Below are 53,901 nucleotides of genomic sequence, written 5' to 3'. Positions count from 1 at the left end.
CATGCGCAAGCATCCTAGCTACAAGAGTGGCTTGGCCCCTCTCTTGGTTGGACTTGCACCAACTAGATAATGCGTGCCTCTGGGCACGCCCAAAAATAAAAAGCCCCCTGGTTAAGGGGACTTGCAAACATATTCTATGGACTATGCGGAGGCTGCGGAACCGGTTTGCCGCCGATCCACAGATAGGGCAGGGATTTCACGGGCACATAGTAGGAAGCTGTCTCAAGCACAGTCCGCAGATCCTGATCTGAGTCTGGAGCAGTTCCGGACTGCCCGATTGCAGTCATAATGTCGGCCGAATAATCAGCATACACCTTGCCCTCCCCGTCCATGATGAATTCCAGCGGCTGGCCGGAATAGACACTGCTTAATGTGACTGCTGACGAACCTGCGAGCTTGTGATCGACAGCATAGACTCCGGGATAATACTCCTCACCTGCCGGAAGACTCCCGCCGTGAGCAGACTTGTAGCGGTTGACCTGGCGCTGGACATCATTTACCTTCTGCACGGTAACCAGATCCATCAGCTTCACAATAGGTGCCGTCTCCTCATTGAGAATCAGAAAATAAGCGTTTCCGCCCTGCTCAAATGCTGCCGGGGGAATTTCATCCAGATCCCCCTGCGAGCGCAGCTTCTCCAGATCAACCACAAATTTCTCATAACGCGGTGTGTCCGCATCACTGTTCAGAATCGGCAGCAGCCCTTCCCTCTGCTGATACTCCTCCACGGCTGCCTGTACGCGCCGGACACTCTCTCTGCTGCCGCCTCCCGGCTGCTGCTGTTCTTCGGGATACATGCAGCCTGCCAGGACACACAGCAGCAGCAGCGGCCGCGCCAGCTTCAGGATAGAGGAACCTATACTGCCCAGCCCCATATACTTATCCATATCCAACGCCTCCCCGCCAGCTCAATAGGTGTAAAGTATTCGTATATTTAGTGCATTAATGAATCATCGTTAAATGTTGTGTCCTACCACAGCTCGTCCATTTCACCGCGCCGTGCAGCTTCCAGCCGGCGCCGTACTGCGGCTTTGAGCGGATCCTCAGGTACATTAACATTCAGCTCCTGCTGTACAGCCGTCTGGCAGGCCAGCCGTACGTCCTGCTCCAGCAGGCTGCCCAGCTTGCGTCTCTCTGCCTCATCCGGCGGCCGTACCGCATCCTTGCTTTCCCGGCCGATTGTTACCTTGCACATCAGGCAGGCTGCCTTGCCGCCGCAGCGTGTAGGCAGTACAACGCCAGCTTTGCGAGCTGCCTCCAGCAGTGTCGTGCCTTGCTTGACTACAGACGTGCGTTCATCCGGCAAAAAAGTAACCGTAATTCCTCTTTGCGATTTCATCGAGCAGTTTCCTTCCTGAATTCTGTTTCCGGCGGCTGCCCCAGCAGTCTGTTAAGCTCTGCGCGGCAGGCGGGATCGAGCCTGTTCTGCTCAGCCAGCTGCTCAAGCAGAGAAGCATGCTGCTGCAGGCTGCTGAGCATCCTGCCGGCAATATCCCGGCAGCGTTCGGTTCTCCCTCGCAGCATATTGTACAGCAGCTCATGTGCCAGCGGCATCAGCCGGATCAGGCTGCTGCCGATCCCGCTGACAGGTGCATGACGGAACAGCGAATGTATATCTACGGTGTAACCAAAGGGCGGATTACCGATGCGGAATCCGCAGACCAGCTCCACCTTCATTTCCCCCACTATATAACGGCTGCGTCTTGAGTAGCAATTGCCGCTGTAATCTTCCTCAGGCCCATTGTCCGCCGAATAACAGCTGAGCGCCTCGTGCAGCGGTGCTGCATCCTCCAGATCAGCGTACAGATCAATATCGGCAGGCGGTCTGCTTAATGAAACATTATGCAGCATCAGACTACAGCTCCCGCCCAGCAGCCAGACCGGCGGCTTCTCCATCCAGCTTAAATCCAGTGCTTCGGCAACCTTCCTTAATGCTGTCTCCTGTATGTATGACATTCCCGTCCCTGCCATCTGCACACGCTCCATTCCTGAGAAATCGTCATACGATAATCCAGAAATACATCTGACTGAGCCTGTTTGTAAATGCTTACATAATGGATGCCGCTCCGCTGAGCAAACCGATCAGCATGATGACAAAAGCAATGACCGATAATACCGCTCTGAGCAGTCCCCTTGTCCTGCTGCGGGCAAAGGTGATCAGAAATACGGATACGCCCATAATCAGTATCGCAATCAGCGACAACCACATCTTAGTCATAGGGTCCATAATTACTCTGCCTCCTGCCGATTATATTGAATTGCAAATATTATAGCATGAACCATAAGCCGCGAAACCTATAAAGTGTATTCTGCAGCAAAAAAGAGCAAAAAAACCGGAATCTGCTAGATACCGGCTCCTTTGCTCCTTGAATAACCCAAAGGACGAACTATTTTTTCATCAGCATTTTCATTAAAGACTCCATTGTGCCGGAATTCGTACCGCCTTTTTTGACCGCATTTACGATCTCCTGCACAGTAGCCTCAGTGACCGGCACTTTAGCCATTGCTGACACCTGCTTGATCAATTGGCGGAGCTGGGCTTCATTCTGTGTGGTTCCCGGCTTCACTGTGCTCGCGAGCTTTTTGATTGCACCTGGTGTGATGTTCTTCCCCGTTTTTTTATTGATGGCATTCAGGGCATCCTTGGAAAAATCTTTGTTCACTCTTCTTCCCTCCTCCGTCAATCCCCACTACAACATATGAGAATATCCGGCAAAAGGTGAACAGTCCTATCCTCAGGAATGCCACTGCTCCCAGGTTTCCTGTGAGATAGCTTCCATTTCCGTTTTACGGTCACGGCCCATCAGAGCCTCCACCGCACTGCGCGGGGTTCTGCCTTTAAACAGAACGTGGTAGATCTGGTCGGTAATCGGCATCTGAACGCCTAAACGAACAGAAATCGCATAGGCGGCTTCCGTCGTACGAATTCCTTCCACAACCATACCCATGGAATCCAGTACTTCGGCCAGTGGCTTGCCCTGTCCCAGCATCGACCCGGCACGCCAATTACGGCTGTGCTGGCTGGTTGCCGTAACAACAAGGTCGCCGAGTCCGGCCAGTCCGGAAAAGGTCAGCGGATTGGCGCCAAGCTCAACCCCTACCCGGGCAATCTCGGCAAGCCCGCGGGTTAGCAGCGCAGCCTTGGCATTGTCACCGAAGCCCAGACCATCGGACAGTCCTGCACCGAGAGCGATGATATTCTTCAGCGCTCCAGCCAGCTCAACACCGAGCTGATCGCGGTTGGTATACACGCGGAAATCGTTATTGATGAACAGTCCCTGTGCAGTGACTGCACGCGCTTCATCTGCAGAAGCAACAACAACGGTTGTCGGACAGAGGCGGACGACCTCCTCAGCATGGCTGGGCCCGGAGAGGACAACGATCTCTCCCTCCTTGCAGCCCAGCTCCTCGGAAATAACCGTGGACATCCGTTTCATGGTTTCCGTCTCGAAGCCTTTGGTCGCATGGATACAGAGCATATCCTCCTTCCAGAAAGCCTTGAGGCTGCGCGCCACCTGGCGCATGCCGGAGGAAGGCGAGACAATCACCACTGCTTTGGAGCCGGAAACAGCCTGTTCCATATCCGTAGTGGCAATGATATTCTCAGGCAGTCGTATACCCGGCAGAAAGTGCTCGTTGGTATGGTGTTCGTTGATCTCGGCAGCTTGTTCGGGCCTCCGTGTCCATAGATAAACTTCCTTGTGGTTAGCCGCCAGCACAGAGGCCAGCGCAGTTCCCCAGCTGCCTGCGACCAGCACGGTTACTTTATCAGACAACACGATTCCCCTCCTTGGCCTTGGAGCCGATTTTGTTCTCTCTTCCCTGTGACAGCTTCACGATATTGCTGCGGTGCCGCCAGAAGGCAAAGGCTGCAATAATCAGACTGCCCCACAGCTCCGGTGCCGTAAACTCGGCAAACAGCAGAAATACCGGAGTCAGCGCCACAAAAATAAGGGAGCCGAGTGATACATAACGGGTCAAGACAATAGACACAATGGCAATAACGCCCGCTGCCAGCGCAGGCCAGAAGAACAGTGTCGCCATGACGCCGATCGCCGTAGCAACCCCCTTGCCCCCGCGGAAATGGAAATACACCGGCCAGTTGTGACCGATAATGGCTGCAATTCCGCAGCCGACCGCGACCCAGCTTCCCCAGCCGCCGGCCCATGTCCCCAGCCAGACCGCGGCAATGCCCTTCAGCACGTCCAGAATCAGCACCAGAATCGCCGGTCCTTTTCCAAGCACCCGCAGCGTATTGGTCGCCCCGGCGTTACCGCTGCCATATTGGCGGATATCAATCCCTTTAAGCAGCCGGGCAAGCAATACGCTGAAGCTGACAGAGCCAAGCAAATAGCTTACTACGATAACCAGAAGTTCAAACGCCACTACTCTTCTCCCCTAACTTTCGTTATCAGATTTACGCCGCGTAAAGAGGCGGATCGGTGTGCCTTCAAAATTGAACGCTGCGCGGATCTTGTTCTCCAGATAACGCTCGTAGGAGAAGTGCATCAGCGACGGGTCATTTACAAACACCACAATCGTCGGCGGCTTCACGGCAACCTGGGTTACGTAGTTAATGCGCAGACGGCGTCCTTTATCGGTAGGCGGCGGATTAATGGCCACGGCATCGGATACAACATCGTTAACCAGGTGGGTTGTAATCCGCAGGGCATGCTGCTGTGCAACATGCTGCACGACCGGCAGGAGCTTCTGCAGGCGCTGTTTTGTTAATGCCGACAGGAATACAACCGGAGCATAGGTCATGAACAGGAAGTGATCACGGATTGTATTTTCAAAATGCTGCATGGTCTTGTCGTCTTTTTCCACGACATCCCACTTGTTTACGACAAAAATAGAAGCTTTGCCCGCATCATGGGCATAACCGGCAATATGCTTATCCTGGTCGATGATGCCTTCCTGGCCGTTAATAACAACCAGAACAACATCAGCCCGCTCTATAGCCCGCATGGCGCGCATAACGCTGTATTTCTCAGTGCTCTCGTAAACCTTACCGCGCTTGCGCATACCCGCTGTATCAATCAGGACATACTTCTGGCCATCCCGTTCAAAAGGAGTATCTATCGCATCGCGTGTAGTTCCGGCTACATCGCTGACAATTACGCGTTCTTCACCCAGAATGGCGTTGACCAGCGAGGACTTGCCTACGTTAGGCCGGCCGATCAGCGCAACACGAATGACATCATCGTCGTATTCTTCATCAACCTTATCAGGAAGCTTCTCCACAACCGCATCCAGCAAATCGCCGACGCCTGTGCCGTGGCTGCCGGAAATACCGATCGGATCGCCGATGCCCAGACTATAGAATTCATAGATGTCTTCTGCACGCTTCATGTTATCCACTTTATTGATCGCCAGTACGATCGGCTTGCCGGACCGGAACAGAATCTGCGCTACCTCTTCATCTGCATTTGTCAGGCCGCTTTTGGCCTCACACATGAAAATAATAACATCCGCTTCCTCGATAGCCAGCTCCGCCTGGACGCGGATCGATCTCAGGATGAAATCCTCACCGTCCACTTCAATCCCTCCGGTATCAATGACACTGAAGGATTTGCCGTTCCAATCGGAAATACCGTAAATCCGATCCCGGGTAATTCCCGGTTTATCTTCTACAATGGCCAGTTTATCACCAATCAGCCGGTTAAAAATCGTCGACTTTCCGACGTTAGGCCGGCCTACTATGGCCACAACGGGTCTTGCCATATTCCATTCCTCCTGTCTTCCTTACGTTTCTCATCATAGCAAAAAACATTACAATTGGCTAACTCCATACAAACACAATCGGCGAACCCTCAGGATGAGGGCTCGCCGATTACTTTACCCGGTATGACACCACATATAAGAGCACATAAGTCGCCTTATGCAGCATTCTTATACTGCTGTGCAAAGCTTAATTTAAGGGATTAGTTATTGCCCTTGAATTTGTCCAGCTTGTCACCGAAACGCTCAGCCAGTGTGAAGCTGAGACCTTCGTTGCTGAGCGAAACGTTAGGATTGTTCAGAACTTCCTTTGGAGCTCTGTCCTGTCTCTCTCTGCGTTCAGGTTTAGCCGTAGGAGCCGGAGCTTCTTCGGTTTCCTTAATGCTGAGGCTGACGCGCTTCTCGGATGGATTGAAGTCCAGAACCTTAACCTGAACCTCTTGTCCTTCCTTAAGCACTTCGTGCGGAGTACCGATGTGCTTGTGGGAAATTTGCGAGATGTGCACAAGGCCTTCAACGCCTGGAAGCAGTTCAACGAATGCTCCGAAGTTAACAAGGCGCTTAACTTCGCCTGTTACTACATCGCCAATGTTGATTTTGCCTGCAGCGGAATCCCAAGGACCTGGAGCAGCAGCTTTGATACTAAGGCTGATTTTGCCTTTTTCCGGATCAACTTTAAGTACTTTAACAGTAACTTTGTCGCCTTCGGATACAACATCGGACGGCTTCTCAACGTGGTTCCAAGCGATCTCGGATACGTGAACCAGACCGTCAACGCCGCCCACATCAACAAATGCGCCGAACTGGGTCAGACGTTGTACTGTACCTTCGATGATCTGTCCTTCAGTCAGTTCGGACATGATCTTCTGCTTGTTAGCTTCGAATTCTTCTTCCAGCACTTCCTTCGCGGAAAGAATAACCTTGCTGTTCTCACGGTCCAGTTCCTTCACTTTTACGCGGAGGGTACGGCCCTTGTAGTCACTGAAATCTTCTACGAAGTGGCGTTCAACCATGGAAGCCGGGATAAATCCGCGTGCGCCCACATCAGCTACGAGACCGCCTTTGACAACGTCAGCCACAGTAACTTCGAACGCTTCCTGGGAAGCAAAGTATTTCTCAAGATCTTCCCAGGATTTTTCGCTGTCAATGGCACGTTTGGAGAGCACAAGGCTTTCCTTGTTGTCGTTGACGCTTACTACTTTGCATTCCACTTCCTGTCCAACTTCAACTGCTGCTGCAGCGTTGTCCAGCTGTACGGAAGAAAGTTCGCGAATCGGAATCACACCGTCGTATTTATATCCAATGCTTACATAAGCTTGGTTATCTTCGATTTTGACGATTGTTCCTTTCACGGTATCGCCTTTTTTCACAGAAATGATTTCCAAACCTTCTTGGCTAGTCACTTCTTCTTCGTTGCCGGCAACAGGTGCAGCGGTTTCCACAGCTTCTGTCGCTTCTACGGCTTCGTTGTTCTCAACATTAGCCGCAGCTTCCTGATTTTTAATTTCTTCAGACATGTGATTACCCTCCTCGATTCAAAACCCCATTTATTTAAACCCGCGTAAGAGCAGGGTTCAAAACAATCAATACTTGTATAACATTTACAGTATTACGATAGTATGTTCCAAAAAATAGCGGTTATGCCGTTATTCCTCAGTAACTGTAAATACCTTAAATTCACGGACCTACCTTACGCTTGGCTTGCCGGTCCGGATCATCTCATGAATTCGTCCCATTATAACATCGGTGACTTCTTCCAGAGAATCACTGCCCGCCCCGTCAAAAGCGCTCAGATCAATGGGCTCCCCGTAAATAACGGTCATCCGGCGGAACGGTTTGTAAGAACCGATGATAGCGGCCGGAACAACTGCTGCCCCGCTTCGGAGCGCAAAGCTGGCTGCGCCCTTCTTCGCCACACCGGTATCAGAATTACGGGTTCCTTCCGGAAAGATGCCCATCACATGTCCGCCGCGAAGCGTATTAAGGGCCGTTTTAATGGATTCTTTGCTTACGCCGCCACGTTTGACAGGAAAAGCGCCAAGCTTCCCGATAAGCCAGCCCAGCACGGGAACTCCGAACAGTTCGGCCTTGGCCATATACTTGACCTGACGTTTCAGCTTGATCCCGATCGTCATCGGATCGAGCAGGCTGATATGGTTCGCGCAGAGCAGTACCCCGCCCTCCTTTGGCACATTTTCTCTCCCCACAATTTTTAGCGGGAACAGGATGGCATAAATCAAGCGAAGCAATCCACGGCAAATGACATAAATCATGAATGATTTCTCTCCCCGTCAACATAAGATCTGCAGTGGGAGACAATGGCTTCCACGGCTTGATTGATATCCATAAAGGTCGTGTCCAGAAGAATAGCATCCTCCGCACGGCGCAGCGGTGATATTTCCCGCCCTTCATCAAGACGGTCACGTGCTGCAATATCGTGTTCAAGCTGCTCTAGAGTCACTGTTTCCGTGTCCTTCAGCTCTTTGTAACGCCGGAGAGCCCGCTCCTCCACGCTTGCCGTCATAAAAATCTTCACTTCGGCATCCGGCAGTACGGTCGTACCGATGTCGCGGCCGTCCATGACCACTCCCTTGCGGAGTGCCATCTGACGCTGCAGATGACTTAGCCTGTCACGTACCTCTTCAAGCTTCGAGTACTGCGACACCTGGCCGCTGACCTGCAGACTGCGGATATGCGGGGTTACGTCTTCCCCGTTGATCAGCACCTTCTGTACATCTTCCTCCGGAATGAGCTCAATAATCATATCCCGGACAATCCGGTTCACTTGAAGCTCATCTTCAGGCGGAATGCCTTCACGGAGCATATACCAGGTAATTGCACGGTACATGGCACCCGTATCAACATAAATGTAAGAAAGCTTGCGTGCTACCAATCGGGCAACAGTGCTCTTGCCTGCCCCGGCAGGTCCGTCGATGGCGACGTTAATTCTGTCGTAAGTATGTGTACCCTGCCTGTCCAACGGGGCATTCCTCCTCAAACACTCTTTCAGCCGGAAATCCGGCTGGCTGCAAATTCCCGAGGAACCTGCTGATCTTATCAAGAAAAAAGCAGGCATTGCCTGCGACTTATAAAATTATACCACAGTTTGGAACACAGTGCAAAACCGCATAAGGGGCTAAACATGTAAAATTATACGCAAAAATGGTCAGCGGTTGCGGAAATCGAACTGCCGTTCGAAGCAAAAGCGGATAATTTTTTGCCGCTCAGCATCGGAAATCGACGAGAACTTCAGCATGACGAGATTACGTTTGTTGTCGAGCTGCTTCATCCGCACAATCTCTCCTTCAAAATAAGCGTGCTCAATACTGCCGTTGCGGTAAGGCAGCAGCATCCAGCAGCTTAGCTTGTCCGCAACCGCAAACTTGACCTTGCCGTCGCTGAGAAAAGAGGTCCCCCCTCCGCCGACATCATCGGTACGGACTAGAATCCGGCTGCCAAGCGCGTCCTTGACAGCCAGTTCAAGCTCTGCCGTAACCCGCAGGAAGCTGCGGCGCTGGATTTTGAAGATATGTTCTGACTCCGGCTTGCGGATTCTGATCATCCGGATCACATCCTCTTTAAAGCCGATTACATGGGTATTAAAATAGTTTTTGATCCCGCCCTCAGTCAGAAAATAAACGGAAAGCTCATCACCCATAAACAGTTTTTTAAGCCGGGCTTTGCCGATCTGCATGGGAATTTCAATCAGAATCGCATCATCCTCGATGTCCGCAATCCTGGACCTGTATTCAATCTCAGCCTCAGCCGCATCGCTCGAAGCTACCTGTATGTAAAGATGTTCATTAATTTTGGGATACAATCCGGTCACCGCCACAGAGTTAGTAATTAAGTATATTACCGATTATAGCATGGCCATTTGACACCGGGTTAGTAAAAGTTGCAGAGAACCCGGCCAAATTTGTATCCGCAAAAAAAGAGGAGCGCTCCCGTCGGAAGCCTCCTCCATCAGACTGTATTTTATCTTTGTTTATCCTGGGCCCCTGAGGAGGTCCTTACCTCCTCCACCGATTCTTCGTTTCCGTCGGCGGCATTGAGGTAAATACGGTACTGTGAACCGTTGATTTTGCCTCCGAACTCATAGGTCAGCAGTTCTGTCGCATCCTCATTCTCAATCCAGGCCAGCCGGTGATACAGCTCCTTGAATTCCGGATTGAGATGCGTTCTGGCCTGCTCAAGGGATAAACCCGGCTCCGGAATCTTCCGCTTCTCCTGATGCTCCTTTGCATAATCGCTAGCCTGAAAGCCTGTAGGCTCCCCCGTATCCAGCCCGGTCCGGACTGTGATTTTTTCCGGATAAATCAGCACCCCGTCCCGGCTGCTTACGAAGGTCAGATTCCCCAGATTGTCATACCGGTCCGCGCTGACCGCCGTCATGCCGGGAAATCCTTTTTTCTCAAGAAATTCCGCCCCTTTAACCGCCGCCTGCTCCAGTGAGACCCTCGCTTCCCCAACCTCACGGTTGTCGTTGTAGCTTACCAGCAGCCCGCCTTCTTTGGTGAAATTCATGGTGACCGGCTGCTGGTGGCCCTGGCTGGTCACCGTAGCCGTATACGAAGCCCATTCGGTATCCTTCCCGTTTTCGCGGATGTCCACCTTTGCGTTAGCTCCGGCTCCGGCGAGTTTCACCGCCTTGGCTCTGATATCCTCGGCGGTGACCGGCTTGCCGCCGAGCTTTTTCACAGACCGTTTATCATAGATACTCGCTACAGATGGCCCCCAATCCAGCTCAGGGTAAGCTGCAACGCGCTTATCTACAGTTTTAAACCCGTCGATAATCGTGTTGTCCTCGGCTTTCTCCTCGGTCGCCAGCGCGGTTTCCACATCCATCCACCGCAGCTTTTTACCGATAACCTTCTCCTGCACCTCCTGAAGATCCTTGGAGATCTCACCGGAGTTTTTGTAGAGTGCCATCAGATTCGCCATTTCCCCTTCGGTCAACGGCTTCTTGGTAAAATCACGCACGGCAGCCTTGTAGGAAAAATTGGAGATTTTGGACAGGAACTCCTCGGTTTCACTGAACGGCAGCAGTGTAAGCGGCAGCTGATTAATCTCATTCTGCGCTTCACTGGTCAGCCGCCATACATTAACCAGACCTTTGCGGTGCATCCCGTTAGAGGCAGAATTCACAGCAAGGGTATTCCCCAGTTCACCATGAAGACGTTCCATGTGATAGGACAAATCGTGAAAAGCACGCTGGTACTGGTTCTCCGCTTTAATCAGAATCGAGTTCTTCTCCTGGTTCTCCTGATACCCCCAGACCAGCGCTCCAACCAGCAGCAGCGCAGTAAGCGGGAACATTATGGCACTTAATCTTTTGTACATTGGGATGCAAGACTCCTTTCAGTAGCTTATTGCCGTTAGTTTGACAATAACTGAGAAGAGTTATGCACCAATGCAGTAAGCAAAAAAAAAGAGATTACTTCCAGAGCAGCGCCCGGATCAGGCACGCTCTTCAATATCAAAGCCGCTGCTGCTGCTGCACAGGCATTGCTTGAAACCCGTCTGGACGATCCCCTGCTCCTTGCTGCCTCTTAATATGTAGGATTCGCCACACTGTCTGCATACAATCCGGACTTTTACACGCAAAAAAAGACACCTCTCTCCTCTCTGGAATTCCTTAATACGGAACTTTCCGGTAGATTTAAGTGTGTCCATCTCTTTTAAAGGTTAACCTCTTCTTCACGCTTCAGAAAACGGAACGGTGAACGGCTGTTGGCCAGCGCCACCTTCCCCATGCCTCCATACCACAATACGGCCATCAGAGGCACAATGAACCAGATCCAGTAGTTGGACATGGTGGCGAGGATAAAATCGTATATTCCGTGCCATAGCCAGGGCAGCAGCAAGGACACCAGCAGTATCCCTCTTGGCTTCTTTCCCTTGGTGAACTTAGCACGGCCCATATGATAGCCCATAATGACTCCGAACATCGCATGACCCGAGACCGGAAGCAGTGCCCTGATAAACATGGAGCCAAGCGTAGCATGGCTGTACCAGGCATACATTACATTCTCAATTGTTGCAAAGCCGAGCGAAATCGCTACAGCATATAGTATTCCATCATAAGGCTCGTCAAATTCGGTATGATTGTAAATCATATGGTACAGCACAAACCACTTCAGGCACTCTTCGACTCCGGCAGATATCAGAAAAGAATCCACATATGCTCCGCCTCCAAGCCCGAGCACCATGCCCCGCTGAATAATCATGACCGGGAAAACAATCAGCAGTCCCAGCAAAAATACCTTTATGACCATATGGAGCGGTTCCTGGTCGTACTTGTCTTTCAGATAGAAAAAAGTCAGCAGTGCAAGTCCTGGTGCCACTGCCGACGTAATGACCGATAACAAAAGCACCAAACTTCCTCCCCCGAAACTTTCTCTACCGTATTTTTTTCACAAAAGGGGCCCGGCTGATGCCGAGGCCCGCTCTACGCTTATTCCTGGCGCTTAAAATGTGTGCACAACAGCTCAATAGCGTTCTCAGCCATTACTGTCTTTCCGTATTCGTCCAGCACAGCTTCTGTCACCGGGGATGAATCACCGAACTCAGACAATACGGCAACCAGTCCCGTGAGCACAGATTCTTCATATTCCTTCGGATCGAAGTAGAGGTACCATTTATCATTATAAGAATACAGTTTTCCTTGGGAAGTAATATTGCCGATGAGTACATGAGCCGCTTCGACCAGAATCTCAAAATCGCGGAATGCATACACAATGGAGTCGCTTTGTTCTAATGTAACTTCCATTTCGTAAATCTCTTCAGGCATTTCTTCTTCCCCGGCTCCACCGTATTGATGGTGATCATATTTTCCCCGGGTCACAATAACGACCATACCTTGCGCGGGCAATGCGAACACTTCAACGGCAAGCGGACCGGTAGCGTCAAAGCCAAGCTCACTGTACGCCTGGTCCATCATTTCCGTAAAAAGGTCATGCACCTTGGGAACTTCCTGCCACATATCTTCCTTCTGGATGCCCCGCTCGCTCAGGTCGTCAAAAGTGAGGAAAATCCGTATCTTATCTTGACCTAATCGCTCTATTCTCATGACAGGATCCTCCTTTTGCAAGCTCATTTAATATTAATGTATGATGAGTCCCGAGTAATGAGCCAAAAATGGTTACTATGTAAGTATGTTATCATTTTGGCGCACTAAATGCACGTAAATAAATATATTTAATCATTCATTACCACTATGCCCCCATTTTGAACAAAAAAAGAATCATTCTGCGGATGGAATCATCCCCAAAATGATTCTGTACTGCTGCCTTGCGGTTACAAACCGGGTATGACTGTATGCGTGTCCTTCAGAATCTGCTCCACTTCATGTTTTACATCGGGATTTGTACGGATGAAATCCTTCAGCATGTTCAGGTTGGACTCCCTCGACTTCAGCGATGTATCGTCTTTGTGTCCGGCCTGGGAAGATGTCTTGTGTTCTGTTTTGTCTGCTTTGTCATGTGAGCCGTCAGCTGCCGTGCTGCCGAACCCGGTCAACGCCATGCCCACAATTTTGTCACGCGCTTTTTCCCCTGCACCCTGGAGCTGGCCGCCGGACTGCATGAGCGAGGACATCATGGCGCCGCGTTTTCTGGACATAATCATACTTGCGGCTGCACCAAGCACAACTCCGCACAGAAATGACGAAGTATTCATATCTCTAACCTCCTTGTATGGTAAAATCATGCTTAGTGTTCGCGGAAAGATTCCCGCTCATACAGCCAAACAACAAGAAAGCGAGATGAAAAAAGTGGGTAAAGCAATCACAGCCCTGCTGCTGGCAACCCTTTTGCTGTCAGCCTGCAGCGGCAACAACAATGAAGACCTTGCACAGGGCGGTACTGCGACAGCTCCGGCTGCAACTGCAGAAGTGTCAGCAGCACCGCAGGAAGATGCCGCAGGCACTGTAGCTCCAAGCGCATCCTCCAGTCCGGCACCAAAGGATGGCACGGAAGCAACCATAGCCCCGTCAGCTTCAGCTGCTCCGGGATCCAGCACAGCCACTCCCCCAAGCAGTGAGCCGGCGGCTACCGAAATTCCGCTGCTGTACCATATGAACAAAAATTACGATATTGTTCCCAATGAGGAAGGTACGGACAAAAAGGTAGTCCTGCTTACGTTTGATGACGGCCCTAAGGAAGCGGAGATGATCAACGCCCTCATGGATACGCTGGACAAGCATCAGGCCAAGGCGATCTTCTTTGTTAACGGCTATAGGGTAAAGGAGCATCCCGAGCTGCTGAAGCTGCTGCATGAGCGCGGAGGTATTATCGGCAATCACAGCTGGGATCATATCGTGCTGAAGGATAAAAGTTACGTAGAAGTGCAAAAACAGATCGGGGATGTCCAGGCCATTGTCAAGGAAATAACCGGAGAAGCTCCGGCTTTCTTCCGTCCGCCGCATGGTGCCGGCGGAGATGTCGGCAAGCAGGTAGCCGCTGAGAACGGAATGCTGTACATGACCTGGTCTGTCGGATCACTCGACTGGGAGATGAAGGAGAAGGATTTGGCAAAGACCGAAACCTTGGTCAAAAACGTGACGGATCAGCTGCATTCCGGCAGCAATATCCTTATGCACGAGCTCCCCTGGACAGTAGAGGCGCTCGACACGCTGCTGACTACGCTTGAAGGCAAAGGCTACAGCTTTGTTGATCCGCGCAGCATCGAGCTCAAGCAGCGCTAAGCACAAAGCACTTACCCGATTCCAAAAAAAGGGACCCCAGGCACTATTGCCGCGGGCCCCTTTTTTGCGTTTACAATAATACCATACATAAAAAAACAAAAACGTCGCCAACGGGCTGTCAGGTTCAGGTCTTCCCCCTGTCCTTACCCTGGCGCAGCGTAAGCACATGAATCTCCGCCGGACTCCGCCAGCGCACGGGAAGATGCGCAGTACCGAAGCCCCGGCTGATCAGGAGCTTGGCTTCGGCTCCGCTGCCGTCTTTTCTTGGTACGGTGAACTTGCCGGCATTGTATGTACGGTAGAACGGATCGGCATGCATCTGCAGGCTGAACGGAAGCACAACCTGGCCGCCGTGGGTATGGCCGGCAAGAATCAGGTCTGCCGGAACCGAATCCTGCCCGGACAGCCACAGCGGGTCATGCACGAGAATGATCCGGAAGCAGCCAGCTTCCCTGGAAGGGACCGCCGGCAAAGGGGCATACCCCTTTTTGCCCCCCTGCCGCGGGAAGTCGACCCCGGTCAGCAGCAGCTTGCCGCCTTGATGCTCAATAGAGACATTCTCGTTCATGAGCAGCCTTGCTCCGCTGGCCCGGATGATATTATCAGCAAGATTAGTCTTTGCCTTGTAATCATGGTTGCCGTGAACCGCATACACCGGAGCAAGTGATGCAACAAGCTTCATATTATCTGCCAGCCTGGTCAGCGGATTGCCCTTCTCCGTTATATCACCGCCCAGAAAGACGGCTTCCACCTTTCCGGCCAGCGGTGCAAGAAGGTCTTCGGGAAGCCGCCGGCGATGGATATCGGTAATAAACAGAATCCGGAAGCCGTCAAATTCCGGCGGCAGGCCGGCAAGGAATATTTCCTCGGCAATAATGTTCCTCCCGAAAGCGGAAAAAACCATGATAGTGCCTATAATACCCAGTCCAAGCAGAAGGGCAGCGGCGGCACCGATAATCCAGGCCGCTACCATAAGTTTCTCAGCTCTGGTGCGCCCTCGATTCCCCACCAGACAAGGAATGCGAGCAGCAGGATAAACAGGGCGCTAAGCGTGTTGACAAATATTTTGCTCCACCGGACACGCTGAGAAGGATAACTTTGCGAGCGGGAAGGGGTCTCTGCTTCTCCCTCAGCGGCAGCTCTTTGTTGCTTTTCCGCCCTCTCGGCGCCTCCTGAAGCATATCTTGCTTTTCTGGAGAGGCCTCCGGATGGCTTAACTACTTGTCCGGGGTGTGCTTCAGTTGATGTCTGGACTGTTTTTGTTTTACTGTTGATACCGGCTGAAGAGCGGCTTTTGCGCTCAGCGGACTTGCGGCGGGATTTAACCCGGCTTAATTCCTCGCTCATGACTCCCTCCTGTAGCGGATGACCAGGCCTGAAAACAAGTCGATCAGAAAATGGCAAAGTATCGGCGCCCACAATGTGCCCGTGTGAATGTAAATATAGCCAAGCCCGTAGCTGCTGAGGAATACCCACGCGGTCGGAATCCAGTGGCGGAGATAGCGGACATGAATAACCGCGAACAAAATACTGGTCCAGTAAGGGCCGAAAGCGTGTTGAATGGCACCGCGGAACAGCAGCTCCTCGCACACCGCAACCATCGCCGCAATGATAATGATATGCCAGAACGGGCGGCGGCCGAACAAGAGCTCATTTATGCCTCCGTCATCCATGCTGTCCTGAGGTACAATATGTGTTAACAAAAAATCCACAACCAGCATAATGCCAGCCAGACCAAGGCCCCAGAACACAAATTGTGCGCTGTCAGGAAAATTTAATATGTCAATGGGATTTCTTTTCTGCAATAATATCCATATCAGGCCGATAAATAAAGTAAGGCCCTGTGTAATATAGAGATTTAGCAGAAGCAGCTTGTCTGTCAGCTGCTGCGGGTCGGCCTTTTTGATCTTGATGTTGCCAAATTTGAATTTTTTCATTGTAACCTGCCTGTTCTAATTTGTTTTTACATAAGATAATTTCCCCAGAAGAAGGAGCACTAAATTATGAATAGCCGTAACTCCCGCACTCAAATGTTATACACACTGGGCTTTCTATTTTTCCTGATCTGCGCATTTGCCGCATTTTTTACGGGAGTGAAGGTTGGAGCTGACAAGACTGAGGCGAAATATGCCCATCTGACCGATGCTGAAGGGGCTTTGGAGGAATTCTCCGGGTCGTACCAGCAGCAGGATCTTGTTGCTTTCTATCATAACGTATTTTTGCCTTACCGGGAATTCAAGCGGAATTGGAATAACGAAGTGGATAATCTGGCACGCAGCACGGATGCCCGCACGAACGCGGCATCGCTGAAGAATCTCAGCCTCCTGGCTGACAAACAATACGACAAGGTCAGTAAGGATTCCCTGTTCACCAGTTCTCCGCTGCTGTCACAGTCCCAGCTCAATATTCTGAAAAGCCTGACGCTCTTCTCACAGGCTTCGAGCAAAGTGACTGCGGGCACCTCCGGTTCTGAAACCGCCAAGGCGCTGAAGAATGACAATTTTACGGCAAGTGCCATCAAATTCGGGCTGCTCGGGCAAAAGGACTTCTATGAATCCATGCTTAAATGGGGTTCCAAAACCAGCAGCAGCATTCCTGCAGAGACAGGGGCGATTAAGACGCTGTCCTTTGTGGCCTGGAAAAGGATGCCTCTGCTGCTCAAGAATTCGACTGTCGCGAATATCATGCTGAACCGCAAAATCTACGGCGCCTACGATCCGCAGGATATTACAGCAAAGATTGATGATATGATCTATTCCGGCACTGCCAGCTCGCTCGGCCTGAAGGACGTCCAGTCCTCCATCACGCTGCTTATCTCTACTGGAGCTGTGCAGGAACAGGACTTCATGAAATGGCGCGAGCAGTATTACGGGAAAGAAGTTATGCCGCAGCTTCCGTTCTTTTATGAGTAGAGCCAGCTATAGCATCATAACGAAAAATAATGCTCACTTCAAGGCAGTCCGGGCAGAATAAGCCTATTGACACAGCTGGCATCACCATGTTACATTATGAAAAATTAATCAAGCAAAACCGATGAAGGAACAAAGATTCTGAATGTCTACAGAGAGCCGGTGGTTGGTGCAAACCGGTGGCGGACAGTGTTCTTTAGCGCTCCCGAGATATTGTATCGAACGAATAGTAGATGCAATCGGATCATCTCCGTTATCAGTGTGGCCTTTTCGGCCAATGAGGCTGCTTCCTGAACAGTTGCAGTGAATTAGGGTGGTACCACGACAACTCTCGTCCCTTACTACGGCAGTAGTATGGGGTTGGGAGTTTTTTTGTTACCCGGATTCATTACAATTGGTCTAAAAGGCCCATATCCCGCTTTCCGCATATAGCTGCATCCTTTCTCTTTTATGCGACAGCGCGTTGCCCCGTTATTTCGGCAATGTTTGCCAGCCTGTTTGACTGCTTCCGGTACTGCGGGTGCCTTTCGAAGGCATCCTTAGGCATATTAAGCTTTTTAACTTTTAAGGGGGATAAGAAACCATGTTTAAAGTATTAGTGTCGGATCCGATCAGCGATTTGGGTATTCAGCAATTGATGGACGCAAGCGATGTAGTTGTGGATAAGAAAACAGGACTGAGCGAAGACGAACTGATTGCCATCATTGGCGAATATGACGGTCTGCTTGTCCGCAGCCAGACAACGGTTACTGAGAAAATAATCGCTGCCGGCACCAACCTGAAAGTTATCGGCCGTGCCGGAGTCGGAGTTGACAACATCAAGCTGGAGGCGGCTACGCAGCGCGGTGTCGTAGTTATTAATGCTCCGGACGGAAACACCATCACTACCTGTGAGCATGCCTTTGCCATGATGATGGCGCTGGCCCGCCACATTCCGCAGGCTTATGCCAAAACCATCAACGGTGTGTGGGACCGTAAAACGTTCCTAGGCGTTGAGCTGCGCGGCAAGACACTCGGTGTGCTCGGCATGGGCCGGATCGGCAGTGAGGTAGCCAAGCGCGCCAAAGCATTCGGTATGAGCATTCTTGCCTATGACCCGTTCCTGACAGCTGACCGTGCTGAGAAGCTGGAAGTGAAGCTGGCATCGGTGGATGACATCGTGCGCGGAGCCGACTTCATTACTGTACACACACCGCTGACACCTGAAACACGCCACATGATCTCCCGCCCGCAGTTCGAGGTTATGAAAAAGGGCATGCGCATCGTTAACTGTGCCCGCGGCGGTGTTATTGATGAAATGGCACTGGTTGAAGCGATCGACAGCGGCATCGTTGCCGGAGCAGCCTTTGACGTATTCGAGAAGGAGCCGCCGCAGGCTGACCATCCGTTCCTGTCGCATCCGAAGATCATTGTCACTCCTCATCTCGGTGCTTCGACCGTTGAAGCCCAGGAGAACGTCGCCATCGACGTATCGGAGCAGGTTCTGCATATTCTGCGCAACGAGCCGTTCATCAACGCCGTCAACATCCCGCCGGTTGCTCCAAGCGTAATGAACAAGCTTCAGCCGTACTTCACGCTCGGCGAGAAGCTGGGAAGCTTCGCAACCCAGCTTACCCACGGTGCAATCAGTGAAATCAACGTTGAGTATGCCGGAGACCTCTCCGATGTGGATACCCAGCCGCTGACCCGTTATATAGTCAAAGGCGTGCTGTCCCGCCACTTCGCGGGCGATGTCAATATCGTCAACTCGATGCATCTGGCCAAAACCCGTGACGTGAACGTTGTCGTAACGAAATCGCCAAAGACCAAGGGCTTTACGAACCTGATTACCGTTACACTGAAGGCAGATCCGGATGAAGTGCGTCTGGTAGCCGGTACGCTTCTTCAGGGCTACGGCGAACGCATCGTCCAGGTGAACAACTTCCCGGTTGATATTGCGCCGGAAGGTAACCAGATTCTGATCTCCCACAACGATAAGCCGGGGATCATCGGTCTTGTCGGAACCTTGCTCGGTGAAAATGATGTCAACATCGCGTCCATGCAGGTAGGCCGTAAAATAGTCGGCGGAGCAGCGATCATGCTCCTTACTGTGGATAAAGCGGTGCCTCAGGATGTGCTGGTGAAGCTTGCCGGACTTCCGGAAATCAATACTGCGGAAGAAGTTATTCTGCTGTAGGAACAGCTCTCTAAATAAATAATGCCCGTCCGGAACACGCTCAAGGCAGCGCTGCTCCCGACGGGCATTTTCCATTTAATTGAGTGCTTCCGTTATTAAACCATCCGGAAGACAGGTACTTTGCGCCCGTCCGCATCTGTGAAGCCGTACTTCTCTGCAAGCGCCCCGACCTGCTGCGGGATTCCCGATAGGGCCAGCTTCCCGCCATCCTGCGCCAGCGCAGCTGCCGCCCGGCCGATATACGCCGTAGATTCAGTATTCTTAAGCGCCTCCACCTCTTGCCAGTGCTCTTCATCCGTACCGAATTCCGCCAATACCAGCTCGGTACGCATCCAGCCCGGTGACAGCGGTATAACCGCAATCCCGTCTGCAGCAAGCTCTACGGATAAACCGTATGCCATACGGTTCAGCGCATTTTTGGCCAGGTCATAATAGAAATTGCCCGTATATTTATCCCTGTCCCAGAATGTCGTATGGATAATCAGCCCGCCGTTGTCCTTAGTCTTGCGCATCAGCGGAACCGCATAATAATTTGTCATCAGCTGCGCCCTGACTCCTGCTTCAAACATATTGTCCCAGTGTGCCGGCGGCTGCTCCCAGAACGGCTCCAGGCCGATCGGCAGTGCATTTCCGCCCCAGACATTATTAACCAGGATATCAAGTCTGCCTTTTTCCTCGGCAATCTGCCGGATCGCCTTCTCCGTCTCCCGATCATTTGTATGGTCGCAGCGGATTGCGGCCGCTTCACCGCCGAGCTCCAGAATCTCTTGGCAGACCGTATCTAATGTCCCCCTTACTTGTCCGGCCTGCTGTAGTCCCGTGCTTCTGCCGGTGATATAAACAAATGCTCCCGCGCGGGCCAGCTCGATGGCAATCCCTCTCCCCGCCCCTCTGCTTCCTCCGGTAACCAGTGCCACTTTTCCTTGCAGTGTCATCCTTAAGTCCGCTCCTCTCCGGTTATCATTCATAATAATCTGTGCTTCCCTGCTGTCTTTAATCAGTATAACCGGTATATATGTCACCAATTGACATATATAAAATGATACACTGGTAATAAACTGATCATTACAAGACAGCATTAAGGAAAGGAGAACAAAATGAGGGCAGACCGTTTATTATCCATAGTGCTTCTGATGCAAGCCCGCGGCAAGATAAGCACACGCGAGCTGGCCGGGCTGCTTGAGGTTTCCGAAAGGACTGTTATGCGTGACATGGAGGCGCTTAGTGCGTCAGGTATTCCTGTCATTGCAGAAAGAGGCCGGGACGGCGGCTGGATGCTGCCCCAAGGCTACAGAACCACGCTTACAGGCATGAAGCCCCGGGAGATCGGTTCGCTGCTTCTGACGGCGGACACGGCTGTTCTGGAGGCGCTGGGGATCCAGGAGGACTTCTCTTCTGCCGTCCGTAAGCTGGAAGCAGCGGCAGCAGCCAAGCCGCAGGATTCTCCGCTCCAGCTCCTGACTCAGCGTATCCATATTGACGGTGCAGGCTGGCACCCTTCCGGAGAGGCTTATCCTTACCTTCCCCTGCTGCAGGAAGCCGTTTGGACTGACCGGATGGTGTCCATGATTTACAGCAACAACGGCGAACAAAAGGAACGGAAGATTGCCCCGCTGGGACTGGTAGCCAAACGCGGTGTCTGGTATACTGCTGCCGAATGCGGCGGTGATATGCGGACCTTCAGGGTTTCGCGGATTACCCGGGCCGAAATAACCAGTGAAACCTTTACCCGTCCGCCGGAGTTTGATCTGGCAAGCTACTGGGAGCATTCCACTGCTTCATTTAAGGCAGCACTGCCCCGTTATCCTGTAACCCTGCTGCTCAGCAGCTCGGGGCTGCATGCGCTTCAACAGGAGCGGTACACAACCATTCTGTCCACCCGGCAGTCTTTCAGAGAAGGCTGGCTGGAGGCAGAGGCGGAGTTCCACACCCTGGAATCTGCCTGTAAAATCATATTATCTCTGGGACAGGAGGCTGTGGCAGCCGAGCCGCAGGAGCTCGTAGTCAGCCTGATGACCGCTTTGCGGGAAACTTCTGCTTTATATGAAGAAATGGCCCGTAATTCTCCTACTGCCGGTAACGGGATTTGATGTTTTATGTCAGTTTTTACAATAGACTGTTCCCCCGTCAATCACCTATACTATACCAATACACACCATTTATTTTAGGGGGAACTTTATTATGGATTGGATGACCAAGCTTCCGTTAAAACAGAGAATTGTAGCCGGCTGTTATCTTGTCGCCGCATTGTTCGCTGTTCCGGTATTGATTACGATGGTAGTTATGGGCAAACTTATTCTCGGCATCATTCTCATTGCGGCGCTTGCAGGACTGACTTATCCCCTTGCGCGCTTCGTCGAGAGAACGCTTACATCTTCTTTTGACGAGTTCTCCAATGTCACCCACACCATTGCCAAAGGCGATTTTACAAGCCGGGCTGATGAAAACGGATCGATGGGTGAGGTCAGCCGCTCCTTCAACATCATGATCGACAAGCTCAAGAAAATTTTGACCGAAGCTTCACAAATTACCAAGCACGTTATGGATGCCAGCAGAGGGATCGAAGACAAGAACCACAGCCTCAAAATCGTAATGGCCCAGGTTGCCTCCTCCTCTAATGAACTCGCTGTCGGTGCCAATGAAATTTCCGCAGATATCGCGGACATGACGGAATCGATTAAAGATATTGAGACAAAAGTAGCCAACTATACTCATTCCACCAAGGAAATGAATAAACGCTCTATACATACGCTTGAACTGGTAGAACAAGGACGTCTGTCGGTAGATACCCAGGCTGAAGGCATGCGCAAAAATATTGAGGCTACCAATAAGGTTGCTGATACCATTGAGGCCCTCTCACAGAACGCCCGCGGGATTTCCTTGATTGCCAAGTCCATTACTGAGATTGCCGAGCAGACCAACCTGCTGTCGCTGAATGCTTCGATTGAGGCAGCACGCGCCGGCGAGCACGGCCGCGGTTTTGCCGTTGTGGCCCAGGAGGTTCGTAAGCTTGCCGAAGAATCCACCGCATCAACCAAAGAAGTATTCAGCCTGATCCGCAGCATTGAATCCGACATCAAGCAGGCCGTTGAGAATATCGCCATCAATGAAGAGGTTGTACAGGTGCAGAATGAGCTGAACGCCCAGACAGCCCATATTTTCTCGCAGATTGTACAGAGCGTGCAATACATAACCGAGCAGATTGCTTCCTTCTCGCAGGAAAGTGACCTGATGCTGGAAAGCGCCCTTAAAATATCGAGCGCCATCGAAAACATATCGGCAATTACCCAGCAGACCGCAGCCGGCACCGAGGAAGTATCTGCGGCAATGAATGAACAGATCAACGCCCTGCAATCTGTCGCCGATGAAACCGACAAAATGACTCAAGCTGTATTCCAGCTGCAAAAAACCATTCATATTTTCAAATTCTAAATGATTGGTTCTCAGGGCCTAAAGCTGCCGCTCACACAGAGCGGCAGCTTTTTTTGGATGTGCTCTCAGGTTTCACCAAATCGTTCTGCAATTCGTCAAATTTCGTATTTTTCTGCATTATTGTATTGACAATGATAGAGTTAAAAATATATTGTAAAAGTAAAATTAACCAATGAAATATTATCCATTGGACCTAACTTTATATGGCAAAATTCTCCGAAAGGAAATGACGCAAAGCCATGGATCTACAGTCTCAGTTTTTGGGACCAGGATAGCCAGGTTGCAGCCGGGACGTAAGCACCATTACGTTCTGATCGGCTATACTTGCAACTGGCCTGTGCTCATTTGAGTACAGGTATTCTATTGTCACTAGAGTCGCTAGAAAAATACACAACGGATAGGGTGGAGCATTTGAAAACAGTCGCAGATTATATGGCTGAGGCACTTCGCAGCCTCGGCGTAACACATTCCTTTGGTATTATCGGCAAATCTATTTGTCCTATAGCTCTTAAGATGGTTGATTACGGTATCGAATTTATTCCGGGCAGACATGAGTCCAGCTCCGGCTTTGAAGCCGCCGGCTATGCACTCAAAACCGGAGGTCTCGGAGTCGCCTTCGGAACCTCGGGTCCCGGAGGAACGAATCTGCTTACTGCTGCTGCACATGCCAAAGCTAACAATCTTCCCGTTCTTTTTATTACAGGTCATCAGTCGATTAAAGAGCTCGGTATTCCGCAGTGCCAGGATTCCTCCTCTTATCTGGCTGATTTGGCGGATATGTTCAGACCCGCTACACTCTTCAGCAAGCTGGTAGAGCGCGGTGATCATTTCAGTACGATTTTCAATCATGCTATCTCTATTGCCCTCAGCGGCCAACGCGGTCCGGTGCATCTGTGCATTCCCTTTGATGTCCAGACAGAAATGCTGGAAGAATGCCGTATTGTTATTCCTGAACGCGAACCGCTTGTCAGCATCGGCAATTTTGAGCGTGTCATTACCGCAATTAACGAATCAACGCGCCCGCTGATTATTGCCGGCAAAGGCATCAACCGTTCCGGCACCCACCAGGAGCTGGTGCAGCTGGCTGAAACCTTCAACATTCCTGTCGTTACCTCACCGGGAGGCAAGGGAGCCATCGCCTGGGATCATCCGCTGTATCACGGCCCGGTCGGTGTGGGCGGCTGCAAGCACGGGGATGATCTGCTGAACAGCAGCGATCTGTATATCGTGCTCGGCTCACGCCTGAGTGATATGACCATCTGCAATCTCAAGGCGGAGAATCACCCTGCAATGCTGATCCAATTCGATTCCGATCCTACCTTCGTCGGTAAAATTCTGAATTCACCAACCATTTCAGTCAGCGGGGATCTTCGTGACAACCTTAGCTACTATCTGGAGAATATCGACAGGGACACTGTGGTCAGACACGAGATAACTGTAGATGCCAATTACCGCGACGAATTGCCTGATCTGCCTAAACTTTCGATTGCTTCGGTCCTGAGCACTTTAAGCGATCAGATTCCTTATAACAGCTCCCTCTTTGTAGACGACGGCAGCCATGGCTTCCATGCTGTGAAATGGTATAACGTCAAGAAGCCGGGAAGCTTTATCTTTGATGCCTACTTTGCCTGCATGGGCAATGCGATCGGCATGTCAATCGGAGCCAAAGCTGCTGCTCCCGACGAAACCGTCTTCTGCATCACCGGTGACGGCTGCTTCATGATGCTCGGTGCCGAGATTAATACTGCTGTGTGCAAGGACCTCCCGGTTATTTTCATTGTAGTTAATAACATGCAGCTGGATATGGCCCTCAAAGGTATGGAAAAAACGACCGGCAGAATTGACGGCACTCTCTTCGAGGTTCCGATGGATGCAGCGAAATTCGGTGAGTCTCTCGGAGCGGTAGGCTATAAGTGCGAAACGGCTGAACAATTTGCTGCGGCTATTGATGCAGCGGTAGCTTCCAACAAGGTAGCAGTGATTGAACTGCTCACCGACCGTGACGAAATGCCTCCGACAGCGCACCGTGTATTGAATCTTTAATTAACATCATTCAGGGGGGGTTTTTACGTGGAAAGTTCAGTGAACAGCGGACTTAAACATTTTACGAATTTGTCCGGAGATTATGGCAATAAGCAGCTGGCGCCGATTAAAGAGCATTTTCCGGAGCTGGCTGAGTATATTATGGGCAACGCATATGGCGATATTTTTCAACGGACCACAATCGGTGCCGACTGGAAAGAAATTGCTGTCATCTCAGCGCTGATCACGATGGGCCAGTATGAACAGCTGGGCGTACATTATGTAATGGCACTGCGTGTCGGCATGACAGTCGATCAGATCAAGGGCATCCTGCTGCATCTGGTACCGGCCATCGGCGCTCCGCGGGTAATCTCCGCCTTCAACGTGCTGCTCGCTACCTTGGAAGAAATCAAGTAACTTTAAAACCGGCAGTCTGAATGTATATCTCTCGATTTGGGGGCTGGAAGGAATGGGCAGGTTTGTTCTGAAAGCAGATTCCGTGAATAAGATTGTTCATATGCAACTGGAAGGCACCTTCTCCAATGAGGATGGCCTCAAGACAATGCAGGCTTACCAGCAGACAGTCAATCCCATCACAGCTTCAGAATATTGCCTGCAAATTGACTGCCGCAAGCTGAATGTCACCGCACCAGATGTCGTGCCTCTGCTGGAAAGCTGCTTCATTATGTATAAGTCGGATGGCTTTCAGCAGGTGACTTTGGCGCTCGAAAACAACCCGCTGCTCAAGATGCAGCTCTCCCGGCTTGGCCGTAAAGCGGGACTTGAGAATATGCTGATCGTTCCTTCTTTTCAAGAATAACAATTACTGTTAGATCAAAAAAAGGCAACCTGCGGACAAGATTTTCCTTGCTGCAGGTTGCTTTTTTTGTTGTATTTATGCGGTATTGATGCCCGGTCCTGTGTTAATGCCGTGACTCATGCTTTTCCCAGCCCATACTCCGCTCTACGGCGTCCTGCCATACATTATAACGGCGTTCGCGCTCTTCCCCGTCCATCCGGGGCACGAAATCCCGTTCCGCTTTATTAAAGCTCTCAAGCTGCTCTCTCGACCAGACTCCTGAGGTCAAACCGGCGAGTAGAGCAGCTCCAAGCGCCGTTGTCTCCGCGTAAGTTGTACGGGTCACTGTGCTGCCGAGTATATCTGCCTGGAACTGCATCAGCAGATTGTTACGGACGGCTCCGCCATCCACACGCAGTCCGGTCAGCGGCATGCCGGCATCCTTCTCCATTGCACCAATGACATCACGGGACTGGAACGCTAATGCTTCCAGTGTTGCCCGGACCAGGTGCCCCGCCGTTGTCCCCCGTGTCAGTCCGAAGACAGCTCCGCGGGCGTACATATCCCAGTACGGAGCGCCCAGACCGGTGAAAGCCGGCACGACAACCACCCCTTCACTATCCTCTACTTCAGCTGCCCGCTGCTCAGAGTCGGCCGGACCTTCGATCAGGCCAAGCCCTTCGTGCAGCCACTGCACGGCTGCCCCGGCCACAAACACGCTGCCTTCAAGTGCATAATACAGCTCATCCCCCATTCCCCAGGCTACCGTTGTCAGCAGGCCGTGGCTGGAGACAACAGCTTCCGTCCCAGTGTTCATAAGGATGAAACAGCCTGTCCCGTACGTATTTTTGGCACTGCCTGCCTCAAGGCAAGTGTGTCCGAACAGCGCCGCCTGCTGGTCGCCGAGTACCGAGCGGATCGGAATCTCCGCACCGAACCAGCCGGCATCCGCTGTACCGAAGTCTCCGCCGGACATCCGGATTTCCGGAAGGATGGAACGCGGAATGCGCAGCTCCTGAATAAGCTGGTCATCCCATCTGCGTTCATGCAGGTTGAACAGCATCGTCCGCGAGGCGTTGGTCACGTCTGTAGCGTGCACAGCGCCGCCTGTGAGCTTCCAGATGAGCCAGCTGTCAATCGTCCCTGCCAGCAGCTCCCCGCGCTCTGCACGCTCTCTTGCGCCCTGTACATGATCAAGGATCCAGGCCAGCTTGGTCGCAGAGAAGTAGGCATCCACAACCAGACCCGTCTTGTCTGCAATCTCCCGGTCCAGCCCCTGCCGCTTGATCTCCTCACATTGCTGAGCAGTCCGCCGGTCCTGCCAGACAATAGCCGGGTATATCGGCTCGCCTGTAGTCCGGTCCCAGATCAGGGCTGTTTCACGCTGGTTGGTAATGCCGATAGCTGTAATGTCCGCCGCAGCTATCCCGCTGGCCTGAATCGCATCTCTGGCTGCCGTCAGCTGGCTCTCCCAGATTTGCTCCGGATCATGCTCTACCCAACCGGGCCGGGGAAAGGACTGCTTAATTTCATATTGCCCTTGGGCAACCATACCGGCCTCCAGATTAAACAGTATAGCCCGGGAGCTCGTAGTCCCTTGATCCAATGATAAAATCATGAATAATGCCTCCTAAAGTGACGGGTATATGGTGTTCCACGATGAACAAGATTAAAGGAGTCCTTTCAACAAAAAGCACCTCTGCATTCAGAGGCGCTGTCAGTCTAAGTCCGGATTTACTGTTTTTCGACAGGAAGCCGTAGCGTAAAAGTGGTGCCTTCGCCAAGCTTACTGGCGGCAAAAATCTGTCCGTGGTGTGATTCGACGATATTTTTGACAATGGCCAGCCCAAGTCCGGTACCGCCCGATTCCCCGCGCACACGGGCCTTGTCCGCCTTGTAGAAACGTTCAAAGATAAAAGGAAGGTCATCCGGATGAATCCCGGCGCCCTGGTCACGGATCGCAATCTCAATATAACGGCGGCCTTCCAGCACTACAGAGTCGGTCAGAATCGAGATTTGTTTGTCGGCAGGCGTATGCCGGAAAGCATTGTCCAGAAGATTAGTGAGAACCTGCTCCAGCTTATCCATATCGGCAGACTTCAGCACCAGTAATCCTTCGGGTCTATGCAGATCCAGAATAATATCGCGCTCCTTAGCCCGTACCGAGAATTTACGGTAGATCCGGTCAAGCAGCTCACCCATATCAACCTGTCCCATCATCATGTCCGTATGTCCTGCTTCCATCCGTGCCAGATCAAGCAGATCCTTAACCAGCCGGCCCATCCGCAGCGATTCATCATGAATCACCTGCACCAGCTCATTTCTCTCCTCCGGGGAGGAAGCCATACCATCAAGCAGGGCTTCACTGTAGCCCTGCATCATGGAGAGCGGCGTGCGGATCTCATGCGATACATTAGCCACAAAGTCACGGCGCATCTTCTCCAGCCGCACTTCCTCAGTCACATCCCGCAGCACGGCTACAGCACCCCGGATGTGATCTTCCGAATAGAGCGGAGCCATATGAACGGACCATACGCCCTGGCGGACATGCACATTGGCACGCTGATCCCCGCCCTGGCTGAGCGTATCCATAAATAAAGGACGCAGCGGAAGCGGAACGGCGCTGAAAACAGCAAGCTTCGACTCCTGCCCGGCATCGCTCTCCTCCTGATGCTCCAGGTTCAAATCGCTCCAGGTTTCCAGCAGCTTCTGACCATGGGGGTTAGTGAGGATGACGTGACCCTCATTGTCAAAGGTGATCACAGGGTCAGTCATGCTGCGAAGCACACTGGACAAATGCCCCTTCTCATGATTCAGACTGCGGATGTTCTCTTCCAGCTCTGCAGCCATATGATTGAACGAGGTGGCCAGCTGGCCGATCTCATCACTGGTTCGGAGGTTCAGCCTCGTGCCGTATTGTCCCCGGCGGATATTGTTGGCCGCTTCAATGACCTGCTGCATCGGCTGTGTAATTTTGGTGAACAGGAATAACGCAAAAAACGTTGTTAATGAAAACCCGATCATACAGGCATACATGAATAAACGTTTGATCGCCCCGGAATTGGCGAAGTTGCTGTCGATGTAAGGCAGCAGAAACAGCCCTACTGTAATAAGTACAACAGCAACAAGGCAGATGATCGTAGCCCACAGCTTGCCGACCAAGCTTCTCCAGAAGCTCACCTATTTGGGTACCTCGAGCTTATAGCCAACTCCCCATACTGTGGTGATCATTGCTGCCGATTCCGGTGATACCTTATTCAGCTTCTCGCGGAGTCTTTTCACATGCGTATCCACGGTACGTAAATCTCCGAAAAATTCATAATTCCACACATCCTTGAGCAGCTCCTCGCGGGAGAATACCTTGTCCGGTGATATTGCCAGATAATGAAGCAGTTCGTATTCCTTGGGGGTCAGACTGACTTCCTGGCCGCCTGCCGTAACACGGTGGGCATCATGCTCAATAATCAGATGAGGAAACACAATATTGTTGCTGGAGTTACTCTCTTTGGATAAAAAGGCAGTTGCCGAGGAACGGCGCATAATCGCCTTGACCCGGTAAATAACCTCGCGCGGGCTGAACGGCTTAACCACATAGTCATCGGCTCCCATTTCAAAGCCTTGTACACGGTTGATTTCTTCACCCTTGGCAGTCAGCATCAGAACGGGAGTAGATTTGACGCCTCTAAGCCTTGTCAATACCTCGATCCCGTCGATTCCCGGCAGCATCACATCCAGCAGGATCAGACCGTAATCATTGGCTGTAGCTTTGCGCAGAGCCATTTCGCCGTCTTCCGCTTCGTCGATTTCGTAGCCTTCTTTTTCAAGATACATTTTCAGCAGGCGGCGAATGCGCTCCTCGTCATCCACCACCAGAATTCTATTCAGATGCTCAGCCATTAACAACAACTCCTCCATCAAATACAGTTGAACATTACCCTGGTACACATCACGCCCGAGGCATGGAATTTACATTCATGGGATTTACATTACTATAACGCAAAATAACACCGGATAAACGAATGATCCAAAACTTGCCGTTTGTCCCAGATTCCTGTGACGAGGCCGCAGCTGTCCTGCTCCTTAGCCCGTCTTAGTCCGTTCCCGCGTAGGAATGAAGTCCGGCAATGACCAGATTTACACCTACCAGCGTGAACATGACAACCAGAAACCCGAGCACGGCCAGCCACGCAGATCTGCGTCCCTGCCAGCCGCGGGCCAGCCGCAAATGCAGATAAGCACTGTAGAACAGCCAGGTTACAAGCGCCCAGACCTCCTTGGGGTCCCAGCCCCAGAACCGGCCCCAGGCAATCTGAGCCCAGATCATGGCAAAGATCAATGCCCCCAGCGTAAAAATCGGAAAGCCGATGGCAATGGCCCTGTACGTAATCTCATCCAGGTCATTCTCGTCAATCCCGTCCAGCACAGGATGAATAGCCTTGCCCAGCGGCTTGCGGATAATCAGCCGGAGAATGCCATAAAGAATCAGACCGGATAAAAGCGACCAGATTACGGTATTGAATTTGCGCCCGGCATTTACACCATTCATCCAGGAAGGAGCTTCAAACAAAGGCTCCTTTATGCCGAGAAAAGGCTGGAAATGCTCTGTTTCGCTCTGGTATGGTGCCACTATCGGCGGCATTTTATAGCTCACTTTCTCTATTGTACTATCTCCCTGCCCGGCGCTGTCAATCGTTACATCGCTGCGGACAAAAACAGATTCGTACCCGGCTCCGCGGAAGGCGAACACACTCCCGAGAAACCCAATTATAACAATGATTGAGAAGAGAGTAAATTCAACCAGCCGCTGCTGCTTGCGGTCACTTCGCGCAGTACTGTCAAAATTCACGGTGCGCAGCAAATACATCAGACCTGCAGCAAAGCCGACAGCGAAGAAGGATTCCCCCAACGCCGCAAGTGTAACATGGATGTTCAGGTAAATCGATTTCAATGAAGGAATCAGCGGCTGCACTTCCTGCGGAAATACCGCAGCATATGCCATCACTATTATAGAAACCGGAACCGCAAACACTCCGAGGATGATTTTACGATAGATAGCAAAAATGACAGTGAAAGCCACCATAATCATCATCGATAAAAAAGTCATGAATTCATACATATTGCTGACCGGAATGTGGCCTGAGCCCATCCAGCGGGTAATGAAATAAGCGAAATGGCAGATAAGTCCGAGTGATGAGGCAATAAAAGCGATTTTGCCAAAGCGGGCGGTATGCTCCTCCGGCTTGCGGCCCGACCAGCGGCGGCCCATAATCGCGATCGTATACAGCATAAACGCACCGCTGTACAAAAAGAAGGCAACAATAAATACATCACTGCTGAAATCGAGCAGGCTCATGCCAGACCTCCCCCGTTGTCCAATGATTTTTCATCGACTATCAGGTCTACCTTTTGCAGAATGGCAACGATCTCACGGCGGAAGCCGAACCAGTTCTTGTTGGTGTGCCCGCCAAGCACCAGTTCCCCGTCCTCAACACGCAGCCAGATGCGTCTGTGCTGCCAGTAAAAGCCGAGTATAAGCCCCAGCATAACAATCCCTGCCCCGACCCATACAAACGGCATCGCCCGGTCTATCCGGATATTGAGATAAGAGGTCGATGCCGCAAAGTCAACATCGCTCATGTCCTGCACCTCAAGCTCCAGAAAACGCCCGCTGCCGCCCAGCCTGTCATTGATCGCCTGCTGCTGGAACTGCTCCTTATCTAATTGTTTGGGAAAATAAAAATACTGCTGGCCTTCTTCCGGCAGCCCCGGACCTGTAATCAGAAACAGGAAGGCCGGCGCGTTCGGATAAGGCGATTTGGATGCCGGCTGCCCCTCATCATTAAGGCCGAAATCCATATATTTCTCTTTGAGAGAGAGGGTGTACGGCCCCGACTGGAATGTACGCTCCGGATTTTTCATATCAAGCCTGAATTTGCTGTAGCCTTCTCCGGTGGCTGTATTTACCAGCACCGGCTGCACCGAACGCAGCACTGGAGTCAGGTCATAGTCAAACTGATACGCTTTCAAACCTTTGTAGCTTAATGGAGAGTTCACTCTGATATCGTGGCTGGTGACCTCCGAAAGCTGCGGTTCCCTGGACGGGTCCGTGCAGTCTGCTGTACACTCATAGAGCACCGCCTTGGTCTCATAGAGCTTGGGCAGCACCTTTTTGCCGCGGAACTCCTCAGGCATTTCCTCATCACTGTAAAACTCCACTGTAAACTGCTCATTCTTCAGATAATAAGTTGTATCCGGAATCCGCGTGGCTTCACCCTGCTGAAAAGCAAGATGCTGATCCATGTTAAGTCCCGGCAATCCACGCGCCAGTACGGCAAGTAAAAATATAATCAGGCCGATATGTATTACATAAGGTCCCCAGCGGCTGAAACGGTGCTTCTCGGCCAGCAAAGCCGAGCCGTCAATCTTGACACGGTAGCCTTTCTTCTTCAGCGGTTCTATCAGTCCTGCTACCCAGGCTTCGGGTTCTGCCGTGAGCGGTGTTACCAGAACAGCCTTCTGCCGGGTCAGAAACTGACGGTGCTTGCGTACCTTCTGGCGGGTAAGCGCCTTATACAGCGGAAGCACACGGTCCAGGCTGCAAATCACGAGCGAAGCGCCGATCATCACAAGCAGGGTCACAAACCACCAGGATTCATAGGTGTGCGAAAGGCCGAGTTTATAATAGATATTCCCGGCTCTTCCGTACGTTTCTTTGTAGTAGGTAGAAGCATCAATGTTAAGAAAAGTGCTCTCCTGCGGGAAGATGGTTCCCAGCATGGAGCCAAGCAGTGTCAGTACAATAAGATAGATTGCTATTTTGACAGATGAAAAAAAGTTCCACACCCGGTCAATCAGACCCGGATTGACGCGCTGCGAGCGGCGGGCAACACCGTCGTAGCGCATCTCCAGATTCCCCTCAGCTCCCAGCTCCTTTTCATCCAAAGGCTTGCCGCAGGCTTCGCACAGCACAGTTCCAACCGGGTTCTGATGGCCGCATTCACACTTGGTATTGCTGACCAGAGGTTCCTTTGAGGTCATGGGTCCACCAGCTTCCCGATTTGCGCCTCTAACGAGTCCAGATCCAGCTGCCCGATGTGAATGCTGTCTACTTTTCCTTTTCCGTCAATGAAAACGGTTGTCGGGAGAGGGGAAACGCCATAGCTGCGTACCGCATCACGTCCGGTATCCATAATAACAGGGAAATTGATGTCAACCAGCTTAACGAAATTCTCCACTGTCATTTGATCTTCCCCGACATTTACGCCGACAACAACTACCCCTTCATCTTTCCACTTCTCATACTGGGCCTGAAGAGCGGGCATTTCCTTCACGCAGGGACCGCACCAGGAGCCCCAGAAATTCAGCACGACCGGCTGCCCCATGTACTCGTCCAGCGTATGGGTCAGGCCATCAAGCCCCAGCAGCTCAAAGGAGGGCGCTTTACTTCCTTCATGCGGTTTTCCGTCTCCGCCGAACACCGAAGTGCCGATTGCATAGCCTCCAAGCAAAAGTATCAGAAACAGAATTACGATTTGAATCGGCTTTCTCGCTTTGCCCACACGCGAAGCCCCCTTCTGTGACGCAATTCATACTTTAGTTGTCAGGTGTGAACATCCTATGAACATTATACCGAATATTGTCACAGTTTTAGGAGAGGAATTTGTGAACGTTATGTGTCTTTACGGGTCTGATTTGCTTTGAGTGCTCCCGCCTTGGCAATCTGCTGCAGATGGTTAATTTCATCCTTGGTCAGATGGCGATAGGAGCCGCGCTTGAGATTCTGCAGCAGAATATCCCCGAAAGAAATCCGCTTGAGCCGGATAACCGGATGCGAGATCGCTTCAAACATCCGGCGGACCTGACGGTTACGGCCTTCATGGATGGTAATGCTGATCACCGATTCCTTGTTTTCCTCATCGACATCCTTATATTCCACTTCAGCCGGTGCGGTCATGCCGTCCTCCAGCTTAATGCCGGCCTTCAGCTTGTCCAGCGCCGTACCGTGCGGTACACCCTTGACCGTGGCCAGATACGTCTTAGGGACATGGTGCTTCGGATGGGTCAGCAGATTCGCAAACTCTCCATCATTCGTCAGCAGCAGAAGCCCTTCTGTGTCATAGTCCAAGCGGCCCACCGGGTATACCCGCTCCTTGATTCCCTTCAAATAATCCGTTACTACCTTGCGGCCCTTGTCATCGGATGCGCTTGTAATGACACCCTTGGGCTTGTTGAACATAATGTAGATTTTATTTTCGCCCCGGATCAGTTTTCCGGCCACCTTAATAATATCCTGTTCGGGGTCCACTTTCGTGCCAAGCGTAGTTACGAGCTCCCCGTTGACCTCCACTTTACCGGCCAAAATCAATTCTTCACACTTGCGTCTGGACGCAACACCTGCTTGCGCCAAAATTTTCTGTAATCTTTCCATTTTCGACTACTCACCTCAGGTTAATGATAACCATCAGCGGGATAAATCACAAGTTCATTCCATGGAAAAAATACTCCCGGACATGAATTATTATGCTGCTCGATTATGAGCGGCGAAATATGATAACGTGAAGCCAGCTCCAGAATGAGCCTGCCTGCGGCAAACAGCTGCTCCCGGCGGCCCGGAAGCCGCGGAATTCCCTCTTCCTCCCCGTAATTGCCTTCCAGACAAATGTGGATATAATCCGGGTCCGTCAACAGCGGAGCGGCGTAAATTCCGCCGTCCGTCCCTACCCAAAAATCAAACCCCTTGCCGTTTATCGACGGACAGCGGGAATGATGCAGAATAAATCCTTTATATTCCAACGCATGCCGGCCTCCCTCCGTATTGCTGAAATAGCATATGATTGGGGGGAGGGCGGGGTGACGGGTTGGTTTCCTTAAAATCTTGCGGATGGGAGGCGGATGGGCTGCAGCCGTAACTGCGGGAAGTTTTGGACTTCCGGCCGCTGTTGTCTGCAGATTTCTAAATTTGATGCCGCCATTCGCGGTGGAAATCCGCAGACTGACTATGCTTCCGTAGCGAGCTTTTCTCCGAAAAGCTTTCAGGCGGACGCTACGCTCCTACAGTTCCAAAATCCCCTCCGTTACTCCCGCCCATCCGCTGCGCTTGAAGGCAAAAACAAACCCTCACCCCGCGGGGGGGGTGAGAGTGAATGAGGGCAAGCAGCTTGGCAGCGCTTGCCAGCCTGAATGGACAGACGGAAATTCCCTCTGCCTTTGAATTGAATTCACAAAACATAACAGCAACGATTTCCACAAGTTTAGATTGTTAACTTGCACGCCTATCAAGCTTAATACCCGCAGTACCCGTCAAAAGGAGCATCAGCAAACCTACGTGGAAAAACGCCAACTAATTTACTCTTCTTCAGACAAATCCGGGATTTAGGTGGAAAAAGCACACTTAAATCATCGAAAAAGCATCATTTTAGCCAATACAGGAGTAATTAGATGTCCTTTTTCCAACTAGATCCGGCAACTAGGCGAAAACACGGAATGTAAGCGGTTTAAATCCAACTCATTTATACGGACCGGCAGTGTCACCCTCTATGCCAGCACTCACTGGTTACAAAAACTCATTCTCCGGTTCCTCCAGCTTCTATATTCACGTGATTCCCGGAGAGAATCCCGAAGTAAAGAAGCTCACAAAAAAACTGGTGCCCGATTACCTGCAGGGCAGGTACCGGTACACCAGTTTTTCATCCTCTGTGATAAGGCCAGTGTGATGAGGCAGCGGCATTCAGCCAGTCCTACTCCTGAACCTCTCCCAGCCCTTCCTTAACCATAACATCCTGCAGCGCGCTCAGTGCTTCCTCAGCCTGGCCGCCTTCGGCAATCAGGCTCAGCGTATCGCCGGGCTCCAGGCCGAGCGACAGCACGCCGAGAATGGATTTGAGGGTAACCTTCTTGCCGCCGCTTTCGGCGAACACCTCGGTATCTTTAAACTTGGTAGCTGTGTTGACCAGCGCTGTGGCCGGGCGGGCGTGGATGCCGTCTTCATCAACGATTTTGAATGTTTTTTGCATAACCGCTTCACTCACTTTCTTCTATTGGAATAGTTTAGGCCTGGACGGTGTAGAGCAGCTCCTGCTCCTTCACTGTGGAACGGCCTGCAGGCTTGATTGAGCTGTACTCGGCAATGTTGGTGATAATCACCGGTGTAATGGTGCTGTAGCCTGCTTTTTCAATTTCGGCACTGTCGAACTCCATCAGCAGGTCTCCAACGGATACTTTGGTGCCGGCTGTCACTTTTGGCGAGAAATGCAGTCCCTTCAGCTTCACGGTATCAATACCGATGTGAATCAGCATTTCAGCGCCGTTGTCGCTGACCAGACCAATTGCATGCCCGCTCTTAGACAGAGAGAACACGGTGCCGTTTACAGGAGATACTACCCGTCCTTCGGACGGCTGAATCGCAAAGCCCTTACCCATAATTTCTTCGGAGAAGGCAGGGTCATTCACTTCACTGAGCGGTTTAACTTCACCGTTAATCGGGCTGTAGATGTCTTCGGTAACCTTTCGGGCAGCTTCAGCTTCCAGCGCATCAGCAATCACAGCAGCGTTTGCAGAAGCATTTGCAGCAGCTGGTGCAGCCGGGGCCGCTTCCACAGCAGCTTCTGGCTCGTCTTCGAAGCCAAGGATGTACGTTACGATCGCAGCTACAGCAATACCAATGGCAAATCCGATCAGCGAGTAAATAAAGGTTGCGCCAAGCACCATCGGAATCCCGGACAGACCGGCCAGACCGCCGATTACATAAGCTTTAACATTAAACAGGCTCAGGAATGCTCCGCCGGCAGCACCGCCGATCAACGCGGCGATAAAAGGCTTTTTAAAACGCATATTCACACCATACATTGCCGGCTCGGTAATCCCCATCAGCGCAGTAACACTTGTTGATAGCGCCAGCGGCTTCAGCTTGCTGTTTTTCGTCTTCATGAATACACCGAATGTTGCACCGGCCTGGGCAAAGTTGGCTACCATCATAATCGGAATCATGTAATCATATCCAAGGCTGGCAATGGAGGCGATCATGATAGGAATCAGTGCATAGTGCATACCTGTAATGATCAGCAGGGACATCGTACCGCCCAGCAGGAGGCCTGCAAATAAGCCTGTATTATCAAACAGCCAGGAAATGCCGTCGGTCAGGCCGTTACCAATGATAACACCAATCGGTCCAACAGCAATCAGGGTCAGAGGCACAATTACGAGCAGAGTGACAGTTGGTACAATAATCAGCTTAAGTGAGGCATGTGTAACTTTATCGACCGCTTTTTCTACATAGGAAGCCAGCCATACCGCTATAATGATTGGAATTACCGATGAGGAATAAGTAGCTGCAACAACCGGCAGGCTGGCAAAAGTAACCGGCTCACCCGAGCCGAGCAGTGTTGTTATCGTCGGATGCAGAATGGCAGCACCGATTGCTGCGCCAATGTACATGTTGCTGCCCAGCTTGCGGGCGGCACTTACCGCCAGAATAATCGGCAGGAAGTAGAAGGCGCCGTCACCGATCGCCGAAAGAATGACATAGGTTGAACTGGTGGTACCCATCCATCCTACAGCCACCAGCAGGGCGATGATCCCTTTAATCATACCCGCACCGGTAATGGCCGGCAGGATCGGAGTGAAGCTTCCGGAGATGAAATCAAGAATGCTGCTCAGGACACCCTTTTTCTTCTTGGACCCGACATCAGCAGAAGCGGGACTTCCTTTTCCGTCAGGAGCTCCCGACATGTTCTTCACAAGCTCGTTATATACGACAGGAACATCATTTCCGATGATGATCTGGAACTGTCCACCGTTGATCATTACACCCATAACGCCAGGCGTTTTCTGCAGGGCAGCTTTATCCGCTTTATTGTTATCGTTCAGGTTAAAGCGCAGGCGGGTCATGCAGTGCGTAACCTGCTCAATATTCTCTTGTCCGCCCACCAGCGTCAATATTTCCTTGGACAATGCTGTTTTATCCATATCCTTATGCTCCTTCAAATTCCGAGTTGTTTTGGAACAAAAAAAACCTAAACACCCATAGTATCGCGATAAGGCCGCATGTACTATCCAGCGTTTAGGTTTTGCCTGCTTAGAGTAACAATCCCATCTTGCTCTTATTCGGTTGTTTCTTCGTTTCTGACAATCCGCTCAATGTGAATCGTCATATACAAAATTTCTTCTTTTGATAAATTCCGCTTGTAAATTTTGCGGGTGTAATCCGCAATCTTCTCAGCGCAGGCATAGGCTTCCGGATATTGGACGCGGACCAGATCGTGCAGTGTATGATCCCTGTCCCGGTCGTCAACCGGTGAGCCCTGAACCACCCGCTGGGCAAAAAACTTCAAATGCGTCAGAAAGCGGTAATAGCTGAGCGACTCCTCGTCGAGCTCGATCAAAAAGCTGCGTCTCACGATATTTGAGATGTCCTTCACAATATTCGTGATGCTGACCGTTTCACGCATTTCCCCGTTCAGCTGGGCGTTGACCAAATGCATTGCGATGAAAGCGCACTCGTCTTCCGGCAGCAATACGCCAAGCCGGTCCTCAATAATTTGCAGCGCCTTAAGTCCAATTGAGAATTCCTTGCGGTACATCCTCTTGATCTCCCATAGCAGCGCATTTTTGAGCTGAAGCCCCTGACGGTGCCGGTCGATGGCGAAATGGATATGGTCCGTAAGCGAGATGTACACACTGTCATGCAGCTTCTCGCCCAGCACCGTCTCCGCATAGCGGATCACTTCATCGGAGCATTCAACATATTCAATCGGAATGTCCGACAGCAGCGTCATAAGCTTTTGTGAGACTTCTTTGTTATCCAGTGAGAATACCTTTTCAATCTTGTCCTCATCAAGACGATCGCCGGTATGCTTCTTGAAGGCAATTCCCCGTCCCATGATGACCAGCTCATTCTGGTTGGCATCGAGCACGGTCACGACATTATTGTTGAGTACCTTCTCAATTTTCATTCCATCACCTTACGCCGTCAGAGTAGTAAAAAGGCAAAACCAAAACAGGCACTTAATACTTAATGCCAGCTTCTGGTTTTGCCTGAAAGTTCAGTAACAATCCAGTTTTAGTTTTCCCGTATATGCATATTATCACATTGCCTGCAGAATGACAACAATATTATGAAAACGTTTTATAACACTTCACCATTCGATTCAATCACCTGTTTGTACCAGTCAAAAGAATCCTTTTTGCTGCGTGCGAGTGTCCCCTTGCCCTCATCATCCAGGTCGACATAAATGAAGCCGTAACGCTTGGACATTTCTGAGGTAGACATGCTCACCAGGTCAATCGGACCCCAGGCTGTGTAGCCGATCAGCTCTACGCCGTCCCTTACTGCTTCTTTCATCTGGATAATATGCTGCTTCAGGTAGTCGATCCGGTAAGTATCATGGATCGAGCCGTCAGCTTCAACACGGTCGATGGCGCCCAGCCCATTCTCTACAATAAAGAGCGGCTTCCGGTAACGGTCATAGAGGGTGTTGAGTGTAATACGCAGGCCCACAGGATCGATCTGCCAGCCCCAGTCTGAAGCTTCAAGATAAGGGTTTTTGACGCCGCCGACCAGATTGCCTCCGGTCACATCACCTTCCGGTCCCGCTGTTACAGTAAGTGTCATGTAGTAGCTGAAGGAGATGAAATCGACAGTGTGAGCTGCTATGATCTCGTCGTCCCCAGGCTCGCGTGCGATCACGATGTTATTTTCGGCAAAATAACGGTTCATGTAGTTCGGATATTCACCGCGGGCATGCACATCGGTAAAGAAGAGATTCATCTGGCTCTCCACCTGGGCTTTGCGGACATCTTCAGGATTACAAGTATGCGGATAGGATTCAAGGCGGGCCAGCATGCAGCCGATCTGCGAACCCGGAATGATCTCATGACCCAGCTTCGTTACCATAGCACTTGCCACAAACTGATGATGCAGCGCCTGATAAATCGTCTGCAGCCTGTGCTCAACCTTGTCGGACAGGATGCCTCCGCCGGTGTAAGGGCTCATTGTCAGGACATTAATTTCGTTAAAAGTCAGCCAGTACTTTACCTTGTTCCGGTAGCGGGTAAACACGGTTTCGGCGTATTTTACATAAAGGCCGATCACTTCACGGCTGGCCCATCCGTTGTATTTCAGGGTCAGGCCAAGCGGAGTCTCATAATGGGACAGCGTTACCAGCGGCTCAATACCATATTTAAGCAGCTCATCGAACACATTGTCGTAGAACTGCAAGCCAGCTTCGTTCGGCTCGGCATCATCCCCGTTCGGGAAAATCCGCGCCCAGTTGATCGACATGCGGAAAACTTTAAAGCCCATTTCGGCAAACAGGGCAATATCCTCTTTATAACGGTGGTAAAAGTCCACCCCTTCACGTTTAGGGAAACGCTCGCTGAGGTCACCCGCCAGAATTTCGGCAATACGCCTAGAGGAAATCTCCATCGAGTGGTCTCCTTTACGCAGTGCCTTCGGCACATGGGCAATCATATCGGCTGTAGACAAGCCTTTGCCGTCCAGATCAAAACCACCCTCGAGCTGGTTGGCTGCCGTAGCGCCGCCCCACAAAAAATTGTTCGGAAATCCTGTGTTTGCTGTAGCCATGAACATAACCTCTTTCTGTAATTTTAAGAGTGTGGTGCCCGAAAACAAGAAAAACCTAAACCGCTAGTAAAGAAATCGCCACCTCCAAAAAAGAGAAGACAAATACTTTACCATCAGTTTAGGTTTTGCCTGGCCCGGCCAGTAACAATCCATTAAACGATGAATTTAAGGATTATTTAATTACGTTAATCCTAACACAGCCATTCCCGAATTTCAAACCCCCATTTTCAACCATTCAAACCCGGCTTAGCCGAAGACCAGTAAACATACGACAATGGCGGCAATGAAGCCGATGATATCGGAGAACAGGCCTACCTTGAGCGCATAACGCCCGTTGCGGATTCCCACAGCGCCAAAATAGACTGTCAGCACATACAATGTGGTGTCTGTGCTCCCCTGAATAGTCGATGCAATCATGCCGATCAGGGAATCCGGCCCGTGGACACGGATCAGATCGGTTGTATAGGCCAGCGAGCCGGTTCCGGTCAGCGGACGAAGCAGCCCAAGCGGCAGCACCTCCGGCGGTACACCGAGGCCCTCCAGCGCAGGGGCAATGAAGCCCATGAGGAAATCCAGCGCTCCGGAGGCCCGGAACACGCTGATGGCAACAAGCATGCCGACCAGATGCGGAATGATGGCGATTGCCGTACCGAAGCCGTCTTTGGCTCCTTCTACAAAGGATTCGTACACCGGAACCTTGCGTGTAAAGGCATATAGCGGGATAAAGGTGATCATGACCGGAATCGCCCAGGCCGAGATGAGGCTGATTAGGTGTAACAAGCTAGGCTCACCCTTTCATCGAGGTATGCGGGACAGCGGAACCTCCGGCGGCATGATCCCCCGTCCTGACTGCCGGGGGCTTCGGCGGCCTGCGCAGCAGGGTCAGCCGGCGGAACAGCCTGTCCGCGCCAATCGCTGCCAGCGTAGCTACGGCGGTTGCCGCCAGCGTCGTCCCGACAATTCCTGCCGGATCGGCGGAGCCGTAATTGAGCCGGATCGCAATCAGCGTGGCCGGAATGAGCGTAATGCTGGCGGTATTTAACGCCAGCAAGGTGCACATGGCCGGAGTCGCTGTCTCCTTGTCAGGATTCAGCGTCTGCAGCTCCTGCATTGCCTTGATCCCCATTGGCGTAGCCGCATTGCCCAGCCCAAGAAGATTGGCGCTCATATTAGACAGAATATAGCCGATCGCCGGATGGCCCTTAGGCACATCCGGGAACAGAAAGCCTACCACCGGCCCGAGGAGCCGGGCTATTTTGCGAAGCAGGCCCGCATCCTCGGCCACCCGCATCATCCCCATCCAGAATACCAGTACGCTAATCAGGCCAAAGCTTACAGTGACCCCGTTCTTGGCTCCGTCAAAGACGGCGGCAGTAAAAGCATCCATCCGGCCGTTCACGGCTGCAAACACAAAGCCGATCACGATCATCCCCAGCCAGATCCCGTTAATCATCCCGGTCCCTCCTCCTACCCGGCTCTCTTCCCAGGTGCTCTTGTTATCTTCCCATCTGCAGCAGCGCCCGCAGGGCGCTTCCCAGTGCCTGAAGCCAGTTATCAGCCGGATATGCAGCTGTTCCTGCCGGACTGTAACGCTTCATGTACATGGATTCCTCCGGCGGGAGCCGGTCCGGCTCATAGACCGGCACCCGGCCAATCTCCTTGCCTCCGAGCTGCAGCACCACAGTGCCCTTCAGTCCGAAGCTGCTGCCGCGGACTGTCTTCTCCCCGGCGGCGGCCGGCTCCTCATTCAGAACCAGCTTGGTCGTTATTCTGGCTTCCTCGCCCTGACCAAGCGGGTAGGCAAATTTGCGGGATGTAACAAAGCTGTACCCGCTGATGCCCTCCCCGCGTTCAATTAAGGTTTTGAGCGGATAATGATTGAATCCGAAATTAAGCAGCGCGGCATGATCATTCCAGTCATTGCCGTCATTCAGCGTCACCGCTACCAGCTGCTGGCCGCCGCGGGTAGCGGAGCTGACCAGGCAGCGCAGCGCTTTTTTTGTATAGCCGGTCTTCACTCCGTCCGCACCTTCGTACAGGCGCAGCATTTTATTTTTGTTGGCCCATTTGTAGTCCCATTTCTCATACGGATTGTCAGCCGTCTTCTCCTGTGTCCCCACAATTTCCTTGAATACAGGATTATGCAGCGCATAAGCAGTCAGCACAGCCAGATCGTTGGCACTGGAATAATGCCCTTCTGCATCCAGCCCGTGCGGATTGGCGAAATGGGTATTCTTCAGTCCCAGCTCCTCGGCCTTCGCATTCATCAGATAGACAAACCCCTGCTCCGAACCGCCGACATGCTCAGCGATCGCCGTTGCCGCATCATTTCCCGAGCGCAGCATCAGCCCGTATAGCATATCTTCCAGCAGCATCTCTTCGCCCTGCTTCAAATACAGCGAGGAGCCTTCTTTGGCAAAGGCGTTTTTGCCCACCTTCACTTTGGAAGCCAAATCCCCGTTCTCTATCGCCACGATCGCCGTCATGATTTTGGTCAGACTGGCAATCAGCATCGGCTCATCCCCCCGGCTGCTGTACAGGAGCCTTCCGGATTCCACATCAATGAGTGCCGCCGCCCTGGCATGGGTCGAAACAGAAGCATTCTCCGCAGATACCGGATTCACCGGGACGAGCACTGCGAGCAGCAGGCACATTATCAGAATTAACGACGGCTTCACAGTAATTACAGTTAATGGTTTCATGTTCATCCTCCGGTTTTGATCAGTTCACCTGTCCTTATCCTCCTGCCTGTACAAGTGTATGCTGAACGCCGGGCAGGTATGTCCTTCCCCGAAGAAAGCAAAGCTCCAAAAAAGGACACCGCCTTAAGCAGGCGGTGTCCCTGATATGCAGCTCCGCATTCCATACGGGCACATTCCGTTATTAGCCTTCTAATGGGCCGATGAACCCGGATGCACGGCTTCTGTTTTAACCGGTGCCGCTTTTACCGGCGGATTTCCTACGATTTCTGCTCCGACCGGCGTCCCATTGTTGTTCTGGAACATATTCTGGATTTTGTCGATCAGGTTGGGAGCGGAGTCAATGATCTTCTCGAACAGGTGAGTCTGGTTATCCAGCGGCACAATATGTACCCCTTCTCTGCCTACAACGAGAAAAGCGATCGGACGGATCGATACCCCGCCCCCGCTGCCTCCCCCGAAAGGAAGCATTTTGACGCTGCTGCCGCTAGCGTTGACGCCCGGACCGTCATCCTCTACCCGGAAGTCGCTGCCCCCTGCGGCAAACCCGAAGGCCACTTTACTGATCGGCAGAATGACACTGCCATCCGGGGTTTCCACCGGATCTCCGACAATCGTATTGACATCCACCATGCCCTTGATATTTTCCATTGCCGTCTGCATTAGTCCCTGGATCGGATGGTCGCTCATGTTGATATCCTCCTTTGGCTTATAAAGACTTCTCAGGTCTTTCACAGGTGATATCATCCCCCGTGCGCAGCATTTGTATGTAAGATGTTTCTTAGAATAGGCTTGTCCAGCCGGAATCAGCCCTCGCGTTTAAGCAGACGTTTCCAGCGGGACAGTCCGCCCTCCACCTTGGCGATACGCCGCAGCAGCAGCAATCCTGAATAGAGGACATAAGCAACCTTTAATTTTCCGGTACAGACAGCCTCTGTAGAAAAACACAGCTCATCGCGGAACACCGGGACAACGAACATCCGCGGACTGCGCTGCAGTCTTACCATCTGCGACATCCAGCCGACAAGCCCCCATTTCAAGCCGGACAGTACGCCCGTTGCTGTAGCCGTATAGGCAGCATCGCCCAGTGAGAAATCTGTCGACCAGTCGAACCTGGTGATCCGGACATGAGATAAGAGCGCCTTCATCCATTTTTTTAGCCCCTGAGTTGCCTTAAGCGCCTCCTTCAGCTCCTCTTTCCAGACCCGTAGCTTCTCTTTGTCGATTTGCTCTTCGGAATCCGATTCCTGATGCATTGGCTTGATCCCGCTCTCCTCGAGCTTTACCTTCACGCCCCGCGCAATTCCCTCATAGACCACTTTTGGCAGCTCAAAATGGAACTTAACCAGTCCGAACAGCGCTTTGATATCGAATTCCACACGGTCATCCTTGCCGATTCGGTTTAAACGGAAGTGAAAATGAATAGAGGAAGACAGTACCAGTACTATTGCCAGCAGCAGCAGGGCTAAGGGTATAACAAGCCATAAAGTCACGGTTTTACCTCCAAGCAGCCTTTTTGTAGAATCCTTGGGTTAGTATGGCAAAGTGGACTGGAAAACATTCGGACAGACGCAAATAGCAGTAAAAATAGGCTGACAGGCCGCATAATCCGCATAAACCTGTCCCTGACGCGCCGCACAGCATAAAAAAACCGCTGCCCCATACGGGACAACGGCTGTCAGAACTGAAGTATAAGGGCTTTATTGTTCAACATCCACATCATCGAATGACATCTGGCTGTCCAGCTTGTTGAACAGCAGCTGGGTTTCCTCTTCCAGACTGTCGGAAGCATCAAAATTCGACGGCTCCGGCAGTTCCTTCAGGCTGGCCAGCCCGAAGCTGTCCAGGAACGATTTGGTCGTTCCGTACAGAATAGGCCGGCCTACGGCCTCAGCCCGTCCCACCTCATGAATCAAATCCTTGTTGTTCAGCGTATGAATCGCCCTCTCCGACTTTACGCCGCGGATCTCTTCGATTTCCACCCGGGTAATCGGCTGGCGGTAGGCCACAATCGCCAGTGTCTCCAGTGCGGCCTGGGACAGGGAGGACCGTGCCGGCGAGTAAGCCAGACGCTCGAAATATGGGGCGTGATCCGGCAGGGTAGCCAGCCGGTAATTTCCGGCAATCTGCACGACCTGCAGCCCCCGCTCCTGGGATACATACTCCTCTTTCAGTTCCTCCAGTGCCCGGGTCGCTAGATCCGGACGCTGCTCGGTAATTTCGGCAATTTGCCGGACGGACAGCCCCTCATCCCCGGACAGAAACAGCAGGCCCTCAATAATTGATTTCAGCGTTTTGTAGTCCACTGAAGTCCTCTCCTCCTCTCCACTCCATTACAATGTCATCAAACAGCTTCTCCTGATAGCAGAAGATCGCCTTCATCTTCATCAGCTCAAGAATCGCCAGGAAGGTAGTAACAATCTCATGCCGGTCCATACTCTCATGCAAAAGCGCCGAAAAACGAAGCCGGCCGCCCATTCCCTTGCGCATCAGCGCCTCCGAAACATCGCGGATCCGGTCCTTCACTGATATTTCATCACGGGTAATACGCTGATAGGACGTTCTTCTCGCCGCTTTGCTGAGCGCCTTGCGGAAAGCCGCGATCAGATCAGAGGTATGCAATCCTTTGAGCGTCTGATCAAGCTGGGCCGGCACAAAGGGACCCAGATCCTCCGGCTCCTTTGTAAATATGAGGCTGCGTTCGCTTTCCATATCCATGAGCTGCACGGCAATGCTTTTGATTTTGCGGTATTCGATCAGCCGCTCCACCAGCTCCGCACGCGGGTCATACCCGTCGTCCTCGTAATATTCGAAATCTTCAATCTCAATCACCGGCGGCTTGGGCAGCAGCAGCTTGCTCTTGATCGACAGCAGCGTTGCTGCCATGACGAGGAATTCGCTCGTAATATCCAGCTCAAGCTCCTGCATGCTGTGCAGGTATTCCATATACTGCTCGGTGATCTCGCTGACCGGAATGTCCTGGATGTCGATTTCCGCCTTGTCAATTAAGTGTAAGAGCAGATCGAGCGGACCTTCGAACGTCTCCAGCTTGTACAATACAGTCACGCGATTTCCCCCTGCTAAAAAAAGTAAAGTGCAGCGCCGCTAAAAGGACGCTACACAAGTAGAAAGATTTCTTATAGTCCATGCTTTCTTCTTATACATATAAATAAGCACGAATCCGGTTAATCCGTCAAGAGGGGAGAGCCTATTCCGCTTACTTAAACAGCTTGTTGAGGTTAGCCATCTCGATTGCCGAGGTAGCCGCATCCCAGCCTTTGTTGCCCGCTTTCGTTCCGGAGCGCTCAATTGCCTGTTCGATATTCTCGGTAGTCACAACACCGAAGATCGTCGGAACGCCTGTCTTGAGGTTAATGGCTGCTACACCCTTGGCGACTTCATTGCACACATAGTCATAATGTGTCGTGGAGCCGCGGATCACTGTACCCAAAGCGATTACCGCATCGTATTTGCCGCTTTCGGCCATCTTCTGGCAGATGAGCGGGATTTCGAATACGCCCGGAACCCAGGCCACATCTACCTCATCATCAGCAACCCCGTGGCGTTTGAATGCATCAAGTGCGCCGGACAGCAGCTTGCTCGTAATAAATTCATTGAAACGTCCTACCACTACACCGTAACGCAATCCTTCAGATACTAAATGTCCTTCAAAATAATTCGGCATTGTTCTTCATCAACCCTTCATTTGTAAGTTGGTATTTTATGGTGTTGTTAAGCTTTGGAATCTTCATTTTGTTCAATATTGTCAAAAGACAGCAGATGGCCGAGCTTGGCCTGTTTGGTATGCAGATAGCCGGTGTTGTCTTTGTTCTCCGGCATCTGGATCGGCACACGCTCTACGACCTCAAGGCCGTAGCCCTCAAGCCCCTTGATCTTGCGCGGATTATTGGTCAACAGCCGGATCTGGCGAACGCCCAGATCCTTGAGAATCTGCGCGCCGATGCCGTAATCCCGCAGATCGGCCGGGAAGCCCAGCTTAAGGTTGGCATCTACCGTATCCAGTCCTTCTTCCTGCAGCTTATAGGCACGGAGCTTGTTGATCAGCCCGATGCCTCTGCCCTCCTGACGCATATAGAGCAGCACTCCCCGGCCTGCTGCTTCAATCTGGCGCAGCGCCGCTTCAAATTGCGGGCCGCAGTCGCAGCGGTGCGAGTGGAAGACATCGCCGGTCAGACATTCGGAGTGTACACGCACCAGCACCGGCTCATCGCCGGAAATATCACCTTTGACCAGAGCGACATGCTCCTTGTCATCCACTTCATTCGTGTAGGCAATAGTCTGGAACGTGCCGAAATCCGTCGGCAGGTTTACGGACACTTCACGGGTGACCAGCTGCTCCTTCTCATTGCGGTAATGAATCAGATCCTGAATGCTGATCAGCTTGAGATCATGCTTCTTCGCAATGTCCACAAGATCGGGCAGACGGGCCATCGTTCCGTCCGCCTTGACCACCTCACAGATAACGCCGGCCGGGTACGATCCGCACATGCGGGCCAGATCAACAGCAGCCTCGGTATGGCCTGAACGGCGCAGCACACCGCCCTTTTTGGCAATCAGCGGGAACATATGACCGGGTTTGCGGAAATCAGCCGGCTTCGCATCCGGATCCATCAACGCTTTGATTGTCAGGGAACGCTCGCCTGCGGAAATACCGGTAGTCGTACTGACATGGTCAACCGATACGGTGAAGGCAGTGCCGTGGTTATCTGTGTTGTGGGTAACCATCGGCTGCAGATCAAGCTCCTCCGCACGCTCCGCCGTAATCGGTACACAGACGAGACCGCGGCCTTCCGTAATCATAAAGTTGATAACCTCTGGCGTAGCCCGTTCAGCCAGGGCAACGAAATCCCCCTCATTCTCACGGTCCTCGTCATCGACCACGATAATGACCTTTCCGCGCATCAGATCATAGATGGCGTCTTCAATCCGGTTCAAAACACTGTCTTGCTTGCTGTTCTCGCTCATAGTCCTGTCCTCCTGTCAGCTCTACGCAGCTATACCTGCCGCTGTAAAGCAGAATAGTCTGAAGATAAGAAAGTACTTACTTTACTTATCCTTATCTTTCCCGCAGAACCGGACACCGCCCGGTTTAAGACGGCGCTGCCGCTTCTGCTTGTTATACAAACCCGTTCGCCGCCAGAAAATCACGGCTGATCCGGGAGCTGCTCTCTTCTTCCCCGCTGCCGGTCCCTCTGTAATGCAGAAGATGATCGACATATTTGCCCAGCACATCACACTCGATATTAATGCTGTCGCCGGGGCGCTTATGGTTCAGCACCGTTTCACCGAGCGTATGGGGAATGATGGATACGGTGAAGGCCGAGGATGAGGTGCTTACTACAGTCAGACTGATACCGTCAAGCGTAATGGAGCCTTTGGGGATGATGTATTTAAACAACGATCCCTTGTCCGGCGTAATCTCGAATACGACTGCGTTCTGGTCACGCTTGACGCTGCGGATTTCACCCGTGCCATCCACATGCCCCTGGACGATATGCCCGCCAAAACGGCCGCCGGCGGCCATTGCCCGCTCCAGATTCATCCGGCTCCCGCTGCGCAGCTCCCTCAGGTTACTGTTGCGGTAGGTTTGAGGCATGACATCCACGGTAAAAGAATGCTCGCTAATCGAGGTCGCCGTCAGGCAGACGCCGTTCACAGACACACTGTCGCCGATTTTCAGATCACTCATAATCAGCGAGGCGCCGATATTAAGCACCATCATCTCCCCGCCGCTGCTGACACCGCGAAGTATGCCGATCTCCTCAATCAATCCGGTGAACATGTGATCCCCTCCTGAAAGATTACTCCTGTAACACTAGCTTTATCGGGTAGTGCTTCTTGCCAAAACATCCGCCTGTCCTAGCGGACCGGGGTGCCGCTGATACAGACATTATCCCCGAGGACCTCAACTTCCAATCCCTCAAGTGTGATCGCTTCTTTCATCAGTGCCACGCCCGGAAAATCAAAGGTTCCCGGAGCTTCAGCTCCGCCGCCGACAATCTTCGGTGCATAGAACAGAACCACCCGGTCAACCAGCCCGCTTTGCAGCATCGAGCCGTTCAGCGTTCCTCCGCCTTCGAGCAGAATGGAGCCGATCTCCATCCCACCAAGCGCAACCATCGCCGCCTTGAGGTCCACCCGCGGCCCGTCGCCGCAGGTTATTACCGTAACGCCCGCCGCTTCCAGCGCTGCTTTTTTAGCGGGATCGGCTGCCGTTGTCGTCACGATAATCGTCGGTGCCTCGCCGCCTGTGACGACGTTTGCGTCCAGCGGAGTCCGCAGGCCGGAGTCAATGACGATGCGCACCGGATGAAGCCCGGGAACCTCAAGCCGTGTAGTCAGCGAAGGATTGTCAGCAATTACCGTGCCCACTCCCACCATAATCCCCTGATGGCGATGCCGCAGCGTATGTACAATTTCCCGTGCCTGTCCGTTCGATATCCACTTGCTGTCACCGGTTTTTGTAGCAAGTTTACCGTCCAGCGTGCTTGCGCTCTTCAGGGTTACAAACGGCTGCTTCGTCAATATATACTTGATGAACCGTTCATTGAGCCTGAGCGCGCGGCTTCTCAGCAGTCCGACTTCAACATCGATTCCCGCTTCACGCAGCATCTCAAAGCCCCGTCCCGCCACCTGCGGATTAGGGTCTTCACAGGCAACGACGACCCGCGCAACCCCCTCGTCGATCAGCCGCTGGCTGCAGGGCGGCGTTTTACCGTAATGGCTGCAGGGCTCAAGCGTCACATAGGCGGTGCTCCCCTGTGCTTTTCCCGCAGCCATATTAAGCGCATGCACCTCAGCATGGCCGGTGCCGCGCTGCAGATGTGTACCCAGGCCGATCACAGCTCCGTCCTTTACGACAACACAGCCGACAACCGGGTTAATGCCGGTCTGTCCCTGCGCTCTTTCCGCCATATCAAGCGCAAGCGACATATAAAATTCGTCATTCATAATATTCATGATCTGCCTCCAATCTCTGCTAAATGCCTTCAGGCTTGAATAAACAAAAAACCCGTCCTCAATCTCCAGGCGGAGTTCAAGACGGGATATACGAGAGTTTACCGGCAATTCAAATAAAATGATGCGTAAATAAGCCCCTTCACCAGTGATTGTGAAAGTTCGCACATATTATAAGGGAATACACCAGTGCGCCTGCCCGTTCAGTGGCAGTACGCTATTCTCTCCTTCTTCCATCCAGACTATACTGTCGGTCCCGGATTTGCACCGGGTCCACCGTCCGTATCCAAAGGATACGACGCGGGTAGCGGACTAAGCACGCGCAGGCTGTAACAGCCAATACACAGTGACATCACCGCCGGTAGGGAATTACACCCTGCCCTGAAGGATCAAACCAGTATGAAATTAGTATCATCAAATATTGCACGTCATTAACAATGACTAAAATAAAGTTAGCACTATACGGTCAAAAAAGCAAGCAGATCATGCATGCAGGCAGCCGGGTCATGCTGCACTTAATAGCTTTAGGCCACAGCCTGCATGCCGCCTAAGAGTCTATGCTTCCCCCTGCTTGTTAGCTTTCAGCAGATCGCGGATTTCCGTCAGCAGCGCAATTTCCGGATCAGGTGCAGGGGTCTCTACAACCTCAACCTTTACCGTTTCCTTCTGCTTGAACCGGTTGGCCACCTTGACTACCATAAAAATCGAGAACGAAATAATAAAGAAATCCACGACGCTCTGCAGGAATATCCCGTATTTCACCTCGGCATCAAGATAGGTAAAGGTCAGCTTTTCCAGGTTGATTCCGCCGCTGAGCAAGCCTACAAGAGGCACAATAATGTCGGCAACCAGTGAGGAGACAATTTTGCCGAAGGCAGCACCGATGACTACGGCAACTGCCAGATCAAGCACGTTTCCTTTGATCGCAAAGCTTTTAAATTCCTTCCACATTCCAGTTCCCCCGATAAATTGAATTTTAGTTATTATAGCATTGCCGGCGAGATTGATAAATAAGTTACTACCGGTGCAGCTCATGGTAAGTATCCCGGATGAACGTGCAAAATATGGAAGGCGGATAGTTCTGTACACGCTCATAAGCAATCTCTGACTGCTGGCGTGCTTCCTCCAGCTTCCCTGCTCTGGCATAGATTCTGGCCTTATAGGCGTAGGAAGTGAATACGGCCGCGCGGTCCAGCGGATGGTGGACATCATCGGTAAGGGTAACTCTGGATAACAGCTCCAGCGCCTCCTCATCCCTCCCCAGATAATACAGGGCTGTTCCCGCAGCCAGGCTGCGGCTGGATACATACCTGTCCCCTTCTGCCTGAAACTCTTCTCCGATCCGCAGAGCATCCTCATACCGCTGCTCCGCATTCGCCTGCCTCATCTGGGCCAGCTTCAGCAGCTGTACTGACAATCTGTCCTCTGACAGCTCTACATACAGCCGCGATTTCTCCAGGTAATGTCCCGCTTCCTCCAGGTTTCCGGCCATGAGGGCAAGATTGGATAACACACGGTACAAATGGTCTGTCAAATAATATACGCCTTCTTCGCGTGACAGTGCAATGGCATCCAGTGCCGCTTTCCGGCTCCCGCTGTAATCTCCCAGCGCGGATAGAGTAACGCTCTCTGCGTAATGGAGGTCCAGCTCGAACAGAAAATTGTTGCCGACTTTTTTGCTCATATATTCTTTCCTGACACCTAAAATAAGCGCAAGACTCTCTTCATACCTGCCTTGTGTAAACAGCAGCGCGTAGGTCAGATACTGGACTTTGGCGCTCTCCACAAACAATCCGAACCGTTCGTAGATCTCTGCAGCCCTTGTGACCGCCTCTTCCCCTCCTGCACTCCCCGTATAATAGCAGGCAGCCACATAGAACTCCATCAGCCGGGCGGCATCGACCGTCACCGGGAGCTTTGCATCCAGAAGCGGCTTCACTCTGGAGACAACCGCTTTATAGTTTTTCTGCTTGAACTGGACTTCAATGTCGCGTACCAGCCGGGCCAGCTCGGCCCCCTGGTCATCCTCCAGGAAGTAACCGGCGTCTACTCCAAGACGCTCTGCCAGAAGCTGAAGGCTGCGCATAGAAGGCATAGCACGGCCGTTCTCAATCTGGCTGAGCATGCTTTTGGTCATCGCTTCACCGGCCAGCTCGCTCTGTGTAAGGCCTTTGGATTGGCGTAATGCTTTTATTTTATCTCCGATAGTCTGTTTACTTGTCATCTGTTTAGCCATCCTTCTGTCTGTCTTTCTACCAGTATAACTTAATTTCCCGGTAAGAAAAAATAAAGTTTAATTAAATTAAACTTTTCATTGCATTTCTATGCCGCCGCACATAGAATATGTTTAACAATATTTAACTTCGATTATAAGGAGTGCTGTTTATGGTAAAGCAGAAAAACCTATGGGCTGCTCCAGGCAACCGGAATATGCTGCTGTTCTTTACAGCCAAGCTCGCTTCAATTCTCGGCTCCGGTATGTACACTTTTGTAGTGGGGCTGTATATCCTGAAGCTCACAGGCTCAGGGAGCAGCTTCGCCGTTACGATGGTCTGCGGAATGCTGCCGCGGATTGTGCTCGCTCCCTTTGCCGGGGTAATGGCGGACCGGATGAACCGCCGCCGGCTGCTGATTTACTCTGACCTCGGCGCCGTATTAACGCTGCTGCTGGCTTATCTGGCCGTCTCGCTGAACGGAGTCACATTGCTGCCTGTTTTCGTAACCCTCGTTCTGCTCTCCGTCTGTTCCACCTTTTACGGCATTGCCGTCTCCTCTTCCCTGCTCCAGCTTGTAGAGGCAGATTCGCTCCAGCGTGCCGGGTCGCTCAATCAGATCGCCGGCTCCATTGGCGGCCTGCTCGCGCCTGTTCTGGGCGGCATGCTGTACGCCACCGTACCGCTGGAGCTGTTTCTGCTGCTGAATGCTGCAGGCTTTGCCGTCTCTACCCTCATGAGCTTTGGCCTCAAGTTCAAACCGGCCGCAGTCTCTGCAGATTCGCATCACGCGCACCAGCTGCTGCCGGATAATTCCGCTGGCGGCACTGTGCTGGCAGAGTTCCGCAGCAGTCTGGCCGGCGGGATATCCTACGTCTTTAAAAAGCCCGTCATCCGCTCCGTTATCATTATCGTCTTTTGGGTCAACTTTTTCGTCGTTTCTCTGAATGTAATCCTGCCTTATGCCGTTGTTCAGACGCTTGCCCTCAGCTCCGGACAATACGGCACCATTAATGCGATGCTCGCTGCAGGCATGCTGGCGATGTCGCTGCTGCTGACCGTCCGCCGCCAGAGCAGCAGTCCGACCAGCTCATTGATACGCGGCCTGCTTGTGCTCGGAATGCTGTTCCTTGCGCTGGCCTTGCCGCTGATCGCTGATTTAAGCCGTACCGGTACTTCTATCTATCTGATGGCTATACTGTTTATGGTCGGCTCCACCGTAATGAATATCAATATACCGGTTCAGGTGTATCTTCAGCAGACGGTTGAGTCTGCCTATCTCGGAAGAGTATTTGCCGTCGTTGAGACAGCCTCCGGTGCGATCGCTCCGGCAGGAATGATCCTCTACGGGGTGCTGGTGGACCGGGTTCCTCCCTCTATCCTGCTCGGAGTTTCCGGCTTGTCAATCCTGCTGGTCACTTTGCTCGGCTCCATAAGCCTGAAACGGGGCATGGGACAGGAAGTCATGCAGCAGCACGAAAGCGCAGTACAGCTTCATACCTGAGGTAACATCATGAATGCCGCCCGGAAACACAGTAAGAAAGCCTGCGGCATATATCGCCGCAGGCTTTCAGGCTGTCGAGAAAGTCTCGACAGCCTTCTTTATGTGATCTTGGTTTCACACGACACCGCGTTAATGTTGTATAATATAGGTAACTATTTAT

The 53,901-nt window shown here is 51.9% G+C and carries 55 protein-coding genes, 2 riboswitches and 1 other annotated feature; of the genes, 9 read left to right on the top strand and 46 right to left on the bottom strand.

Annotated features, from left to right (window positions below):
• Positions 1-134: 134 nt before the first annotated feature.
• The 17 genes from BLR64_RS23985 to BLR64_RS23910 form a co-directional block, all read right to left on the bottom strand.
• Positions 135-887 (bottom strand): hypothetical protein, encoded by a 753-nt coding sequence (locus tag BLR64_RS23985; RefSeq protein WP_090718459.1) that lies wholly within the window; start codon positions 885-887, stop codon positions 135-137.
• Positions 888-970: 83 nt separating this feature from the next.
• Positions 971-1,339: a 2Fe-2S iron-sulfur cluster-binding protein gene (locus BLR64_RS23980; RefSeq protein ID WP_090718456.1), complete on the bottom strand. Its 369-nt coding sequence runs from the start codon at positions 1,337-1,339 to the stop codon at positions 971-973.
• Entirely contained in the window at positions 1,336-1,956 is a 621-nt protein-coding gene (locus BLR64_RS23975) for a hypothetical protein (protein ID WP_139172080.1), read from the bottom strand. The genes BLR64_RS23980 and BLR64_RS23975 overlap by 4 nt, the downstream gene beginning before the upstream one ends.
• A gap of 91 nt (positions 1,957-2,047) precedes the next feature.
• Positions 2,048-2,227 carry a DUF2768 family protein gene (locus tag BLR64_RS23970; protein ID WP_090718450.1) on the bottom strand — a complete coding sequence of 60 codons (180 nt, stop codon included), beginning with the start codon at positions 2,225-2,227 and terminating at the stop codon, positions 2,048-2,050.
• A 160-nt stretch (positions 2,228-2,387) separates the two neighbouring features.
• Positions 2,388-2,663, bottom strand: coding sequence for a stage VI sporulation protein F (locus BLR64_RS23965; RefSeq protein WP_068729957.1), 276 nt, complete (start codon positions 2,661-2,663; stop codon positions 2,388-2,390).
• 72 nt (positions 2,664-2,735) lie between these two features.
• The gene (locus BLR64_RS23960) at positions 2,736-3,776 is read right to left on the bottom strand and encodes an NAD(P)H-dependent glycerol-3-phosphate dehydrogenase (RefSeq protein ID WP_090718447.1); all 1,041 of its coding nucleotides are present in this window, start codon (positions 3,774-3,776) and stop codon (positions 2,736-2,738) included.
• Entirely contained in the window at positions 3,769-4,386 is a 618-nt protein-coding gene (gene plsY / locus BLR64_RS23955; RefSeq protein ID WP_090718446.1) for a glycerol-3-phosphate 1-O-acyltransferase PlsY, read from the bottom strand. The genes BLR64_RS23960 and plsY overlap by 8 nt, the downstream gene beginning before the upstream one ends.
• A gap of 12 nt (positions 4,387-4,398) precedes the next feature.
• On the bottom strand, positions 4,399-5,724 hold the full coding sequence (gene der / locus BLR64_RS23950; protein ID WP_068729962.1) for a ribosome biogenesis GTPase Der: 1,326 nt from the start codon (positions 5,722-5,724) through the stop codon (positions 4,399-4,401).
• 200 nt (positions 5,725-5,924) lie between these two features.
• A complete protein-coding gene (gene rpsA / locus BLR64_RS23945) occupies positions 5,925-7,238 on the bottom strand; it encodes a 30S ribosomal protein S1 (RefSeq protein ID WP_244157839.1) in 1,314 nt (437 codons plus the stop codon).
• 168 nt (positions 7,239-7,406) lie between these two features.
• Positions 7,407-7,994 carry a lysophospholipid acyltransferase family protein gene (locus BLR64_RS23940; RefSeq protein ID WP_090718444.1) on the bottom strand — a complete coding sequence of 196 codons (588 nt, stop codon included), beginning with the start codon at positions 7,992-7,994 and terminating at the stop codon, positions 7,407-7,409.
• The gene (cmk, locus tag BLR64_RS23935; RefSeq protein ID WP_090718441.1) at positions 7,991-8,701 is read right to left on the bottom strand and encodes a (d)CMP kinase; all 711 of its coding nucleotides are present in this window, start codon (positions 8,699-8,701) and stop codon (positions 7,991-7,993) included. The genes BLR64_RS23940 and cmk overlap by 4 nt, the downstream gene beginning before the upstream one ends.
• 186 nt (positions 8,702-8,887) lie before the next feature.
• Positions 8,888-9,541 (bottom strand): flagellar brake protein, encoded by a 654-nt coding sequence (locus BLR64_RS23930; RefSeq protein ID WP_208607222.1) that lies wholly within the window; start codon positions 9,539-9,541, stop codon positions 8,888-8,890.
• Between the two features lie 158 nt (positions 9,542-9,699).
• Positions 9,700-11,064 carry a germination protein YpeB gene (ypeB, locus tag BLR64_RS23925; protein WP_090718439.1) on the bottom strand — a complete coding sequence of 455 codons (1,365 nt, stop codon included), beginning with the start codon at positions 11,062-11,064 and terminating at the stop codon, positions 9,700-9,702.
• A 117-nt stretch (positions 11,065-11,181) separates the two neighbouring features.
• Positions 11,182-11,328 carry a hypothetical protein gene (locus BLR64_RS30425; RefSeq protein WP_167360774.1) on the bottom strand — a complete coding sequence of 49 codons (147 nt, stop codon included), beginning with the start codon at positions 11,326-11,328 and terminating at the stop codon, positions 11,182-11,184.
• A 74-nt stretch (positions 11,329-11,402) separates the two neighbouring features.
• Positions 11,403-12,098, bottom strand: coding sequence for a glutamic-type intramembrane protease PrsW (gene prsW / locus BLR64_RS23920; RefSeq protein ID WP_068729972.1), 696 nt, complete (start codon positions 12,096-12,098; stop codon positions 11,403-11,405).
• 80 nt (positions 12,099-12,178) lie between these two features.
• Positions 12,179-12,793, bottom strand: a complete 615-nt coding sequence (locus tag BLR64_RS23915; protein ID WP_068729974.1) for a genetic competence negative regulator — start codon at positions 12,791-12,793, stop codon at positions 12,179-12,181.
• Positions 12,794-13,020: 227 nt separating this feature from the next.
• The gene (locus tag BLR64_RS23910; protein WP_167360772.1) at positions 13,021-13,401 is read right to left on the bottom strand and encodes a hypothetical protein; all 381 of its coding nucleotides are present in this window, start codon (positions 13,399-13,401) and stop codon (positions 13,021-13,023) included.
• Positions 13,402-13,486: 85 nt separating this feature from the next.
• Here BLR64_RS23910 and BLR64_RS23905 point away from each other — a divergent pair, with 85 nt between their 5' ends.
• The gene (locus BLR64_RS23905) at positions 13,487-14,428 is read left to right on the top strand and encodes a polysaccharide deacetylase family protein (RefSeq protein WP_244157838.1); all 942 of its coding nucleotides are present in this window, start codon (positions 13,487-13,489) and stop codon (positions 14,426-14,428) included.
• 124 nt (positions 14,429-14,552) lie between these two features.
• On the opposite strand, the gene BLR64_RS23900 is transcribed toward BLR64_RS23905, so the two are convergent.
• Genes BLR64_RS23900 through BLR64_RS23890 form a run of 3 tightly spaced genes read right to left on the bottom strand, consistent with a single transcriptional unit; the run spans position 14,553 to position 16,365 of the window.
• A complete protein-coding gene (locus BLR64_RS23900) occupies positions 14,553-15,401 on the bottom strand; it encodes a metallophosphoesterase (protein WP_090718433.1) in 849 nt (282 codons plus the stop codon).
• Complete coding sequence (locus BLR64_RS23895) at positions 15,395-15,775, bottom strand: hypothetical protein (protein WP_090718431.1); 381 nt, start codon at positions 15,773-15,775, stop codon at positions 15,395-15,397. The genes BLR64_RS23900 and BLR64_RS23895 overlap by 7 nt, the downstream gene beginning before the upstream one ends.
• Positions 15,772-16,365 carry a CPBP family intramembrane glutamic endopeptidase gene (locus BLR64_RS23890; RefSeq protein ID WP_090718428.1) on the bottom strand — a complete coding sequence of 198 codons (594 nt, stop codon included), beginning with the start codon at positions 16,363-16,365 and terminating at the stop codon, positions 15,772-15,774. The genes BLR64_RS23895 and BLR64_RS23890 overlap by 4 nt, the downstream gene beginning before the upstream one ends.
• Before the next feature lie 66 nt (positions 16,366-16,431).
• Here BLR64_RS23890 and BLR64_RS23885 point away from each other — a divergent pair, with 66 nt between their 5' ends.
• Both BLR64_RS23885 and serA read left to right on the top strand, forming a co-directional pair.
• Positions 16,432-17,340, top strand: a complete 909-nt coding sequence (locus BLR64_RS23885; protein WP_090718426.1) for a hypothetical protein — start codon at positions 16,432-16,434, stop codon at positions 17,338-17,340.
• 112 nt (positions 17,341-17,452) lie between these two features.
• Positions 17,453-17,679, top strand: a binding site (T-box leader).
• A 241-nt stretch (positions 17,680-17,920) separates the two neighbouring features.
• Positions 17,921-19,513, top strand: coding sequence for a phosphoglycerate dehydrogenase (gene serA, locus BLR64_RS23880; protein ID WP_068729986.1), 1,593 nt, complete (start codon positions 17,921-17,923; stop codon positions 19,511-19,513).
• A 95-nt stretch (positions 19,514-19,608) separates the two neighbouring features.
• On the opposite strand, the gene BLR64_RS23875 is transcribed toward serA, so the two are convergent.
• Positions 19,609-20,448 carry an SDR family NAD(P)-dependent oxidoreductase gene (locus BLR64_RS23875; protein ID WP_090718423.1) on the bottom strand — a complete coding sequence of 280 codons (840 nt, stop codon included), beginning with the start codon at positions 20,446-20,448 and terminating at the stop codon, positions 19,609-19,611.
• Positions 20,449-20,610: 162 nt separating this feature from the next.
• Between BLR64_RS23875 and BLR64_RS23870 the strand changes: the two genes are divergently transcribed.
• The 5 genes from BLR64_RS23870 (at position 20,611) to BLR64_RS23850 (ending at position 25,787) form a co-directional block, all read left to right on the top strand.
• Entirely contained in the window at positions 20,611-21,603 is a 993-nt protein-coding gene (locus BLR64_RS23870; protein WP_090718420.1) for a helix-turn-helix transcriptional regulator, read from the top strand.
• 91 nt (positions 21,604-21,694) lie between these two features.
• A complete protein-coding gene (locus tag BLR64_RS23865) occupies positions 21,695-22,945 on the top strand; it encodes a methyl-accepting chemotaxis protein (RefSeq protein WP_090718417.1) in 1,251 nt (416 codons plus the stop codon).
• A gap of 195 nt (positions 22,946-23,140) precedes the next feature.
• Positions 23,141-23,233, top strand: a riboswitch (cyclic di-GMP riboswitch).
• A gap of 114 nt (positions 23,234-23,347) precedes the next feature.
• Complete coding sequence (locus tag BLR64_RS23860) at positions 23,348-24,988, top strand: thiamine pyrophosphate-binding protein (RefSeq protein ID WP_090718414.1); 1,641 nt, start codon at positions 23,348-23,350, stop codon at positions 24,986-24,988.
• A gap of 27 nt (positions 24,989-25,015) precedes the next feature.
• Entirely contained in the window at positions 25,016-25,384 is a 369-nt protein-coding gene (locus BLR64_RS23855) for a carboxymuconolactone decarboxylase family protein (protein WP_068729994.1), read from the top strand.
• Between the two features lie 52 nt (positions 25,385-25,436).
• Positions 25,437-25,787: a hypothetical protein gene (locus BLR64_RS23850; protein WP_090718412.1), complete on the top strand. Its 351-nt coding sequence runs from the start codon at positions 25,437-25,439 to the stop codon at positions 25,785-25,787.
• A 103-nt stretch (positions 25,788-25,890) separates the two neighbouring features.
• Here the strand turns inward: BLR64_RS23850 and glpK are convergent, their stop codons facing one another.
• The 25 genes from glpK to BLR64_RS23725 all read right to left on the bottom strand — a co-directional run bounded on the left by glpK (position 25,891) and on the right by BLR64_RS23725 (position 52,248).
• Positions 25,891-27,384: a glycerol kinase GlpK gene (glpK, locus tag BLR64_RS23845; RefSeq protein WP_090718408.1), complete on the bottom strand. Its 1,494-nt coding sequence runs from the start codon at positions 27,382-27,384 to the stop codon at positions 25,891-25,893.
• 116 nt (positions 27,385-27,500) lie between these two features.
• Complete coding sequence (locus tag BLR64_RS23840; protein WP_090718405.1) at positions 27,501-28,946, bottom strand: ATP-binding protein; 1,446 nt, start codon at positions 28,944-28,946, stop codon at positions 27,501-27,503.
• Positions 28,947-29,663, bottom strand: a complete 717-nt coding sequence (locus tag BLR64_RS23835) for a response regulator transcription factor (RefSeq protein WP_068730002.1) — start codon at positions 29,661-29,663, stop codon at positions 28,947-28,949.
• 193 nt (positions 29,664-29,856) lie between these two features.
• On the bottom strand, positions 29,857-31,119 hold the full coding sequence (gene ccsA / locus BLR64_RS23830; RefSeq protein ID WP_090718403.1) for a cytochrome c biogenesis protein CcsA: 1,263 nt from the start codon (positions 31,117-31,119) through the stop codon (positions 29,857-29,859).
• Complete coding sequence (gene resB, locus BLR64_RS23825) at positions 31,116-32,804, bottom strand: cytochrome c biogenesis protein ResB (RefSeq protein WP_244157837.1); 1,689 nt, start codon at positions 32,802-32,804, stop codon at positions 31,116-31,118. Before resB ends, ccsA begins: the two co-directional genes overlap by 4 nt.
• The gene (locus tag BLR64_RS23820) at positions 32,801-33,325 is read right to left on the bottom strand and encodes a redoxin domain-containing protein (RefSeq protein WP_090718400.1); all 525 of its coding nucleotides are present in this window, start codon (positions 33,323-33,325) and stop codon (positions 32,801-32,803) included. Before BLR64_RS23820 ends, resB begins: the two co-directional genes overlap by 4 nt.
• 110 nt (positions 33,326-33,435) lie before the next feature.
• Positions 33,436-34,194, bottom strand: a complete 759-nt coding sequence (locus BLR64_RS23815) for a pseudouridine synthase (protein ID WP_090718397.1) — start codon at positions 34,192-34,194, stop codon at positions 33,436-33,438.
• 20 nt (positions 34,195-34,214) lie between these two features.
• Positions 34,215-34,559 (bottom strand): peptidoglycan recognition protein family protein, encoded by a 345-nt coding sequence (locus tag BLR64_RS23810; RefSeq protein WP_090718395.1) that lies wholly within the window; start codon positions 34,557-34,559, stop codon positions 34,215-34,217.
• Positions 34,560-35,503: 944 nt separating this feature from the next.
• Positions 35,504-35,779 (bottom strand): HPr family phosphocarrier protein, encoded by a 276-nt coding sequence (locus BLR64_RS23805; protein ID WP_068730014.1) that lies wholly within the window; start codon positions 35,777-35,779, stop codon positions 35,504-35,506.
• 34 nt (positions 35,780-35,813) lie between these two features.
• Complete coding sequence (locus BLR64_RS23800; RefSeq protein WP_090718392.1) at positions 35,814-37,730, bottom strand: beta-glucoside-specific PTS transporter subunit IIABC; 1,917 nt, start codon at positions 37,728-37,730, stop codon at positions 35,814-35,816.
• A 134-nt stretch (positions 37,731-37,864) separates the two neighbouring features.
• A complete protein-coding gene (gene licT, locus BLR64_RS23795; protein ID WP_090718389.1) occupies positions 37,865-38,716 on the bottom strand; it encodes a BglG family transcription antiterminator LicT in 852 nt (283 codons plus the stop codon).
• 173 nt (positions 38,717-38,889) lie between these two features.
• A complete protein-coding gene (locus BLR64_RS23790; protein WP_090718386.1) occupies positions 38,890-40,347 on the bottom strand; it encodes a glycoside hydrolase family 1 protein in 1,458 nt (485 codons plus the stop codon).
• Between the two features lie 246 nt (positions 40,348-40,593).
• On the bottom strand, positions 40,594-41,127 hold the full coding sequence (locus BLR64_RS23785; RefSeq protein WP_090718384.1) for a spore maturation protein: 534 nt from the start codon (positions 41,125-41,127) through the stop codon (positions 40,594-40,596).
• A 7-nt stretch (positions 41,128-41,134) separates the two neighbouring features.
• Complete coding sequence (locus BLR64_RS23780) at positions 41,135-41,800, bottom strand: nucleoside recognition domain-containing protein (protein ID WP_090718381.1); 666 nt, start codon at positions 41,798-41,800, stop codon at positions 41,135-41,137.
• A 43-nt stretch (positions 41,801-41,843) separates the two neighbouring features.
• Positions 41,844-43,049: a D-alanyl-D-alanine carboxypeptidase family protein gene (locus BLR64_RS23775; protein ID WP_090718461.1), complete on the bottom strand. Its 1,206-nt coding sequence runs from the start codon at positions 43,047-43,049 to the stop codon at positions 41,844-41,846.
• Between the two features lie 189 nt (positions 43,050-43,238).
• On the bottom strand, positions 43,239-43,736 hold the full coding sequence (gene ytfJ / locus BLR64_RS23770) for a GerW family sporulation protein (protein ID WP_090718378.1): 498 nt from the start codon (positions 43,734-43,736) through the stop codon (positions 43,239-43,241).
• A gap of 116 nt (positions 43,737-43,852) precedes the next feature.
• Entirely contained in the window at positions 43,853-44,539 is a 687-nt protein-coding gene (locus tag BLR64_RS23765; RefSeq protein ID WP_090718375.1) for a DUF2953 domain-containing protein, read from the bottom strand.
• Positions 44,540-44,746: 207 nt separating this feature from the next.
• Positions 44,747-45,352 carry an SMC-Scp complex subunit ScpB gene (scpB, locus tag BLR64_RS23760; protein ID WP_090718373.1) on the bottom strand — a complete coding sequence of 202 codons (606 nt, stop codon included), beginning with the start codon at positions 45,350-45,352 and terminating at the stop codon, positions 44,747-44,749.
• A complete protein-coding gene (locus BLR64_RS23755; protein WP_090718370.1) occupies positions 45,321-46,112 on the bottom strand; it encodes a segregation and condensation protein A in 792 nt (263 codons plus the stop codon). Before BLR64_RS23755 ends, scpB begins: the two co-directional genes overlap by 32 nt.
• A gap of 151 nt (positions 46,113-46,263) precedes the next feature.
• Positions 46,264-46,731, bottom strand: a complete 468-nt coding sequence (ribH, locus tag BLR64_RS23750) for a 6,7-dimethyl-8-ribityllumazine synthase (protein ID WP_039879072.1) — start codon at positions 46,729-46,731, stop codon at positions 46,264-46,266.
• A 47-nt stretch (positions 46,732-46,778) separates the two neighbouring features.
• The gene (locus BLR64_RS23745) at positions 46,779-48,032 is read right to left on the bottom strand and encodes a bifunctional 3,4-dihydroxy-2-butanone-4-phosphate synthase/GTP cyclohydrolase II (protein WP_090718368.1); all 1,254 of its coding nucleotides are present in this window, start codon (positions 48,030-48,032) and stop codon (positions 46,779-46,781) included.
• Positions 48,033-48,183: 151 nt separating this feature from the next.
• Entirely contained in the window at positions 48,184-48,849 is a 666-nt protein-coding gene (locus BLR64_RS23740; protein WP_090718365.1) for a riboflavin synthase, read from the bottom strand.
• 77 nt (positions 48,850-48,926) lie between these two features.
• On the bottom strand, positions 48,927-50,027 hold the full coding sequence (gene ribD, locus BLR64_RS23735) for a bifunctional diaminohydroxyphosphoribosylaminopyrimidine deaminase/5-amino-6-(5-phosphoribosylamino)uracil reductase RibD (protein ID WP_090718362.1): 1,101 nt from the start codon (positions 50,025-50,027) through the stop codon (positions 48,927-48,929).
• A 218-nt stretch (positions 50,028-50,245) separates the two neighbouring features.
• Positions 50,246-50,417: riboswitch (FMN riboswitch) on the bottom strand.
• 162 nt (positions 50,418-50,579) lie between these two features.
• Complete coding sequence (gene mscL, locus BLR64_RS23730) at positions 50,580-50,975, bottom strand: large conductance mechanosensitive channel protein MscL (protein ID WP_090718360.1); 396 nt, start codon at positions 50,973-50,975, stop codon at positions 50,580-50,582.
• Positions 50,976-51,042: 67 nt separating this feature from the next.
• Positions 51,043-52,248, bottom strand: coding sequence for a helix-turn-helix domain-containing protein (locus tag BLR64_RS23725; RefSeq protein WP_167360773.1), 1,206 nt, complete (start codon positions 52,246-52,248; stop codon positions 51,043-51,045).
• Between the two features lie 161 nt (positions 52,249-52,409).
• Between BLR64_RS23725 and BLR64_RS23720 the strand changes: the two genes are divergently transcribed.
• Positions 52,410-53,741, top strand: a complete 1,332-nt coding sequence (locus tag BLR64_RS23720; protein ID WP_090718354.1) for an MFS transporter — start codon at positions 52,410-52,412, stop codon at positions 53,739-53,741.
• The last annotated feature ends 160 nt before the right edge of the window (positions 53,742-53,901 follow it).

It is taken from the genome of Paenibacillus typhae (genome assembly GCF_900099765.1).
In the GTDB taxonomy this organism is placed as follows: domain Bacteria; phylum Bacillota; class Bacilli; order Paenibacillales; family Paenibacillaceae; genus Paenibacillus_AQ; species Paenibacillus_AQ typhae.
Note: the sequence above shows the minus strand (reverse complement) of the source record. Positions and strands in the feature narration are given on the sequence as shown.

Bases quoted from the DNA above. Each gene is read 5' to 3' on its own strand.
- BLR64_RS23725 (WP_167360773.1), bottom strand. From the start codon at position 52,248: ATGACAAGTAAACAGACTATCGGAGATAAAATAAAAGCATTACGCCAA.
- BLR64_RS23720 (WP_090718354.1), top strand. From the start codon at position 52,410: ATGGTAAAGCAGAAAAACCTATGGGCTGCTCCAGGCAACCGGAATATG.
- BLR64_RS23815 (WP_090718397.1), bottom strand. From the start codon at position 34,194: ATGGAAAGATTACAGAAAATTTTGGCGCAAGCAGGTGTTGCGTCCAGA.
- mscL (WP_090718360.1), bottom strand. From the start codon at position 50,975: ATGTGGAAGGAATTTAAAAGCTTTGCGATCAAAGGAAACGTGCTTGAT.
- BLR64_RS23870 (WP_090718420.1), top strand. From the start codon at position 20,611: ATGAGGGCAGACCGTTTATTATCCATAGTGCTTCTGATGCAAGCCCGC.
- BLR64_RS23895 (WP_090718431.1), bottom strand. From the start codon at position 15,775: ATGAGCGAGGAATTAAGCCGGGTTAAATCCCGCCGCAAGTCCGCTGAG.
- BLR64_RS23835 (WP_068730002.1), bottom strand. From the start codon at position 29,663: ATGGCTGAGCATCTGAATAGAATTCTGGTGGTGGATGACGAGGAGCGC.
- BLR64_RS23980 (WP_090718456.1), bottom strand. From the start codon at position 1,339: ATGAAATCGCAAAGAGGAATTACGGTTACTTTTTTGCCGGATGAACGC.
- ccsA (WP_090718403.1), bottom strand. From the start codon at position 31,119: ATGAGCCTGCTCGATTTCAGCAGTGATGTATTTATTGTTGCCTTCTTT.
- BLR64_RS23970 (WP_090718450.1), bottom strand. From the start codon at position 2,227: ATGGACCCTATGACTAAGATGTGGTTGTCGCTGATTGCGATACTGATT.
- licT (WP_090718389.1), bottom strand. From the start codon at position 38,716: ATGAAAATTGAGAAGGTACTCAACAATAATGTCGTGACCGTGCTCGAT.
- BLR64_RS23790 (WP_090718386.1), bottom strand. From the start codon at position 40,347: ATGGCTACAGCAAACACAGGATTTCCGAACAATTTTTTGTGGGGCGGC.
- BLR64_RS23985 (WP_090718459.1), bottom strand. From the start codon at position 887: ATGGATAAGTATATGGGGCTGGGCAGTATAGGTTCCTCTATCCTGAAG.
- BLR64_RS23775 (WP_090718461.1), bottom strand. From the start codon at position 43,049: ATGAAACCATTAACTGTAATTACTGTGAAGCCGTCGTTAATTCTGATA.
- glpK (WP_090718408.1), bottom strand. From the start codon at position 27,384: ATGATTTTATCATTGGATCAAGGGACTACGAGCTCCCGGGCTATACTG.
- ribH (WP_039879072.1), bottom strand. From the start codon at position 46,731: ATGCCGAATTATTTTGAAGGACATTTAGTATCTGAAGGATTGCGTTAC.
- BLR64_RS23975 (WP_139172080.1), bottom strand. From the start codon at position 1,956: ATGTCATACATACAGGAGACAGCATTAAGGAAGGTTGCCGAAGCACTG.
- BLR64_RS23890 (WP_090718428.1), bottom strand. From the start codon at position 16,365: ATGAAAAAATTCAAATTTGGCAACATCAAGATCAAAAAGGCCGACCCG.
- BLR64_RS23875 (WP_090718423.1), bottom strand. From the start codon at position 20,448: ATGACACTGCAAGGAAAAGTGGCACTGGTTACCGGAGGAAGCAGAGGG.
- resB (WP_244157837.1), bottom strand. From the start codon at position 32,804: ATGACCTCAAAGGAACCTCTGGTCAGCAATACCAAGTGTGAATGCGGC.
- serA (WP_068729986.1), top strand. From the start codon at position 17,921: ATGTTTAAAGTATTAGTGTCGGATCCGATCAGCGATTTGGGTATTCAG.
- BLR64_RS23900 (WP_090718433.1), bottom strand. From the start codon at position 15,401: ATGGTAGCGGCCTGGATTATCGGTGCCGCCGCTGCCCTTCTGCTTGGA.
- ytfJ (WP_090718378.1), bottom strand. From the start codon at position 43,736: ATGAGCGACCATCCGATCCAGGGACTAATGCAGACGGCAATGGAAAAT.
- ypeB (WP_090718439.1), bottom strand. From the start codon at position 11,064: ATGTACAAAAGATTAAGTGCCATAATGTTCCCGCTTACTGCGCTGCTG.
- der (WP_068729962.1), bottom strand. From the start codon at position 5,724: ATGGCAAGACCCGTTGTGGCCATAGTAGGCCGGCCTAACGTCGGAAAG.
- BLR64_RS23885 (WP_090718426.1), top strand. From the start codon at position 16,432: ATGAATAGCCGTAACTCCCGCACTCAAATGTTATACACACTGGGCTTT.
- BLR64_RS23745 (WP_090718368.1), bottom strand. From the start codon at position 48,032: ATGAGCGAGAACAGCAAGCAAGACAGTGTTTTGAACCGGATTGAAGAC.
- BLR64_RS23865 (WP_090718417.1), top strand. From the start codon at position 21,695: ATGGATTGGATGACCAAGCTTCCGTTAAAACAGAGAATTGTAGCCGGC.
- BLR64_RS23800 (WP_090718392.1), bottom strand. From the start codon at position 37,730: ATGGATAAAACAGCATTGTCCAAGGAAATATTGACGCTGGTGGGCGGA.
- BLR64_RS23805 (WP_068730014.1), bottom strand. From the start codon at position 35,779: ATGCAAAAAACATTCAAAATCGTTGATGAAGACGGCATCCACGCCCGC.
- BLR64_RS23915 (WP_068729974.1), bottom strand. From the start codon at position 12,793: ATGAGAATAGAGCGATTAGGTCAAGATAAGATACGGATTTTCCTCACT.
- BLR64_RS23740 (WP_090718365.1), bottom strand. From the start codon at position 48,849: ATGTTCACCGGATTGATTGAGGAGATCGGCATACTTCGCGGTGTCAGC.
- BLR64_RS23850 (WP_090718412.1), top strand. From the start codon at position 25,437: ATGGGCAGGTTTGTTCTGAAAGCAGATTCCGTGAATAAGATTGTTCAT.
- BLR64_RS23905 (WP_244157838.1), top strand. From the start codon at position 13,487: ATGAAAAAAGTGGGTAAAGCAATCACAGCCCTGCTGCTGGCAACCCTT.
- BLR64_RS23910 (WP_167360772.1), bottom strand. From the start codon at position 13,401: ATGAATACTTCGTCATTTCTGTGCGGAGTTGTGCTTGGTGCAGCCGCA.
- BLR64_RS23780 (WP_090718381.1), bottom strand. From the start codon at position 41,800: ATGATTAACGGGATCTGGCTGGGGATGATCGTGATCGGCTTTGTGTTT.
- ribD (WP_090718362.1), bottom strand. From the start codon at position 50,027: ATGAATATTATGAATGACGAATTTTATATGTCGCTTGCGCTTGATATG.
- rpsA (WP_244157839.1), bottom strand. From the start codon at position 7,238: ATGTCTGAAGAAATTAAAAATCAGGAAGCTGCGGCTAATGTTGAGAAC.
- BLR64_RS23940 (WP_090718444.1), bottom strand. From the start codon at position 7,994: ATGATTTATGTCATTTGCCGTGGATTGCTTCGCTTGATTTATGCCATC.